General features: G+C 60.3%; 54 protein-coding genes and 2 pseudogenes (2 of these 56 cut by a window edge). 24 read left to right on the top strand and 32 right to left on the bottom strand.

What is annotated here, in order from left to right; genetic code table 11:
- A protein-coding gene (locus AC1DUP_RS12775; protein WP_113295228.1) for a CvpA family protein crosses the window boundary here: on the bottom strand, positions 1–443 show its 5' portion. The gene continues 178 nt to the left of window position 1, outside the view; only the first 443 of its 621 coding nucleotides appear in the window; it begins with the start codon at positions 441–443; its stop codon lies off the left edge, out of view.
- Positions 444–532: 89 nt separating this feature from the next.
- Positions 533–1,933 carry a DNA repair protein RadA gene (gene radA, locus AC1DUP_RS12770; protein ID WP_113295229.1) on the bottom strand — a complete coding sequence of 467 codons (1,401 nt, stop codon included), beginning with the start codon at positions 1,931–1,933 and terminating at the stop codon, positions 533–535.
- A gap of 146 nt (positions 1,934–2,079) precedes the next feature.
- Between radA and AC1DUP_RS12765 the strand changes: the two genes are divergently transcribed.
- Positions 2,080–2,715 carry a LysE family translocator gene (locus AC1DUP_RS12765; RefSeq protein WP_477832823.1) on the top strand — a complete coding sequence of 212 codons (636 nt, stop codon included), beginning with the start codon at positions 2,080–2,082 and terminating at the stop codon, positions 2,713–2,715.
- A 3-nt stretch (positions 2,716–2,718) separates the two neighbouring features.
- Here the strand turns inward: AC1DUP_RS12765 and alr are convergent, their stop codons facing one another.
- Entirely contained in the window at positions 2,719–3,888 is a 1,170-nt protein-coding gene (alr, locus tag AC1DUP_RS12760; RefSeq protein ID WP_477832822.1) for an alanine racemase, read from the bottom strand.
- A gap of 188 nt (positions 3,889–4,076) precedes the next feature.
- Between alr and AC1DUP_RS12755 the strand changes: the two genes are divergently transcribed.
- The 3 genes from AC1DUP_RS12755 (at position 4,077) to AC1DUP_RS12745 (ending at position 5,970) form a co-directional block, all read left to right on the top strand.
- A complete protein-coding gene (locus AC1DUP_RS12755) occupies positions 4,077–4,898 on the top strand; it encodes an AraC family ligand binding domain-containing protein (protein ID WP_477832888.1) in 822 nt (273 codons plus the stop codon).
- 68 nt (positions 4,899–4,966) lie between these two features.
- Positions 4,967–5,671: an AzlC family ABC transporter permease gene (locus tag AC1DUP_RS12750; RefSeq protein ID WP_477832821.1), complete on the top strand. Its 705-nt coding sequence runs from the start codon at positions 4,967–4,969 to the stop codon at positions 5,669–5,671.
- Positions 5,668–5,970: an AzlD family protein gene (locus tag AC1DUP_RS12745; RefSeq protein ID WP_477832820.1), complete on the top strand. Its 303-nt coding sequence runs from the start codon at positions 5,668–5,670 to the stop codon at positions 5,968–5,970. Before AC1DUP_RS12750 ends, AC1DUP_RS12745 begins: the two co-directional genes overlap by 4 nt.
- A 26-nt stretch (positions 5,971–5,996) precedes the next feature.
- Here the strand turns inward: AC1DUP_RS12745 and AC1DUP_RS12740 are convergent, their stop codons facing one another.
- The 6 genes from AC1DUP_RS12740 to AC1DUP_RS12715 all read right to left on the bottom strand — a co-directional run bounded on the left by AC1DUP_RS12740 (position 5,997) and on the right by AC1DUP_RS12715 (position 11,658).
- Positions 5,997–7,493, bottom strand: a complete 1,497-nt coding sequence (locus AC1DUP_RS12740; RefSeq protein WP_113295337.1) for a replicative DNA helicase — start codon at positions 7,491–7,493, stop codon at positions 5,997–5,999.
- A gap of 338 nt (positions 7,494–7,831) precedes the next feature.
- Positions 7,832–8,410, bottom strand: a complete 579-nt coding sequence (rplI, locus tag AC1DUP_RS12735) for a 50S ribosomal protein L9 (RefSeq protein WP_477832819.1) — start codon at positions 8,408–8,410, stop codon at positions 7,832–7,834.
- 21 nt (positions 8,411–8,431) lie between these two features.
- On the bottom strand, positions 8,432–9,418 hold the full coding sequence (locus tag AC1DUP_RS12730; protein WP_477832818.1) for a DUF2232 domain-containing protein: 987 nt from the start codon (positions 9,416–9,418) through the stop codon (positions 8,432–8,434).
- A 145-nt stretch (positions 9,419–9,563) separates the two neighbouring features.
- Positions 9,564–9,812, bottom strand: coding sequence for a 30S ribosomal protein S18 (rpsR, locus tag AC1DUP_RS12725; RefSeq protein ID WP_007531286.1), 249 nt, complete (start codon positions 9,810–9,812; stop codon positions 9,564–9,566).
- A 12-nt stretch (positions 9,813–9,824) separates the two neighbouring features.
- Positions 9,825–10,283, bottom strand: coding sequence for a 30S ribosomal protein S6 (gene rpsF / locus AC1DUP_RS12720; protein WP_477832817.1), 459 nt, complete (start codon positions 10,281–10,283; stop codon positions 9,825–9,827).
- Between the two features lie 331 nt (positions 10,284–10,614).
- On the bottom strand, positions 10,615–11,658 hold the full coding sequence (locus tag AC1DUP_RS12715) for an aldo/keto reductase (RefSeq protein ID WP_477832816.1): 1,044 nt from the start codon (positions 11,656–11,658) through the stop codon (positions 10,615–10,617).
- Positions 11,659–11,864: 206 nt separating this feature from the next.
- On the opposite strand from AC1DUP_RS12715, the gene fabD reads away from it, so the two are divergent.
- The 7 genes from fabD (at position 11,865) to gmk (ending at position 18,364) form a co-directional block, all read left to right on the top strand.
- Entirely contained in the window at positions 11,865–12,809 is a 945-nt protein-coding gene (gene fabD / locus AC1DUP_RS12710) for an ACP S-malonyltransferase (RefSeq protein ID WP_477832815.1), read from the top strand.
- A gap of 29 nt (positions 12,810–12,838) precedes the next feature.
- Entirely contained in the window at positions 12,839–13,576 is a 738-nt protein-coding gene (gene fabG / locus AC1DUP_RS12705) for a 3-oxoacyl-[acyl-carrier-protein] reductase (protein WP_113311640.1), read from the top strand.
- 285 nt (positions 13,577–13,861) lie between these two features.
- Positions 13,862–14,098: an acyl carrier protein gene (locus AC1DUP_RS12700; protein ID WP_003547058.1), complete on the top strand. Its 237-nt coding sequence runs from the start codon at positions 13,862–13,864 to the stop codon at positions 14,096–14,098.
- A 93-nt stretch (positions 14,099–14,191) separates the two neighbouring features.
- Complete coding sequence (gene fabF / locus AC1DUP_RS12695) at positions 14,192–15,454, top strand: beta-ketoacyl-ACP synthase II (protein ID WP_113509083.1); 1,263 nt, start codon at positions 14,192–14,194, stop codon at positions 15,452–15,454.
- Between the two features lie 118 nt (positions 15,455–15,572).
- Positions 15,573–16,793 carry an endolytic transglycosylase MltG gene (gene mltG, locus AC1DUP_RS12690; RefSeq protein ID WP_113311652.1) on the top strand — a complete coding sequence of 407 codons (1,221 nt, stop codon included), beginning with the start codon at positions 15,573–15,575 and terminating at the stop codon, positions 16,791–16,793.
- 17 nt (positions 16,794–16,810) lie between these two features.
- Positions 16,811–17,698 (top strand): YicC/YloC family endoribonuclease, encoded by an 888-nt coding sequence (locus tag AC1DUP_RS12685; protein ID WP_115035390.1) that lies wholly within the window; start codon positions 16,811–16,813, stop codon positions 17,696–17,698.
- A gap of 3 nt (positions 17,699–17,701) precedes the next feature.
- Positions 17,702–18,364: a guanylate kinase gene (gmk, locus tag AC1DUP_RS12680; protein ID WP_113295241.1), complete on the top strand. Its 663-nt coding sequence runs from the start codon at positions 17,702–17,704 to the stop codon at positions 18,362–18,364.
- A gap of 55 nt (positions 18,365–18,419) precedes the next feature.
- Here gmk and rsmA read toward each other — a convergent pair whose 3' ends face one another.
- From rsmA to AC1DUP_RS12645, 7 genes and pseudogenes are all read right to left on the bottom strand, one after another.
- Positions 18,420–19,247 (bottom strand): 16S rRNA (adenine(1518)-N(6)/adenine(1519)-N(6))-dimethyltransferase RsmA, encoded by an 828-nt coding sequence (gene rsmA / locus AC1DUP_RS12675; RefSeq protein WP_115035389.1) that lies wholly within the window; start codon positions 19,245–19,247, stop codon positions 18,420–18,422.
- Positions 19,247–20,275 (bottom strand): 4-hydroxythreonine-4-phosphate dehydrogenase PdxA, encoded by a 1,029-nt coding sequence (gene pdxA / locus AC1DUP_RS12670; protein WP_115035388.1) that lies wholly within the window; start codon positions 20,273–20,275, stop codon positions 19,247–19,249. Before pdxA ends, rsmA begins: the two co-directional genes overlap by 1 nt.
- 7 nt (positions 20,276–20,282) lie before the next feature.
- Positions 20,283–21,224, bottom strand: a complete 942-nt coding sequence (locus tag AC1DUP_RS12665) for a peptidylprolyl isomerase (RefSeq protein ID WP_113295244.1) — start codon at positions 21,222–21,224, stop codon at positions 20,283–20,285.
- Positions 21,225–21,413: 189 nt separating this feature from the next.
- Entirely contained in the window at positions 21,414–23,732 is a 2,319-nt protein-coding gene (locus tag AC1DUP_RS12660; RefSeq protein ID WP_477832814.1) for an LPS-assembly protein LptD, read from the bottom strand.
- Positions 23,733–23,767: 35 nt separating this feature from the next.
- A complete protein-coding gene (gene lptG, locus AC1DUP_RS12655; protein WP_477832813.1) occupies positions 23,768–24,856 on the bottom strand; it encodes an LPS export ABC transporter permease LptG in 1,089 nt (362 codons plus the stop codon).
- Positions 24,853–26,034 carry an LptF/LptG family permease gene (locus AC1DUP_RS12650; RefSeq protein WP_477832812.1) on the bottom strand — a complete coding sequence of 394 codons (1,182 nt, stop codon included), beginning with the start codon at positions 26,032–26,034 and terminating at the stop codon, positions 24,853–24,855. The genes lptG and AC1DUP_RS12650 overlap by 4 nt, the downstream gene beginning before the upstream one ends.
- A 99-nt stretch (positions 26,035–26,133) precedes the next feature.
- Positions 26,134–26,908, bottom strand: a pseudogene (locus tag AC1DUP_RS12645) (phosphatase PAP2 family protein).
- A gap of 141 nt (positions 26,909–27,049) precedes the next feature.
- On the opposite strand from AC1DUP_RS12645, the gene AC1DUP_RS12640 reads away from it, so the two are divergent.
- Together AC1DUP_RS12640 and AC1DUP_RS12635 are read left to right on the top strand one after the other, a co-directional pair.
- Positions 27,050–28,543 carry a leucyl aminopeptidase gene (locus tag AC1DUP_RS12640; protein WP_477832811.1) on the top strand — a complete coding sequence of 498 codons (1,494 nt, stop codon included), beginning with the start codon at positions 27,050–27,052 and terminating at the stop codon, positions 28,541–28,543.
- Complete coding sequence (locus AC1DUP_RS12635; protein WP_477832810.1) at positions 28,540–28,989, top strand: DNA polymerase III subunit chi; 450 nt, start codon at positions 28,540–28,542, stop codon at positions 28,987–28,989. Before AC1DUP_RS12640 ends, AC1DUP_RS12635 begins: the two co-directional genes overlap by 4 nt.
- A gap of 110 nt (positions 28,990–29,099) precedes the next feature.
- Here AC1DUP_RS12635 and AC1DUP_RS12630 read toward each other — a convergent pair whose 3' ends face one another.
- The 5 genes and pseudogenes from AC1DUP_RS12630 to AC1DUP_RS12610 all read right to left on the bottom strand — a co-directional run bounded on the left by AC1DUP_RS12630 (position 29,100) and on the right by AC1DUP_RS12610 (position 34,154).
- Entirely contained in the window at positions 29,100–29,651 is a 552-nt protein-coding gene (locus tag AC1DUP_RS12630) for a GrpB family protein (RefSeq protein ID WP_477832809.1), read from the bottom strand.
- Between the two features lie 75 nt (positions 29,652–29,726).
- Positions 29,727–30,653 carry a Gfo/Idh/MocA family protein gene (locus AC1DUP_RS12625; RefSeq protein WP_477832808.1) on the bottom strand — a complete coding sequence of 309 codons (927 nt, stop codon included), beginning with the start codon at positions 30,651–30,653 and terminating at the stop codon, positions 29,727–29,729.
- Between the two features lie 88 nt (positions 30,654–30,741).
- A pseudogene (locus tag AC1DUP_RS12620) lies at positions 30,742–31,059 on the bottom strand (polysaccharide deacetylase family protein); the annotation flags it as partial.
- 47 nt (positions 31,060–31,106) lie between these two features.
- Positions 31,107–32,993 carry an ABC-F family ATP-binding cassette domain-containing protein gene (locus AC1DUP_RS12615; protein ID WP_113295341.1) on the bottom strand — a complete coding sequence of 629 codons (1,887 nt, stop codon included), beginning with the start codon at positions 32,991–32,993 and terminating at the stop codon, positions 31,107–31,109.
- Between the two features lie 108 nt (positions 32,994–33,101).
- Positions 33,102–34,154: a GGDEF domain-containing protein gene (locus tag AC1DUP_RS12610; protein ID WP_477832807.1), complete on the bottom strand. Its 1,053-nt coding sequence runs from the start codon at positions 34,152–34,154 to the stop codon at positions 33,102–33,104.
- Between the two features lie 248 nt (positions 34,155–34,402).
- Here AC1DUP_RS12610 and AC1DUP_RS12605 point away from each other — a divergent pair, with 248 nt between their 5' ends.
- Entirely contained in the window at positions 34,403–35,092 is a 690-nt protein-coding gene (locus AC1DUP_RS12605) for a glutathione S-transferase family protein (RefSeq protein WP_477832806.1), read from the top strand.
- 83 nt (positions 35,093–35,175) lie between these two features.
- A complete protein-coding gene (gene ndk / locus AC1DUP_RS12600) occupies positions 35,176–35,598 on the top strand; it encodes a nucleoside-diphosphate kinase (protein WP_016553456.1) in 423 nt (140 codons plus the stop codon).
- 74 nt (positions 35,599–35,672) lie between these two features.
- Here the strand turns inward: ndk and AC1DUP_RS12595 are convergent, their stop codons facing one another.
- Together AC1DUP_RS12595 and AC1DUP_RS12590 are read right to left on the bottom strand one after the other, a co-directional pair.
- Positions 35,673–36,179 (bottom strand): hypothetical protein, encoded by a 507-nt coding sequence (locus AC1DUP_RS12595; RefSeq protein ID WP_113295256.1) that lies wholly within the window; start codon positions 36,177–36,179, stop codon positions 35,673–35,675.
- Positions 36,176–36,724, bottom strand: coding sequence for a CGNR zinc finger domain-containing protein (locus AC1DUP_RS12590; protein WP_113295257.1), 549 nt, complete (start codon positions 36,722–36,724; stop codon positions 36,176–36,178). The genes AC1DUP_RS12595 and AC1DUP_RS12590 overlap by 4 nt, the downstream gene beginning before the upstream one ends.
- A gap of 66 nt (positions 36,725–36,790) precedes the next feature.
- Between AC1DUP_RS12590 and AC1DUP_RS12585 the strand changes: the two genes are divergently transcribed.
- Positions 36,791–37,687, top strand: coding sequence for a branched-chain amino acid ABC transporter permease (locus AC1DUP_RS12585; protein WP_477832805.1), 897 nt, complete (start codon positions 36,791–36,793; stop codon positions 37,685–37,687).
- Here AC1DUP_RS12585 and AC1DUP_RS12580 read toward each other — a convergent pair whose 3' ends face one another.
- From AC1DUP_RS12580 to AC1DUP_RS12560, 5 genes are all read right to left on the bottom strand, one after another.
- Complete coding sequence (locus AC1DUP_RS12580) at positions 37,688–38,149, bottom strand: molybdenum cofactor biosynthesis protein MoaE (RefSeq protein ID WP_477832804.1); 462 nt, start codon at positions 38,147–38,149, stop codon at positions 37,688–37,690.
- A 33-nt stretch (positions 38,150–38,182) separates the two neighbouring features.
- A complete protein-coding gene (moaD, locus tag AC1DUP_RS12575; protein WP_113295260.1) occupies positions 38,183–38,437 on the bottom strand; it encodes a molybdopterin converting factor subunit 1 in 255 nt (84 codons plus the stop codon).
- Complete coding sequence (gene pgsA / locus AC1DUP_RS12570; protein ID WP_113295261.1) at positions 38,434–39,024, bottom strand: CDP-diacylglycerol--glycerol-3-phosphate 3-phosphatidyltransferase; 591 nt, start codon at positions 39,022–39,024, stop codon at positions 38,434–38,436. The genes moaD and pgsA overlap by 4 nt, the downstream gene beginning before the upstream one ends.
- Positions 39,025–39,134: 110 nt before the next feature.
- Positions 39,135–41,177: an excinuclease ABC subunit UvrC gene (gene uvrC, locus AC1DUP_RS12565; protein WP_477832803.1), complete on the bottom strand. Its 2,043-nt coding sequence runs from the start codon at positions 41,175–41,177 to the stop codon at positions 39,135–39,137.
- Complete coding sequence (locus AC1DUP_RS12560) at positions 41,174–41,941, bottom strand: SDR family oxidoreductase (RefSeq protein ID WP_477832802.1); 768 nt, start codon at positions 41,939–41,941, stop codon at positions 41,174–41,176. Before AC1DUP_RS12560 ends, uvrC begins: the two co-directional genes overlap by 4 nt.
- 363 nt (positions 41,942–42,304) lie before the next feature.
- Between AC1DUP_RS12560 and AC1DUP_RS12555 the strand changes: the two genes are divergently transcribed.
- Complete coding sequence (locus AC1DUP_RS12555; RefSeq protein ID WP_113308414.1) at positions 42,305–42,937, top strand: outer membrane protein; 633 nt, start codon at positions 42,305–42,307, stop codon at positions 42,935–42,937.
- A gap of 89 nt (positions 42,938–43,026) precedes the next feature.
- Here the strand turns inward: AC1DUP_RS12555 and AC1DUP_RS12550 are convergent, their stop codons facing one another.
- Entirely contained in the window at positions 43,027–43,623 is a 597-nt protein-coding gene (locus tag AC1DUP_RS12550) for a glutathione S-transferase (RefSeq protein WP_113509101.1), read from the bottom strand.
- A gap of 56 nt (positions 43,624–43,679) precedes the next feature.
- The gene (locus tag AC1DUP_RS12545; protein ID WP_477832801.1) at positions 43,680–44,549 is read right to left on the bottom strand and encodes a 23S rRNA (adenine(2030)-N(6))-methyltransferase RlmJ; all 870 of its coding nucleotides are present in this window, start codon (positions 44,547–44,549) and stop codon (positions 43,680–43,682) included.
- Positions 44,550–44,566: 17 nt separating this feature from the next.
- On the opposite strand from AC1DUP_RS12545, the gene AC1DUP_RS12540 reads away from it, so the two are divergent.
- The 3 genes from AC1DUP_RS12540 (at position 44,567) to AC1DUP_RS12530 (ending at position 48,651) form a co-directional block, all read left to right on the top strand.
- Entirely contained in the window at positions 44,567–46,756 is a 2,190-nt protein-coding gene (locus AC1DUP_RS12540; RefSeq protein ID WP_477832800.1) for a molybdopterin-containing oxidoreductase family protein, read from the top strand.
- A complete protein-coding gene (locus AC1DUP_RS12535) occupies positions 46,753–47,346 on the top strand; it encodes an NUDIX domain-containing protein (RefSeq protein ID WP_477832799.1) in 594 nt (197 codons plus the stop codon). Before AC1DUP_RS12540 ends, AC1DUP_RS12535 begins: the two co-directional genes overlap by 4 nt.
- Before the next feature lie 135 nt (positions 47,347–47,481).
- On the top strand, positions 47,482–48,651 hold the full coding sequence (locus AC1DUP_RS12530; protein WP_113295268.1) for an alpha-D-ribose 1-methylphosphonate 5-triphosphate diphosphatase: 1,170 nt from the start codon (positions 47,482–47,484) through the stop codon (positions 48,649–48,651).
- Between the two features lie 10 nt (positions 48,652–48,661).
- On the opposite strand, the gene purN is transcribed toward AC1DUP_RS12530, so the two are convergent.
- A complete protein-coding gene (gene purN / locus AC1DUP_RS12525; RefSeq protein ID WP_113295269.1) occupies positions 48,662–49,327 on the bottom strand; it encodes a phosphoribosylglycinamide formyltransferase in 666 nt (221 codons plus the stop codon).
- Positions 49,324–50,397, bottom strand: a complete 1,074-nt coding sequence (gene purM, locus AC1DUP_RS12520) for a phosphoribosylformylglycinamidine cyclo-ligase (RefSeq protein WP_115035374.1) — start codon at positions 50,395–50,397, stop codon at positions 49,324–49,326. Before purM ends, purN begins: the two co-directional genes overlap by 4 nt.
- Before the next feature lie 245 nt (positions 50,398–50,642).
- On the opposite strand from purM, the gene AC1DUP_RS12515 reads away from it, so the two are divergent.
- The 4 genes from AC1DUP_RS12515 to ppx all read left to right on the top strand — a co-directional run.
- Positions 50,643–51,767 (top strand): AI-2E family transporter, encoded by a 1,125-nt coding sequence (locus tag AC1DUP_RS12515; protein WP_113295271.1) that lies wholly within the window; start codon positions 50,643–50,645, stop codon positions 51,765–51,767.
- Entirely contained in the window at positions 51,760–52,473 is a 714-nt protein-coding gene (gene hdaA, locus AC1DUP_RS12510; RefSeq protein ID WP_477832798.1) for a DnaA regulatory inactivator HdaA, read from the top strand. Before AC1DUP_RS12515 ends, hdaA begins: the two co-directional genes overlap by 8 nt.
- Before the next feature lie 66 nt (positions 52,474–52,539).
- Entirely contained in the window at positions 52,540–54,744 is a 2,205-nt protein-coding gene (locus AC1DUP_RS12505) for an RNA degradosome polyphosphate kinase (RefSeq protein ID WP_113295273.1), read from the top strand.
- Between the two features lie 10 nt (positions 54,745–54,754).
- Positions 54,755–55,111: the 5' end (the start) of an exopolyphosphatase gene (gene ppx / locus AC1DUP_RS12500; protein ID WP_113295274.1), read on the top strand. Its footprint extends 1,164 nt past the window's final position; 357 of the gene's 1,521 nt are visible here — the first part of the coding sequence; its start codon is at positions 54,755–54,757; its stop codon lies beyond the right edge, outside the window.

Raw genomic sequence — 55,111 nt, 5'->3', positions numbered from 1 at the left:
AGAGAATCCAGGAACGGCTTCGATTTCGCGTTATTGACCCAGCCCGGGCGGTGATCGGTATCGACCAGCCAGTTCCAGAAGGCAACGGCGACGACAAGCAGAAGTATGCCGCGCGCAGCACCGAAGAGGAAGCCTAAAGTACGGTCGAGCGCACCGATGCGGCTGTCGATGATGAAATCGGCGACCTTCATCGTGATGAAGGAAATGACGATCAGCGCGATGAGGAAGACGACGGCGGCCGAGCCGACGATCGCGATGCGGTCGTCATCCGTGTATCGCTTCGCATAAGGCACGAGATAGGGGTAGAGGTAATAAGCGGCAGCTGCCGAGCCGCCCCAGCTCGCGATCGAGAGGATTTCACGCGAAAAGCCGCGGACCATTGCCAAAACGGCGGAGAAGAGCACGACGCCGATGACAATACCGTCGAAAATCGTAATGGGCATGTAAATTCCACTCCAGACTGCCGCCTTGCGGGCCGCGTCGCGCCTTGTTTGGCTGATCCTATAGCATTCCCGTTATCGGTGATGAAGGATCAAACGTCTTCTTCCACACGCTGCAATGCCCCTTTCGACCCTGCAATGCGCGCGACCAGATCCGGCAGGCTCTCGATCTCGCTCCAGCGGCCGCTGCCCTTCGGCAGATCGACGGAACCGGACGGTAGCAGAGCCGCCGAAAACCCCAGCTTTTCGGCTTCTTTAAGGCGCTGAGCGGTTTGCGCAACAGGCCGGACGGCGCCCGACAGGCTGACTTCGCCGAAATAGACGCAATCGGCCGGAAGGGCAATACCGGCAAGCGAGGAAACAAGGGCCGATGCGACGGCAAGATCCGCCGCCGGTTCCGAGATGCGAAAGCCTCCGGCAATGTTGAGATAGACGTCATGCTGGCCGAGCCGGACGCCGCAATGCGCCTCCAGAACCGCAAGGATCATCGATAGCCGGGCGGAGTCCCAGCCGACGACCGCGCGCCGCGGCGTGCCGAGCGAAGTTGGGGCGACGAGCGCCTGCACCTCTACGAGCACGGGCCGCGTGCCCTCCATGCCAGCAAACACCGCCGCTCCCGGCGATTTCGAATTGCGCTCGCCGAGGAAGAGCTCGGATGGGTTGGCGACTTCGCGCAGGCCCTTGTCCGACATTTCGAAGACGCCGATCTCGTCGGTCGGCCCGAAGCGGTTCTTCACCGTGCGCAGGATGCGATAGTGGTGGCCGCGGTCGCCTTCGAAATAGAGGACGGCATCCACCATATGCTCGACGACACGTGGACCGGCGATCTGCCCGTCCTTGGTCACATGGCCGACGAGCACCATGGCGGCACCCGTCTGCTTGGCAAAGCGGATCATCGCCTGCACGCCCGTGCGTACCTGCGTCACCGTCCCCGGCGCGGATTCGGCCAGTTCGCTCCAGAGCGTCTGAATGGAGTCGATGATGACGAGATCGGCGCGCTTGCCCTCTGCCAGCGTCGCCAGAATATCCTCAACATTGGTTTCGGCCGCCAACATAACATCCGTATCGGCGGCGCTTAGTCGCTGGGCGCGCAGCCGCACCTGCGCCACCGCCTCTTCGCCCGAGACGTAGATGATCTTGTGGCCGCGCCGTGCAAGCGCCGCCGCCCCCTGCATCAGCAGCGTTGACTTGCCGATACCGGGATCGCCGCCGACGAGTACGGCCGAACCACGCACGAAGCCGCCGCCGGTCACCCGGTCGAGTTCGGAAATACCTGTCTGGATGCGCGGCGCTTCCTCGATCTCGCCGGAGAGGGCCGTCAATGCCACAGGCCGGCCTTTCTTCGGCGTCTTGGCAGGGCCGCCACCGATGCCGCCCATCGGGTCTTCCTCGACGATGGTGTTCCATTCGCCGCAATTTTCGCATTTGCCGGCCCAACGGTTATGTACCGCGCCGCAGCTCTGGCAGATGAATTGTGTTCTGGCCTTGGCCATCAATGACTGCTTTCGGATAAAGGGACGCAGCAAGCGCCCGAATCGGACTTTTGCCCTAGATAATGGCTTCCAGCACCGATCAAAACTAATGATTTTCCTATCAGCGGCCGGGCTGGCAGCATCGGCACCTGTTAAAAGGATGCCTCATGCTCGATTATTCGCTCGCTCACTGGGTCGGTTTCTTCACCGCGGCGGTTCTTTTGAACATCTCGCCCGGTCCTGACATGGCCTTCATCCTCGGCCATACGATGAAGAGCGGCACTCGGGCCGGCTTCTCGGCCGTCTTCGGCATCTGGACCGGTGCTTGCATCCATGTGCTTCTCGCCGCCTTCGGCCTGTCGGCGATCCTTGCTGCCTCGGCAATCGCCTTCTCTACCGTCAAATGGGTGGGCGCGATCTATCTCGTCTGGCTCGGCATCCAGGCGCTGCGCTCGAAGGATGAGGGCGGCTTCATGCGTGCGGCCAGCGAGACGCACGGCTGGCGGCGCATCTATCGGCAGGGCGTGCTGGTCTCGTTGCTCAATCCGAAGGTGGCGATTTTCTTCCTCGCCTTCCTGCCGCAATTCGTCGTCGAGGGTGCCGGCCCGGCATGGCTGCAGCTCTCCGTCCATGGAGGACTCATCATCGTCGTCGCCGTCTTCATCGAACCGCCGCTGATCCTGGCCGGCGGCCGACTTGCCGATCTTTTCAAGAACAATGGGAAGATCGGCCTGTGGCTCGATCGCGGCCTCGGTGCGCTGCTCGTGGCGCTTGGCGTCCGCCTCGCGCTCACGACACGCTGAGTCCTATCCTTCTTCTTCCATCTCGTATTTGCGCTCGTGGCGCAGGCCGATGCTGGTCAACATCTCGTAGCCGATCGTGCCTGCGGCCCGTGCCGCGTCGTCTACGAGGATGTTCTTGCCGAACAGCTCGATATAGTCGCCGGCGCGCACTGCGCCCTCCGGCAGTTCGGTCACGTCAAAGATTGTCTGATCCATGGTGATGCGGCCGGCAACCGGCACCTTGTGACCGGCAACGAAGCCCTGTCCGCCCTGGGGCACCGCCTGGCGCAGCGGCACGCCGCCGCTCGACTGGCTACGCATATAGCCATCGGCATAACCGGCCGAAACGATCGCCAGCCGGCTGTCGCGTTTCAGCTGCAGCGCCTGCCCATAGCTGACGGACTCGCCGGCCTTGACCGCGCGGATCTGGATAATACGCGCCTCGGCGGTCGCAACCGGGCGCATCGGGTTTGCCATGCCGTTGACGGCCTGCCCCCCATAGAGCGCGATGCCCGGCCGGGTGAGATCGAAGTGATAATCGTCGCCGAGGAAAATGCCGCCGGAGGCCACGAGGCTTGAATCGATACCTTCATAGGCGGCGCTAACCGTGCGGAATGATTCAAGCTGTTGCTTGTTCATGGCCGAAGAATGGTCGTCGCCGCAGGCCAGATGGCTCATGACGAGCACCGGCGCAAAGCTTGCCGGTCGCGAAACGTCGTTGGCAAGCGCAATCGCCTCGTCCATCGTCAGGCCAAGCCGGTTGAAGCCGGTGTCGACGTGGAGCGCACAAGGGTAGTCGCCATAGTCGGCAAGCACCGCCATCCAGAAGGCAAGCTGCTCTTCCGAAGAGATGATCGGCACCAGATCGTTTTCGAAGAAGCGCCGCTCGGTGCCGGGCCAGATGCCGGCAAGCACGAAGATGCGCGCCTCCGGCGCAAACATGCGCAGCGTGACACCTTCATCGACGGTAGCAACGAAGAAATCCCGCGCGCCGGCAAGGTAGAGCGCCTCTCCGGCATCTTCGATCCCCATCCCATAGGCATCCGCCTTGACGACGGCGGCTGTTCGCGCCTTTCCGGAGCGGCGCGCCATATCCCGCCAATTGTCGGTCAGCGCCGTCAGATCGACGGTCAGCCGCAGGCCGGCAGAGGCAAAAAGGTCGTCGTCTTCGAAGGGAATGGAAAAATCTGTCATGAACGCCGCGCTGAAAGGGAAAGGAAAATCGCTGCAAATACTCTAAAGAGCATTGTGGCAAAGAGAAAGCACAGCGGGCGACATACCAGCCTTTCCCACATGCGATCACTTTTGTTCAAGACGGACGGTTGGCGGCGCGCTAATCTGACCGGATGCAGAACGTTTCGCAGAAAGAGGCGGCAGACGCCATGCCGCTCGCCAAGGTGGAATCGGCCCGCTTCTGGCGGGATAGCCGCTTTCGCGACATGGAATGCCTGAGCGCCAGCTTCCTGACGCATGAATATGCCCCGCATGCGCATGACACATTCAGCATTGGCGCGATCGAAAGCGGCAGCCAGATCGCCACGCTGCGCGGAAGACGGGAGGAGACCGGTCCGGGCGACCTCTATCTGATCGATCCCGGAGTGGTGCACGATGGCACTCCTGGCGGCGAGGGGTATCGCTACCGGATGATCTATCCGGATACGAAGCTCTTCATCGATATTCTGGAGGATGTCACCGGCAAGGCCTTCAACGCAACGCCATCTTTTGCTGGGGCTCTGCCGCGCGATCCGCAGCTTGCGAAAGCCTTCCACACCGCGCACAGCACGCTTGAAAGTGGCGCCGGCGCGCTGGAATCCGATGAAAGCATGTTCTCGGTGCTGGCTGCGATCTTCGCGCGTTATGGCAGCACGATCGTCCTGCCGGTCGATACAAAGGAGCGCGGCGCTGTGGCCCGTGCCCGCGATTACCTCATCGAGAATTTCGACAGCGATCTAGGATTGGAGGAACTGGCCAAGGTAGCGGGACTAAGCCGCGCCCATCTGATCCGCGCCTTCCGCAGGGAATATCACATCACACCGCATGCCTTCCTCACCGACCGGCGTGTGCTTGTGGCCCGGCGCTTGCTCAGGGAAGGCCGCATGCCGGCCGATGTCGCCGTTGAATGCGGCTTTGCCGACCAGGCGCATTTCACCCGCCACTTCAAATCGCGCACCGGCGTCACGCCCGGTCAGTTCCGCGTCGGCTGATCACTTTCGTTCAATACAGGCTGCCATGGCTCGGTTACCTCTCCGCCATCTTGATGTGGAGATTGCCAATGTTGCAGCGAAGCCGGCCAGCCGGCGAATTTCTTGCCGGAACCCGCGCCATTTTTCCGCTGATCGTCGCGGTCCTGCCGATCGGCCTCGTCTTCGGCGCAGTTTCGGCCACCAAGGGCCTCTCGGCCCTGGAAACGACGCTGATGAGCGCGCTCGTCTTTGCCGGCGGATCGCAATTCGTGGCGATGGATATCTGGACACATCCGGCAAGCTGGATCGGCGTCGGTTTTGCGGCCTTGCTCGTCAACATCCGTCACGTGCTGATGAGCGCCTCGATCGGCACGAAGATGCAGTCCTTCTCCAGCATCAAACGTTATATCGCCATGCTATTCCTCGCCGATGAACTCTGGGCCATGGCGGAATTCCGCGCCGGCACGGCACGGCTCACGCCCGCATGGTACGCCGGCATCGTCACGCCTTTCTATCTCACCTGGGTCGGCTCGTCGCTGATAGGTGCGCTGCTCGGCGCCTTTCTCGGCGATCCCGCGGTCATCGGTCTCGACTTCGCGTTTCCGGCCGTTTTCATCGTGCTGGTCACGGGCTTCTGGAAGGGATCGGAAACCGGCGCTGTGCTCGCCGCAAGCGGAGTTGCAGCTGTTGCCGTCCACCAGTTCGTGCCGGGTGTCTGGTATATCGCAGCCGGCGCGTTGGCCGGGCTGGCAATGGCTCTCTGGAGAGGCAGGGCGAGGGAGCAGGCGGCATGACGCTCGATCTCACGACACTGCTCGCCATCTTCGCGATGGCCGCCGCAACGATCTTCACCCGTATCAGCGGCCTCGTGCTGATCCGCTACGTGGAGATTGACGAGAACAGGAGAACGGCGATCGAAGCCATTCCACCGGCCGTGCTGATGGCTGTCATCGCCCCGACCGCCTTTGCGACCGGCTGGGCGGAGACGCTGGCATGTGTGGCCACCGCAATCGCTGCCACCCGCTTGCCGATGCTGGCAAGCGTCGTTGTCGGCGTTGCAACAGTGGCTTTGCTGCGAGCTGCAGGACACTAGAAAGAAATTGACGCGGGAAACCCGCGTCAATGTTCCTCATACTGCGTGAAGGAGGGGTCGGCGAGATCGGCAAAGCGCGTGAACTCAGCCTGGAAGGCGAGCTTCACCGTACCCGTCGGTCCGTGACGCTGCTTGGCGATGATGACGTCTGCCGTGCCCTTCACCTTGTCGAACAATGCTTCCCATTCCGGATATTTCGGATCGTGGATATCGCGCGGTTCCATGTTCTTCACGTAATATTCCTCGCGGAATACGAAGAGCACCACGTCGGCGTCCTGCTCGATCGAGCCGGATTCGCGAAGGTCGGAAAGCTGCGGGCGCTTGTCTTCGCGGCTTTCAACGGCACGGGAGAGCTGGGACAGCGCGATGATCGGTACGTTCAGTTCCTTGCCGAGCGCCTTGAGGCCGGTGGTGATCTGGGTGATTTCCTGTACACGGTTCTCGTTGGATTTGCCGGAGCCGGTCATCAGCTGCACGTAGTCGACGACAAGCACGTCGAGACCGCGCTGGCGCTTGAGGCGGCGGGCGCGCGCGGCAAGCTGGGCGATCGAGATACCACCTGTCTGGTCGATGAAGAGCGGCACTTTCTGCATCATCATCGAGCAGGCGACGAGCTTTTCGAAATCGGCATCGTTGATGTCGCCGCGGCGGATCTTCGAGGAGGAGACTTCCGTCTGCTCGGAGATGATACGCGTGGCGAGCTGTTCGGACGACATTTCGAGCGAGTAGAAGCCGACAACGCCGCCGTTCTTCGCCTTCATGCCGCCATCGGACTGCACTTCGCCCTCATAGGCGGCAGCGATGTTGTAGGCGATATTGGTGGCAAGCGAGGTCTTGCCCATGCCGGGACGACCGGCGAGCACGATCAAGTCCGAACGCTGCAGGCCACCCATCTTGGAATCGAGTGAATGAATGCCTGTGGAAATGCCGGAGAGGCCGCCGTCGCGTTCCTTGGCGACCGCCGCCATGTCGATGGCGAGTGCCACTGCATCGTTGAAGGCCTGGAAGCCGCCATCGTAGCGGCCGTTTTCGGCAAGCTCGAACAGGCGGCGTTCGGTGTCTTCGATCTGTGCCTGCGGCGGCATGTCGAGCGGCGCGTCATAGGCGATGTTGACGACATCCTCGCCGATGGTGATCAGCGCGCGGCGGATCGCCAGATCGTAGATCGCCCGGCCATAATCTTCCGCGTTGATGATCGTCACCGCGCCGGTAACAAGGCTTGCGAGATACTGTGAGACGGTAATGTCGCCGACCTTCTCGTCGGCCGGCAGGAAGGTCTTGACCGTGACCGGGTTGGCGATCTTGCCCATGCGGATGATGTCGCCGGCGACCTCGTAGATCTTCCGGTGCAGCGGTTCGTAAAGATGGATGGGCTTGAGGAAATCCGATACCCGGTAATAGGCGTCGTTGTTCATCAGGATGGCGCCGAGCAGCGCCTGTTCGGCCTCGATGTTGTTCGGTGCTTCGCGATAGTGCTGCTCTGCGGGAGCAACGGCGGCAATCTTTCGTGCAGCTTCGTTCATCGTCATCCGTACTGTCTTTTCCAAAACTCGGATTTGCAGGGCGGGCCGCATAAAATCAAGTGTCGCGCGGCAATAGCTTTCAAGCGGTCGTCAAATCGGCTGCGCTTTGCACGTTGTTCGACTTCTCCACAGTCGGCGGATCCGCTGAGGAGAAAATATTCTGACTGTCACTTGCGGGACACGCCGCCCGCGACGACTCACTTCGTCATTCCAGCATCCGGTTATTTTAGCGTCCTTGATTAAAAGGCGCAGCAGAAAAGCCGACTTTCTTCTCAAATCTCGCAAGAACAAAAAAGCCCGGCGAGGGCCGGGCTTTTCGTTCTGCATGAATACAGAAATTATGCTTCGTCTTCGTCAACGCCGTCGGCTTCCGGATCGAAGAAGTCTTCCGGACGCAGGGCATCTTCGTCAACGCCGTAGATGGCGTCGACAGAAGTGAGCTCTTCGCCCTTGGACTGACGTTCGGCTTCTTCGGCCGAACGGGCAACGTTCAACTCGACGTTGATTTCAACTTCAGCATGGAGCTGCAGCTCGACCTTGTGCAGGCCGATCGCCTTGATCGGCGTGTTGAGGTGAACCTGGTTGCGACCAACGTTGAAGCCTTCGGCAGCGAGAACGTCGATGACGTCACGGGCAGCAACAGAGCCGTAGAGCTGGCCGGTTTCGCCGGCAGAACGTACGACGATGAAGGACTTGCCGTCGAGAACGTCGGCGATCTTCTGGGCTTCGGACTTGCGCTCCAGGTTACGGGCTTCGAGCGTTGCACGCTCGGATTCGAAACGGGCCTTGTTGGCAGCGTTGGCGCGCAGTGCCTTGCCGAGCGGCAGGAGGTAGTTGCGTGCGAAGCCGTCGCGAACCTTTACGGTTTCGCCCATCTGGCCGAGCTTGGAGATGCGTTCGAGGAGGATGACGTTCATGCTGTTTTTCCTTTCTTATTCTCAGATTTCGCTATCGGGTTGTTTGGGGGCATCAGCATCCTTGGTCGGGGTCAGGGCGATCGCCTTGCGGGTATCGGCCAGACCGAGCACGAGGATGAAAAGAGCTGGCAGCATCATGGTGCATGCCAGGTAGCAGAGGATCAGGGCCGGCAAGCGCCAGTCCTTGCCGCGGGTGCGGAAATGCAGCGCGGCGAAGCCGGACATCAGGAAGCCGGCGCCGAAGGCTCCAACGACAGTGGCGCCGATCATCGCCGGAATGCCGCCCAAGAAAGTGGCGGCAAGACCGGCGAGAAAGATGAAGATCGAATTCCGGTTCATGCGCAGCGAGGAGGGGATGTCCTCGCGCGGCCGCAGGCGCAGGCCCTTGCCGGATGCTGCAACGATGCGTGTCGCGATGTAATAGGCGGCAAACAGCATCACCACCCAGATGCCGCCCTGCAGCGCCGGCAGCATCAGCACGACGAGTGACTTCGTCTGTGCGGTCGCGACCGGGTCCGGAACGAATGCCGGCTGCTGCTCCTGCAGGGAGTTCATCAGCACATCGACCATCTGGTCGGTGATTTCAGGCCCGTAGCCGATCATGATGCCGGTCACGATGACCGCGAAGGTAACGAGGCCGCACAGATGCAGCAGGATATCGGAAAGCGGATACCAGGCGAGCAGATTGTCGGGACCGCCAAGTTCGGAAGCCGGGCGCGCGAGGTTGGCGAGATGGCTCAGCCAACCGGCAGGCAACAGCGTCACGAGCGTCATGACCAACGCAAAGGATGGGGAGATGACGATCGCGCCGAGTGCTGCGGCGGTGACGACGGCCGAGATCGCGGCCGCATTGCCCCAGCCGAGGCCGACGAGCAGGATGGGAAGCGCGGAAGCGGCATAGAGCACGGCACTGAACGACGGCTGCATGCTCGCGCCAAGCACCAGCAAGGCGGCGGTCAATCCGGCGAGTGCGCCGATCGCAAGCGTTTTCGGGTCAGGTCGTGTCACTTCGCTGTCCTGCTTCATCTAAGCAGTTAGAGGATTTCCCTGAGAGAGTTCGGGAGATGCCTCAACATGGGTTTTAAGGTTCCGATCCGCGCCCATCGCAGAAGGGAGGAAGCCCCGGATCGGAAATCCGAGGCTCCGATTTCGATTAGGCTACGACGTACGGCAGCAGGCCGAGGAAGCGTGCACGCTTGATCGCCTGGGCGAGTTCGCGCTGCTTCTTCTGGGAAACGGCCGTGATGCGGGACGGAACGATCTTGCCGCGCTCGGAAATGTAGCGCTGCAGGAGACGGACATCCTTGTAGTCGATGCGCGGAGCGTTTGCACCGGAGAACGGGCAGGTCTTGCGACGACGATGGAACGGACGACGGACCGGAGCGGAGGAAGATTCAGACATTCTTAGATCTCCTTATACACGGTCTTCGCGGGGAGCGCGATCAGGACGCGGGCCACGCTGGAAGTCGCCGTCACGGCGCGGCGGACGATCGCCGAATTCGCGGCGCGGGCCACGGTCGCCGCCTTCACGCGGGCCACGGTCGTCGCGGTCGCGCTTCTGCATCATGGCAGACGGGCCTTCTTCGTGCTTTTCAACAGCGATGGTCATGTAGCGAAGAACGTCTTCGCTGATGCGCATCTGGCGTTCCATTTCCTGGATCGCAGCTGCTGGTGCATCAATGTCCATCAGGGCGTAGTGAGCCTTGCGGTTCTTCTTGATGCGATAGGTGAGGGACTTGAGGCCCCAGTTTTCGATACGCCCGACTTTACCGCCGTTTGCTTCGATCACGCCCTTGTACTGTTCTACGAGGGCATCTACCTGCTGCGACGTGATATCCTGTCGGGCAAGGAATACATGTTCATAAAGAGCCATGACAGCTTTGCCTTTCTTGCGTTTGATCAGAACCCGGCATTCGGCGGCTAAGCCTCAACGACTGCTCCTGAGAGGCGACAGGCGCCTGGCAAGAAAAGCGTTTCCGAGACGGTCGAGAGCGGAGACACGGGAGGCTGGAACGCTTCCGTTCCGAACGATTTGCAAAATGCAAACCGGCCCTCCGTTCAGCCACCAGCCAGAAGACCGGGTTAACGAACAGGCGCGCTTATACGGACTTTTGAGCGAAAGGCAAGCGCATATGGCAGAAAAGCCGGTCATGCGCTTGCGAGCCAGAAGCGTCAGGACGCGGAGCGCCCACGTGATGACGCCTTTAAAGCGGCATCGGATACTGCCGGTGCACCTTCTCGATTTCGTCAAGCACATCACTGCTGAGCGCCACGTTCGTCGATCCGATATCCGTTCTCAGCTGCGCCATCGAGGTTGCGCCAATAATAACAGAAGTCATGAAGCGGCGAGTCAGACAGAAGGCGAGCGCCATCTGGGCCGGGTCGAGGCCGTGGCGGGCGGCAATCTCCAGATAGGCCTTAGTCGGTGCTTCCTGAAGCGGCTGCAGGCGGCCGCCGAGGTCGCCGTTGATCGAGGCGCGTGTGCCCTCGGGCTTCGCACCGTTGATGTACTTGCCGCTGAGAATACCCGCAGCGAGTGGCGAATAGGCGAGCAACCCGACGTCTTCGTGATGGGATAGTTCCGCCATGTCGAGATCGAAGTGACGATAGAGGAGATTGTATTCGTTCTGGACGCTGGCGACGCGCGGCAGGTTCAGTTGCTCGGACAGCGTCACATATTTCTGCGTGCCCCAGGTCGTCTCGTTGGAGAGGCCGAAGGCGCGGATCTTGCCTTCCTTCACCAATCCGCCCACCGTTTCCAGGATATCGGTCATGTTGGCGACGGCTTTGGCGCGGTCCTGCTTAAAAGGATCGTAGTGCCAGCTCTGGCGGAAATGGAAATGGCCGCGGTTCGGCCAGTGGACCTGGTAGAGATCGACATAGTCGGTCTTCAGCCGCTTCAGACTGGCCTCGAGCGCCATACGAATGTTCTTGGCATCGGCGCCTTCGCCGCCGCGCAAATAGGAGCGGCCGGTTCCGGCAACCTTGGTGGCAAGGACGATATCCTTCCGCTTGCCGGTCTTCTCGAACCAGCTGCCGATATAGTCTTCCGTCCGGCCCTGCGTTTCGGCCGAAACCGGCGTGGTCGGATAAAGCTCGGCAGTATCGAAGAAATTGACGCCCTCCTGGACGGCGTAGTCCATCTGCTCATGGGCTTCCGCTTCGCTGTTCTGTGTGCCCCAGGTCATGGTGCCAAGGCAAATCTCGGAAACGGAAATATCTGTGCGGCCTAATTTATTGTATTTCATTGGGAACCTTGGGGGTGGGCTAGAAAAGGAAAGGCTTGGAAAGAGCTGCGCAAACTTAGGCTGGATTTGATGAAGCGCAAGAGGAAAAACCGGGCTTTAGCGCTGGTGCGAAAGGCTTTGGAGAGAATGGGCCGCCACTTGACTCTGAAAGAAAGAATGTCAATTGGAGGCGAAATGGCCCGATGGGCACTATCGAGGGACAGAATATGACCATTGCTTTCACTTTTCCCGGCCAGGGCAGCCAGGCCGTCGGCATGGGCAAAGATCTCGCCGAGAATTTCGCGGAAGCCCGCGCCGTGTTTGACGAAGTCGATGAAGCGCTCGGTGAAAAGCTTTCGGACGTGATGTTCAACGGTCCCGAGGACAAGCTGACGCTGACGGCGAATGCCCAGCCGGCGCTGATGGCCGTCTCCATGGCCGTCATCCGTGTTCTGGAAGCCAAGGGCCTCGATCTGAAGGCGAAGGTCACCTACGTCGCCGGCCATTCGCTCGGCGAATATTCCGCCCTCTGTGCCGCCGGCACTTTCTCGATCGCCGACACAGCCCGCCTTCTGCGCATCCGCGGCAATGCTATGCAGGCAGCCGTACCTGTCGGCGTCGGCGCCATGGCCGCCATCATCGGCCTCGAACATGCCGACGTTCGGGCCCTCTGCGAGGAAGCTTCAGCCATCGGCTCCTGTCAGATCGCCAATGACAATGGCGGCGGTCAGCTCGTCATATCAGGCGAGAAGTCGGCTGTCGAAAAGGCCGCCGGCCTTGCGACCGACAAGGGCGCCAAGCGCGCCATCCTGCTGCCGGTCTCCGCTCCCTTCCATTCGAAGCTGATGGCGCCTGCCGCAGACGCCATGCGCGAGGCACTCGCCGGTGTGAAGAAGACCAATCCGGTCGTGCCCGTCATCGCCAATGTCCGCGCCGCTCCCGTCACTGACGCTGAGGAGATCGCCGCACTTCTCGTCGAGCAGGTCACCGGACAGGTGCGCTGGCGCGAAACGGTGGAATGGTTCGCCGCAAATGGCGTCACCACGCTCTATGAACTCGGTGCCGGCAAGGTGCTGACCGGCCTTGCGCGCCGCATCGACAAGAATATCAATGGTGTTTCTGTAAACGGCCCTGCCGATATCGACGCTGCCATTGCCGCTCTCACGGCCTGATTGCCCCACTTCATATAAGGAACGTTCCCATGTTCGATCTTTCCGGCCGCAAGGCTCTCGTCACCGGCGCATCGGGCGGCATTGGCGAAGAAATCGCCCGCCTTCTCCATAAGCAGGGCGCCATTGTCGGCCTGCACGGTACCCGCGTCGAAAAGCTCGAGGCTTTGGCAAACGAACTCGGTGACCGCGTGAAGATCTTCCCGGCGAACCTGTCGGATCGCGACGAGGTCAAGGCTCTCGGCCAGAAGGCGGAAGCCGATCTCGAAGGCGTCGATATCCTGGTCAACAACGCCGGCATCACCAAGGACGGTCTCTTCGTGCGCATGAGCGACGAGGACTGGGATGCCGTTCTCGAAGTGAACCTGACGGCGACCTTCCGCCTGACGCGAGAGCTCACCCATCCGATGATGCGCCGCCGTTACGGCCGCATCATCAACATCACCTCAATCGTTGGCGTGACCGGCAATCCGGGACAGGCGAACTATTGCGCTTCCAAGGCCGGCATGATCGGTTTCTCGAAGTCGCTGGCCCAGGAAATCGCCACCCGCAACGTGACAGTCAACTGCGTCGCTCCGGGCTTTATCGAAAGCGCCATGACCGGCAAGCTGAACGATAAGCAGAAGGAAACGATCATGGGTGCGATCCCCATGAAGCGCATGGGAACCGGCGCCGAAGTGGCCTCTGCCGTCGTCTATCTGGCCTCCTCGGAAGCGGCCTATATGACGGGCCAGACGCTGCACGTAAACGGCGGCATGGCCATGATCTGAAACGATTAGCTGCCGCGGCCGCCAATTTCACCCAATAGCGTGTTGAGCAATCACGAACGGTTGATTTTCTGGCTTTGCGGCAGACTTAAAGCATGTTAAGCGGGCCATGACTGTCAACAGTCGTCCCGAAAAAAGCAGACGGACCGGCGGGCTTTTCGCAAGCCTGGGACTTCTCTAAAGCCGGGTAAACGAGTTTGCCGAGGATGTCTGAAAGCATCGCAGGCTGAAACAGGGTGGGGTGTCAGAAAGACATTCCGATCAGGACATAAGGTCGAGGAAACCGACATGAGCGATATCGCAGAACGCGTAAAGAAAATTGTTATTGATCATCTTGGCGTCGATGCCGACAAGGTTGTCGAGAGCGCCAGCTTTATCGACGATCTGGGCGCTGACTCGCTCGACACGGTCGAACTGGTCATGGCTTTCGAAGAAGAATTCGGCGTCGAAATTCCCGACGATGCCGCTGACTCGATCCTGACGGTCGGCGATGCCGTGAAGTTTATTGAGAAGGCTCAGGCCTGATTCTGTGCATTCGAGAAAGGGCGGGCCAAGAGTCCGCCCTTTTCTTTTGAGCATGTTTCTCCATAAAACATAATAGACGGGGGAAAGCAGTCGATGAGAAGGGTCGTCATTACAGGTACCGGCATGGTATCGCCCTTGGGGTGCGGAACGGAAATTACCTGGTCCCGCCTGCTTGCGAGCGTAAACGGTGCCCGCCTCGTGACCGAGTTCGAGGTCGAAGATCTCCCCGCAAAGATTGCTTGCCGCATTCCCGTCGGTGACGGTTCCGAAGGCACGTTCAATGCCGACGACTGGATGGAGCCGAAGGAACAGCGCAAGGTCGATCCCTTCATCATTTACGGCATGGCAGCAGCCGAAATGGCGCTGAACGACGCAAATTGGCACCCTGAGGCAGATGAAGATCAGATCGCCACCGGCGTGCTGATCGGCTCGGGCATCGGCGGCATCGAAGGCATTGTCGAAGCCGGCTATACGCTGCGCGACAAGGGCCCGCGCCGCATCTCTCCATTTTTCATTCCTGGCCGTCTGATCAATCTCGTGTCCGGGCAGGTTTCCATTCGCCACAAGCTGCGCGGTCCCAATCATTCGGTCGTCACCGCCTGTTCAACCGGCGCGCATGCGATCGGCGATGCAGCTCGGCTGATCGCACTCGGCGATGCCGATGTCATGGTTGCAGGAGGCACGGAATCGCCCGTCAGCCGCATCTCGCTTGCCGGTTTTGCGGCCTGTAAGGCGTTGTCGACGCAGCACAATGACGACCCGCAGAAGGCGTCGCGCCCCTACGACAAGGACCGTGACGGTTTCGTCATGGGCGAGGGCGCCGGCATCGTGGTTCTCGAAGAGCTGGACCATGCGCTGGCACGCGGCGCCAAGATCTACGCCGAAGTGGTCGGCTACGGCCTTTCCGGCGATGCCTTCCACATCACCGCTCCGTCGGAAGACGGCGACGGCGCGTTCCGCTGCATGACCATGGCACTTAAGCGCGCCGGCCTGACGCCTGCCGATGTCGACTACATCAACGCCCACGGCACTTCGACCATGGCTGACACGATCGAACTTGGTGCTGTCGAGCGTCTCGTCGGCAATGCGGCGTCAAAGATCTCCATGTCGTCGACCAAATCTGCGACCGGCCATCTCTTGGGTGCTGCCGGGGCCATCGAGGCGATCTTCACGACCCTCGCAATCCGGGATAACATCGCCCCTCCGACGCTCAATCTCGACAATCCTGAGCGGGAGACCGCAATCGATCTTGTTCCGCACAAGGCTCGTGAGCGAGAAATTAACGTGGCGCTATCCAACTCGTTCGGATTCGGCGGCACGAATGCATCGCTCGTGCTGCGCCGCTACGTCGGGTAACAGGCGGTTCACGAGCACGGGCGAACGTCAAACGGCGCCATGACGCGCGGCAGAACCTGTTTTTGCCGCATTACTTCGCGAAATAGCGAAGCGGGGGCCAAGTTTTAGAGGATTGCCGGTGAGCGATACGACCAACCAGAGCAGCGACAACGGCCAGCCGGCGCAGAAGGGACCGATCATCCCGAAGTCGCCGAGCGAAGCCCTGCGGCCGGAACGTGTTCCCGAGCCGCCGAAGCGCTCCAGGAATGCCCGCAGCCAGGTCATCCTCTTCCTGAATTTCGTGATGACCATGGCCGTGGTCGTCTGCATCGCCGGCCTCATCGGCTTCTACTACGCCATCACGGCTTATCAGAGCCCCGGTCCGCTGCAGACGAACACCAACTTCATCATCCGCAACGGCGCAGGCCTTGCGGAAATCGCCACGAACCTCGAGCGCAATCTCATCATTTCGGATGCCCGCGTCTTTCGTTATCTGACGGCGACCCATCTCAACGCCGGCGAGAGCCTCAAGGCCGGTGAATACGAGATCAAGGCGCATGCATCCATGAACGAGATCATGGAGCTCCTGAAATCTGGAAAATCCATCCTCTATTCCGTCTCCTTCCCCGAGGGGCTGACGGTGCGGCAGATGTTCGATCGCATGCTGGATGATCCGGTCCTCGAAGGCGACCTGCCGGCGGCTCTTCCTTCGGAAGGCAGCCTGCGGCCCGATACCTACAAGTTCTCGCGCGGCACCAAGCGGTCCGAGATCATCGACCAGATGGCCGCCGCCCAGCAGAAGCTGGTCGACCAGATTTGGGAGCGGCGCGATCCTTCCCCGCTCCTGAAGAGCAAGGAAGAATTCGTCACCCTCGCCTCGATCGTCGAGAAGGAGACGGGTGTGCCGGATGAGCGCGCCCATGTCGCTTCCGTCTTCCTGAACCGTCTCGGCAAGGGCATGCGCCTGCAGTCCGATCCGACGATCATCTATGGTCTCTTCGGCGGCGAGGGCAAACCTTCCGACCGGCCGATTTACCAGTCCGATCTGAAGAAAGAGACGCCGTACAACACTTACGTCATCAAGGGCCTGCCGCCGACGCCGATCGCTAATCCAGGCAAGGACGCGCTGGAAGCCGTCGCCAATCCCTGGAAGACGCAGGACCTCTATTTCGTCGCCGATGGCACCGGCGGTCACGTTTTCGCGGCGACGCTCGATGATCACAACGCCAACGTCAAGCGCTGGCGCAAGCTGGAGGCGGACAAGGGCGCGGATCCCGAAATTGCCGTTGACGGTCAGCCGGAAGACCAGCCTGCGGACAATACATCGGTGGTTCCGCCGAAGAAAAAGAAGATCAACTGATATCGGGAGGCCCTTCGATGGCATTGCAGTCCATGACCGGTTTTGCGCGGCGCGAGGGAACGACCGGCCGCTGGCGCTGGGCATGGGAACTGCGTTCGGTCAACGGGAAGGGGCTCGATCTCCGCCTTCGTCTGCCGCCCGGCCTGGAGCGCCTCGAACCGGATGTTCGCCGCATTGCAGGCGAGAATTTCAGCCGCGGCAATCTGCAGGCCACACTGTCCCTGAATTCAGGTGAAGGCCAGCTTGAAGCCGTGCTCAATCAGGACGCCTTTACTGCCGTTCTCGCCATGCGCGACAAGCTGGAGGGTCTGATCGATCCGGCGCCGCTGAGGCTCGATACACTGCTTTCCATCCGCGGTCTTGTCGATTTCCGCGAGACGCAGGACAGCGAAGAGACGGTTGCCGCCCGCGACGCCGATATCCTGGCAGGAGTGACGGCTGCTCTTGCCGATCTCAAGACCATGCGTGAGCAGGAGGGAGCAGCGCTCACACGCGTGCTTCTCGGCCATATCGCGACGATCGAAGGGCTGACGAGCACGATCGAGGCCGATCCCTCGCGCTCGCCGCAGGAGATCGCGGCAAAGCTCTCCGCACAGGTCGCGCTGCTCATGGAAGGCGCCGGCGCGCTTGACCGCGACCGGCTGCACGCCGAAGCAGCGCTGCTCGCCACCAAGGCGGATCTGCGCGAAGAGATCGACCGGCTGAAGGCTCATGTCGCCGCCGCCCGCGATCTTTTGGCGAAGGGCGGCCCCGTCGGACGAAAGCTCGATTTCCTTGCACAGGAATTTAACCGAGAATCGAATACTATCTGCTCGAAGTCGAACGCTTCGGCCGTCACCGCAGCAGGAATTGAGCTGAAAGTGGTGATCGATCAGTTCCGCGAGCAGGTCCAGAATTTGGAGTAGGACATGAGCCCGGCGAAAACCTCGCCCATCCAGATCGCCCGTCGCGGTCTGATGCTGGTCATCTCGTCGCCTTCGGGTGCCGGTAAATCCACCATCGCGCGTACGCTCTTGGAAACGGACAGGCAGATCGGTCTTTCTGTCAGTGTCACGACCCGCCAACGTCGTCCGAGCGAAGTGGAAGGCGTGCACTATCATTTCAAGAGCGTGCGTGAATTCGAGCGGCTGCGCGATTCCGATTCTCTGCTGGAATGGGCCGAGGTTCACGGCAATTTCTACGGCACGCCTCGCGAGCCCGTCGAGCAGGCCATGTCCGAAGGCCGCGACATGCTGTTCGATATCGACTGGCAGGGTGCCCAACAATTGCAGCAGAAGATGCAGGCTGACGTCGTGTCGATATTCGTGCTGCCGCCGACTATGACCGAGTTGCAGTCTCGCCTTCATCGCCGCGCTGAGGATTCCGAGGAGGTCATCCAGACGCGCCTCGCAAACTCCCGCGCTGAGATCGCCCACTGGCGCGAATATGACTACGTGATCATCAATGACGACCTGAACGCCGCATTCGACGCAGTGCAGTCGATCGTCAAGGCCGAGCGGCTACGCCGCGACCGCCGCCACGGCATGTTCGATTTCGTCCGCGAATTGCTGGAAGAGACGCCGGTTCTTTAGAGCAATCCCAGCAAAAGTGTGAAGCGGTTTTGCGTCTGGAATTGCGTGAAATGCTCTAAAGACTGTTCGCCAAGCGGCAGAATTCTTCCACGGATAGGGTCTCCGCGCGTCGAGCCGGATCGATACCAGCTTTGTTAAGCAGGGTTTCGCCGCCGATCGGCTTCAGGCTCTGGCGCAGCATCTTGCGGCGCTGGCCGAAGGCGGCTTGCGTCACCTTCTCCAGATTGGCGACAGAGCAGGGGATGGGTTTCTCGATCGGCGTCAGGTGGACCACCGTCGACGTGACCTTCGGCGGCGGCGTGAAAGCCTGCGGCGGAATATCGAATGCCATACGGGCATCGGTGCGCCATCCCGTGAGCACGCCGAGACGGCCATAATGATCGTCGTCCTCCGAAGCGACGATCCGCTCGCCGACTTCTTTCTGGAACATCAGTGTCAGAGATTGCCAGAAGGGTGGCCATGCCTTCGGCAGCAGCCAGTTCACAAGCAATTGCGTACCGACATTGTAGGGCAGGTTAGAGATGATCTTGACGGGGCCTTCCGGCGCCATTGCTTCGAAATCCGTCTTCAGCGCATCGCCTTCGATGACCTCCAGTCGACCGGGATAATGGTCGGCGATCTCAGCGAGAGCCGGCAGGCAGCGTGCATCGCGCTCGACCGCGATGACCTTCTTCGCACCGAGCGCCAGGATGGCGCGCGTCAAGCCACCGGGTCCGGGTCCGACTTCGAAGACGGTCGTATTTTCAAGCGCACCTGCAGTGCGAGCGACCTTCTGCGTCAGGTTGAGATCAAGCAGGAAGTTCTGCCCGAGCGCCTTGCGCGCATCGAGCCCATGACGCTGGATAACCTCGCGAAGCGGCGGCAGACCGTCGAGTGCAGCCATCAAAGATGGCTTTCCGCAGTACGGCCAAGCTGAGCGCCGAGCTTGAGCGCAGCAACGAGGCTCGTCTCGCGTGCAAGCCCCTTGCCGGCAATGCCGAAGGCGGTACCGTGGTCGGGAGAGGTGCGCACGAAAGGAAGGCCGAGCGTCACATTTACGGAATCGTCGAAGCCGAGCGCCTTGGCCGGGATCAGCGCCTGATCGTGATACATGCAGACGGCAACGTCATAACGCGTGCGCGCCTCGTCATGGAACATCGTGTCGGCGGGGAGGGGCCCAATCGCATCGATGCCTTCGTCACGAAGGACCTGAACCGCCGGATGGATGATGGTCTCATCCTCGTTGCCGATCGCGCCGCCTTCGCCCGCATGCGGATTGAGCCCAGCAATGGCCAGGCGTGGAGAGTCGATTCCGAACCGCTGCTTCAGATCCCTGTCTGCGATCCGGCAGGTTTCAACGATCAGGCCGAGCGTTAACGCCTGTGGCACATCCTTGAGCGGAATGTGGATCGTGACAGGAATAGCGCGCAGTTTCGGTCCGGCGAGCATCATAACAGGCATGATCGACTGACCGGTCGCATGCATGGCGAGATCGGCAAGAAATTCCGTATGACCTGGAAACTTGAACCCTGCCTCGTAGAGCACCGACTTGGCGATTGGATTGGTGACGACCGCAAGCGCCTCGCCCTGCATGACGAGCGCTACAGCGGCTTCGATCGAGGCGATCGTGCCCTTTGCCGTTGCGACATGCGGCTCTCCGGCGGCAACATCGATGCCAGCCAGTATCGGTATGACCGGTAGCGCGTCCGCAAATGCACCGAGGCTTTCGGCTGTGTTGTCGATGCTGCGCAGGGGAACGTCAAGGCCGAGCTTTCGTGCCCGAATCGCAAGCACATCGGGATCGCCGATCAGGAAGAATGGCGGCAATCCAAGCTCGCGTCTGCGAAGCCAGGCCATGAGGGTGATATCAGGCCCAACGCCGGCGGGGTCGCCCTGCGTCAGTGCAAGCGGTCGCGAAAACGGTGTCGCCATGAAAAGATCAACGGTAGATGATCTGCGCGTTTTTACGCAGTTCATCCAGATATTTGGAGGCGTTTTCATTTTCCGGCGCCGCGGATTTGTCCGACTTGGCCTTGTCCAGGTCTTCCTGACGGAACACCATTTCGGCCGCCTGGTCGTCCGAAACCTGGCGCTGGCTGCAGATCGCGAGATATTCCACGCCCTTGTCGGTCACACGCGTAGCCGTGGTATTGCCTTTGGCCCCTATGACCAGATCCTTCCAGTCCGCCGGAATTTCCGGGGCCAGCATGCGGCCGAGATCGCGGATCGAAACGTCCCGCATTGTGGCGGCGAAAGTCTTTGCCTGATCGCAGCCCGGATATTTGGAGCGTGACGCTTCGGCCTCGCTCTTGCGCTTGCCGGTGATCGCATTGCGCTTGGATGCAGGAACAACGAAGATGACCTGCTGCAGCATATATTCTGTCGTCACCGGCTTCTGCTTGTTGTTCTGCATCATGCGGTTGACCAGGTCGAAATTCGATAGGCGCGCACTGGAGCCGTAACGCGCGTTGACGACGCGCGGCCAGCTCATCTGCACGGCAATGAAGCTCTTGAAATGATCGACACCGACGCCGGCGCGGTCGAGGATCTGCCCCATCTGCTCGACGGAAAGCTTGTTGCTGGAGGCAAACCGGGCGAAGGAGGCGTTGACGTCGTCCTGCGAGACGGACATGCGCACGCGGGAGACTTCCTGCCGCTTCAACGCCTCGTCGACAAGCTGTTCTTCCGCGGCCTTCGCATCGGGTTTCTGGCGCTGCAGGCGCATGAAGGCCTGTCGCTTGGCAACGTCGCCGCTGGTAATGGCGGTACCGTTTACCACCGCCTTGACTTCGCTGGCGGCGAAGACAGGGGTGCTGAAGGCAGCAAGCATGAAGGCTGCGCCTGCAATAAGCGTGGTTACGGTTTTCTTCGCGTCAATCATCTGTTGACCTCCCGATAGCGCCGCACGGTCCAGCGCGCGGCGTTCTTACCATGTACACTGAGACCAGCGGAAATCGCATCTCTTGCTCCGCGACTCCCTATGCCTCACATAACGACTGGTCGCAATGTCCTGCACAGGCTTACGGCGAAAGAATGGCCCGGCCGGAGATTCCCGGCCGTCCGTCTGTCATCAGAGGCTATTTGCAGAGTCACCTGTGCCAAGCCTGATATCGCCGAGCGTGCGGAAGGTCAGGCGAGCAGCGATTGTCCAGTCGCTTGCCGTTTGATCCGTCGTATCACGCCTATCCACATAGGCGATCGTGAAGATCGTGCACTCGTCCTCATAGGAAATGCCGAGCGTACGTCTGGTGACGACATCATTGTTCAGATCCCAGGCAATGCCGCCGAAGATCGACCAGTAATCCTTGAACTTGACCCTGGCGCTTGTCTGAATCTCGTCATTGTCTTCGGCAAAGCCATATTCCGGCTGGGCGGTAACGTGCGTATAGGTGACCTGGCCCGAGAAGGTATCGTTCTGATAGGCCGTGGTCAGATCGCCGCGATTGAACGAGAAATCCTTCTCGTCCAACCGGTAAGATGCCGCAACGGAAAGACCGAAAGGCATTTCGATGCCGCCGAGGCCGACATAGTCGGAACGGTCGGTCTCAAGGCCCGACTCGGCTCCGACATTCACGAGGTCGTCGGTCGCAAACGAGTTCTGACCCGCGAGCTGATAGGACTGTCCGAAGATGCCGTGCAGCTTATAGCCGCTGTCGAAGGTGCCGGTGTACTGGAAGCCGAGATTCGCTCGCGTCCCGCCTTCGATACGGTCGTAGCCGGAGAATCGGTCGCGGTCGAAAAGATTGGTCGCATCGAAAACGAAGCTTTGGGCGTCTTCGTTCGGCAGGCGGCCGGCGAGCGGTTCATCCGGTCGTGCATAGATCTGGGCGATCGGCTCCAGAACATGCGTGCTGTTGCTGGTTGTGAACAGGATCGGATAGCGCATTTCCAGCCCAGCCGTGACCATTCCGCGCGTTGCCGCATTATCGTCGAGATAATTGCCGGCATACGGAATGCCGTTGGCGTCGACAGGACTGTCCATGTTGAGCGCGAAGGCATCGCCGCGTGCTGCGAGCAACGGTGTGATCAACAGGCCGGTCGGCGTAACGTAGGTGCGCTTCCACTGCACTTCCGTGGTCAAGCGGGTCGTCTGACCCTCCAGGCCGCGGAAGCGGTCGAAACCTGCGACATTATAAAAGTCGTCGTGGGTGCGCGAAATGTTGGTGAGATTGACATCCGCGGAAAGCTCGCCGCCTGCAAGTGGCTGCGGCGCGACATAGTGATAGTCGAGCGTCGGGTAGACGATCGCCTGCTGCTTTTCCGCCGTGTCGTGGCGATCGGCATCCTGTACGTCGAAATAGAAGGCTCTCAGGTCGAAGTAGTTCCGTTTACCGAGACCCGTTAAGTACACGTTATTCGCGTAGGGCGTCCCGGAATAACCCTGGATCCTGTAAGTGCGCGAGAAGTTGTTGTCGCTCTGCGCCATCACATCCCAGCCGAATGTCCAGCGGGGATTGATGCTGAAGTTTGCTCTCGAGGCGACCATGCCGCGCTGTTCGGCTTCGGCATCACTTGTGCCGGTGCTGAAGTTGCCGGGGTTCATCTGGTCGATGCCGGCAATGTGCATGGTCAGCGTGCCGTTTTCAAAGCGCCGGCGATATTCACCCTCGAGCATGAAGCCCTGGGACGTATAGCCGGTGCCCGTAACGGTGAAATCCGAGCTCGGAGAAATGACGTAATAGTATGGAACGGAAAGACCGTAGCCGAGATTTTGCGAAACGCTCATGGACGGGAACAGAAAGCCCGACTTGCGCTTCACGGTATTGTCAGGGACCGTGATCCACGGAACGTAGGCGATCGGCTGACCGAGCAGTTCGAAACGGGCATGTTCCAGCCGGATCGTGTGCTTCTCGCCGTCCTGAATGACGCGCTTTGCCTTGACCTGCCAGAAGGGCGCGCGATCGGGGTTCTCGGCGCAGGGCAAACAGGCGGTATAGACGCCTTTGTTCAAAATCATCTGCGTGCCGCCGACCCTCTGGCCGGTTTCGGCAACAAGCCGCGTATTGTCGCTCGTCTCGATTCGCAGCGCGTTCATGAAGCCGTCTGCGAAATTGTCGGTCACATCGAGGCTGTCGGCATAGATACGGTTACCGTCAGGGGTCGCCAGTTCGATGTTACCGGTCGCCATCATGCGGCCGGTCTTCTGGTTATAGTCGACCTTCTGGGCGACCATCCGGTAACCGCCGTAATTGATCTGCACGCCGCCGATGACAGAGACGATCTCCTGGTCCTTGTCATAGACGAGTTCGTTTGCCGACAGCATCAGTTTTGCGTCCGGCGAGATATTCTGGCCGATCGCAGGCATGCCTGTAGTGTTCTCCTGGGCATACGCCAGAGGAGCGCTCTCGAAATAGGAACACAGAGCCGCACCTAGAAGCAGGGCAACCAACTGTTTACTAAACTGCTTGCGGTCGCCTACCGCMACTAGCCATCCTCCTGATGAAGCAGGATCGTCGCTCCTAAAGCGAGCGCCACGATCACTGGTATCCAAGTCGCCACAAACGGCGGCACGACACCGCTGCTTCCGAATGCTTTCACAAGCACGGTGACGACATAAAGCATGAAGCCTGAAAGGATTCCACCCAGAATCACTGAGCGTGATTGGTTGAACCGGCTAAATTTTAAAGACACTGTTGCAGCAATGAGAGTCATGGCCACCAAGAGCAGCGGCTGCGATAGCAGAGAGTTGAATTGAGTCTCAAGCGCCTTCGTGGATATCCCGAAGGATTTGGCAGCAGCGATACGGTTGGAAAGGTCAAAAAAACCAATTGTTTCCGGCGCTGTCAGCCGCTCCTTGATGAAGTCCTGCTTCAGATTGGTACGAAGCTGCTCCGTAGCCTTACGCACCGGGATTTCCCCAGGCTTGCGTTCCACGACGTTGTTAAGCTGCCAGTAACCATCTTCCAATTTGGCGGACGTGGCGTCCTGCCTCAGAATGACCTGACCGGTGGAATCGAAGTGGACAAGCACCGCGTCCACGAGCAGCGTGCCGTTCTCCAGAACGGTCTTGGCGCCGATGATGACATCGTCCCGGCCGCTGATCTGGCGCAGCCACGGAACCTGCAGCGCCTTGATCATGGCATTATCCTGACCGCGCCAGGCCGTTTCGAATTGCGTTGCCTGCCTCTGACCCCAGGCGGCGAGCGGATTGAGTGCCACCACCGTCAGCACGCCGAGAATCAGCGACCCGACGATAAAGGGCAGCATGAACTGCCAGACCGAGATGCCGGCCGCGCGGGTGACGACGAGTTCATATTTCCGGTTGAGCCCGATCAGCACGGTAATGCCGACGAACAGCGCCACGAAGGGGATCGTCTGCTGCAGGATCAACGGCAGTCGAACGGCAGTGAGGAGCACAGCACCACCCAGCGTGTAGCCGGGAAAGTTGGAGATGCGGCTTGCCGTCTCGCTGAAGTCGAGCAGAAAAGTGATGGCGCTCATGCCGAGCAGGAACCACATGGTGGTCACGACATACCGGCGGAAAAAATAGCGCGACAATGTCCCGAAAATCATCGCGCCGTACCTCCGCCGGTCCGGCCGGTCGCGGCAACTACCCGCTTCTGCGCGCGCTTCCAGATCGTTAAGGTGCGATTTCTGACGACAAGCGGCATGGCGAGCCGCTTATGCATGTTCAGGAAAATAATCGAAACCAGGCTGGTCACGATCGGAATCGCATAGAGGATCGGGATATAGATCGTGCTCTTGTCGATCTGGTTGGCAACGTAAAATGCGGCCCAGCGCAATACGAATGCGAGGCCTAGAGCGCCGATCATTGGATGCATGCGTGCCTCGCGATGCGATCGCGCATCCCCGGCGATGGCAAGCGAGAACAGCGCGAAAACGAAAGGAAGCATCCAGTCGGTCAGGCGGCGATGCAGCTCGGCGGTATAGCTGTCGGGCTTGGCGATGTAGTCAGGGTCTTTCGGATCGGGGTTGAGCAGGAAAGCGAGATCGCGATCGCTGGCGCGAAGCGTCGCCTGTCCATTATTTCCCGTCATGTCCGAAAGGTCGAAGGAATAGGAATCGAACTTGATGACCGAGACGTTGCCATCGGGCGTTTTGCGATGGACTTCGCCGTCATGCATGATCAGCGACGTGCCAATATCATCCACGGCGCCCTCTCGCGCATAGTAGATGAGCTCGTAATTCGGGTCGCGCTCGTCGGCGACGAAGAGGCCTTTGAGCATGCGGCCGGCGAGCCGCTGCGAGATCTGCACATAGAGGCCTTCGTCGATCTTGCGGAAGGTCTTTTCCTCGATCACGGATGAAAGAAGATCGGCATAGGTCGCGGCGATCATCTGCCGCACAACCGTTTTCGCACGCGGCTCGACGACATTGTCGACGAAGAACGAGAAGACGCTGACGAGGATTGCGAGCAGCAGGATCGGCCGCGCCAGGATGCTCCGGCGGGCGCCTGCCGCATCGATCACGGTCAGCTCGGAATCGTTGTTCATCGTCGTCAGCGTCTGGGTAATACCGATAACAAGGGCGAAAGGCAGCACGATGGGAATGATCGATGGCAGGATCAGCGTCGCAAGCGTGGCGAAGGAGCCGATCGACTGGCCGCTATCTGTCACCAGGTTGATTCGCTGCAGAACCTGGGTGGTCCAGATGATCGCGAGCACCGGGAGCAGGGCCACAAGAAACATCTGGCCAACACGCCGCAATATATATGTCTCAAGTAGTTTCATGCCCGCCCTTGAACGCACCTGCAGGCCGATTTGGCCGACAGGAGATTCCCTCTACGCTGTTTGTCTCGGTTTTGCGACAAGTCAGTGTCAAAAATTCATTCAAATTTCAGAATTTTTTTTGGCGCTGTGGCGACTCAGCGAGTGCCATCAACGCTGCGAATATAACGACTGAGGACAGCCACCCCAGCACGACGTCGGAAAGATAATGTGCGCCGAATGAAAGCCGCATCGCCGGGGTCAGGATCGAAACGGCGGCAACGGGCGCCACAAGCGCATAACGTACCGATTTCGGAACGAAGATCAGCAGGCAGAACAACCAGCCCGCGCTAGCAGCCTCGCCGGAAATGAAGGAACAGTTCGAGACGCACTTGCCGGCCAATGAACCGGCCTCGGCAAAGTGCAGCGTACCGCCGAAAAAATCCGTCTGGACTGGCCGTGGCCTTCCCCAATGTTCCTTGAGGATCACATTGACGAGGAGAACGGGACCAATCAGCAGCGTGCCAAGCGCAACCTTCAGATCGCGGGCGCGGGGCGCGTTGAACGTCGCGCCATGCTGCTGGTAGCACTCCGCCAGTTTCCACAGCATCACCGCGGTCACGACGTAGGGAACGTAAAAGAAGAGTGTGCGCAGGAGACCGAGGATAGCTTCGCTCCGGTAGGGGAAGGAGCCGCAGATCTCGGTTGCGGGGGCCGATGCATCACAGGCCGCCTGCACGAAAAAAAGCTGGGAAAAATAAATGTCTATCTCGGGAAAGGCGCGGAAGAGAGCAAGCAGCAGCCACCACACCCAGAAGAGCAGCACGAACACGCCGAATGCCGTTTGCGGTAGGCGAACTGCCAGGCCCCGCCATCGATTTTTCGAAAAAACTGTCAACGCAAACATCTACGAAACTGACGAAAGCCATTTGGCCGGGTGGCCGCGCGGAACATAACAACTGTCGCCGGCCATTGACAGACCCGGCAAACGCGAAATTATCCCTCTGGAACGGATTTCATGAATCCCATCGGAGAAGACATGTCTGCAAAATTCGAAATTTCATTCTCGAAATCGGCAAAGCTGAGTGGCGGCCTCGCGATTCTTCTGAAGACTTCCGAAGCGGAGGCAGCGGCCGGAGCTGAGATCGCCGATCCGGCGGGTGTGATCGCCAAGGCGTCGAAGATTGCGCGTTTCTCGGCAAAATCGATGGCCGCTCTCGACCTGGTGGCGCCGGAAGGCGCGCCCGTCGAACGCATCATCGTCATCGGTCTCGGCAAGGGAGCCGAGCTTACTGCTCATGACTGGCTGAAGGCCGGCGGCAGTGCGGCCTCGCGAATCAAGAACACCGAGAAGGCGACGGTTTTCATCGATGCACCGGGCGTGGAGGTCAGTGCCAAGGCTGCGGCGGATTTCGCTCTCGGCATGCTGCTGCGCGCCTACAGCTTCGATACCTATAAGACGAAGAAGAATGACGACGAGGAGAAGCAGGCGAAGTCGGTCAAGGTGACGATCGTCACCGCCGACGCGGCTGCCGCCAAGAAGGCCTTCGCCGATGCCGCGGCGGTTGCCGACGGCGTCAATCTCGCCCGCGATCTGGTCAACGAGCCGCCGAACGTTCTCGGCCCGGTGGAATTTGCCGCCAAGGCCAAGGATCTGGAAAAGCTGGGTGTCGAGGTGGAAATCCTCACCGAGCGCGAAATGCGCCGTCTGGGCATGGGGGCGCTGCTCGGCGTCGCCCAGGGTTCCGTTCGTCCGCCACGGCTGGCGATCATGCAATGGAAGGGCGGCAAGGGCAAAGACCGGCCGATCGCCTTCATCGGCAAGGGCGTCGTCTTCGATACCGGCGGCATCTCGATCAAGCCGGCCGCCAATATGGAAGACATGAAGGGCGACATGGGCGGTGCAGCAGCCGTCACCGGCCTCATGCACACGCTTGCTGCCCGCAAGGCGGCGGTCAATGCCGTCGGCATCATCGGCCTTGTGGAAAACATGCCCGATGGCAACGCCCAGCGTCCGGGCGACATCGTCACTTCGATGTCCGGCCAGACAATCGAGGTGATCAACACCGATGCCGAAGGCCGTCTCGTGCTTTGCGATGCGCTCTGGTACTGCAACGACCGCTTCAAGCCGCAATTCATGATCAATCTCGCGACGCTGACAGGCGCGATCCTGGTCGCCCTCGGCAATAGCCATGCGGGCCTCTTCTCAAATGACGATCCTTTGTCGGCGCAACTGACCTCGGCCGGTCTCGTGACGAACGAGAAGCTGTGGCGCATGCCGCTCGGCAAGGAATATGACAAGATGATCGACAGCAAGTTCGCCGACATGAAGAATACCGGCGGCCGCCTTGCCGGCTCCATCACCGCAGCGCATTTCCTCAAGCGATTCGTGCAGGATACGCCCTGGGCGCATCTCGATATCGCCGGCACGGCGATGGGCTCGGTGCAGGACGAGATCAACCAGTCCTGGGGCTCCGGCTATGGCGTACGCCTGCTCGACGAGCTGGTCCGCACCAGCTACGAAGCACGATGACGGAAATCCTCTTCTACCATCTGACCGAATCGAAACTGGAAGACGCGCTTCCGCCGTTGCTCGACAAGAGTGTCGAGCGCGGCTGGCGCGTTGCCGTCCAGATGAAGGAGGCTGCGCGGCGTGACACGCTGGATGCGCATCTGTGGACCTATCGGGAGGACAGTTTCCTGCCGCATGGTACGGACGAGGCCGATTTCGCCGAGGATCAGCCCGTTCTCCTGACCGTTTCGCCAGACAATCCGAATGCCGCCACCGTCCGCTTCATCGTCGACGGTGCCGAGCCGCCGGCCGTCGCGGATTACGAGCGGATCGTCTTCATGTTCGACGGCTACGATCCGGAGCAACTTGAAGGCGCACGCGCCCAATGGAAGAAGCTGAAAGGCGAGGGGCATAACCTTACCTATTGGCAGCAGACCCAGGAGGGGCGGTGGGAGAAGAAGGCCTGACTAGAGCATGTCGCGCAAAAGTGTGCCGCGGTTTTGCGATAACGACATGCAAAAACCAAGGCCTGAAGCGTGGCAAGCGGATCTGAAAGATCGCGACACGATTTAGGTCGTCAGGCGAGGCCCGCTTCCGCCAGAACCCTGTCGATGAAATCCTTCTTCGCGCCGGTATAGGCGGCGCGGCTCTCGGCATATTTCTGCGCAAGGCCGACCTTCAGCTCCTCATAGGCAAGCGCGAGAGGCGGATCCTTTTGCAGCCTGTCGCGGAAGAAGACGTTCCGCCTCCAGTTGAAGCCCTGATATTCGACGACATGGGCGAGATGCGTGCGCGTCTCGCTTGTGATGCCGCGGCCGAAGAGATGGTCGTCGGGCACGATGTCGGCACCGGCATAGTCGTAACCGATCGCTTCCATAGGCTTGATGCAGGCAAGTCCGTCATCAAGGCGCCGAACGCCGATCAGGATATCGATGATCGGTTTCGCCTTGATGCCTGGAATGGCGGTGCTGCCGAAGTGCTGGATGTCGATTGCCAGAGGGCCAAGCGCGTCGCGAATCCTGGCCTCCTCCAGCAGATAGGCCTCCCGCCACTTGGCATTGGGGTCGGCAAGCCTCACCGCCAGATGCGGGACGCCCAACCCAAACGATTCATCCTGCTCCTGCTGCATGGAAAACGTCCCTCACGTTTCGTTTTCCTATCTTAGCATTCTGCAGGCGCAATGGCATCTGCCTGCGAAATCCGATCAGTCGTAGAACGCCTCGACGAATTTGCGCTTGCCGAGCATGAAGGCATCGGCGACATGGCGCAGCGGCGCCAGATCGACATCCGACTTGCCGGCCTTGATGAGTTCGGCAAAACGGCGGTAGAGCGAAGGATATTCGGCTTCAGGTGCAGAGAATGTCAGCACGCCATTGACCGAGAGCTTCGAGCCGCCTTCGGAAAGAACCATCTGTCCCGCCGCCGTTTCGGCGATGATGTCCCAGCTCTGCTTGCCCGTCTGGCGCCAGTCGAATTCGGCGTGAACGGGAACGTAGTCGACATTGCGGAAATGCAGATCGGCAGCAATCGGCGAGTCGCGGTTTTCAGGGAATTCCAGCGTGCCGGCGCTGAGGAACATTGCCTTGGGCAGAATATGCGTGACGATCGAGAGCGCATTGATACCTGGATCGAAAACGCCGAGGCCTCCGGCCTGCCAGATCCATTCCTGGTTCGGATGCCAGTGACGCACGTCTTCCTTCCAGATGACGTGCATGCTCTTTATCTCGGTCGAGGCAAGGAACGACTTTGCGGCTTCGACGGCGGCTGCATAACGCGAATGCCAGCTTGCAAACAGCGTCGCACCCTGCTTGGTCGCGAGATCTTCCAGATCTGCGACTTCGCTCAGTGTTGCGCCCGGCGGCTTTTCGAGGAAAACGTGCTTGCCGGCGGCCAGCGCCTTGTAGGCAGCTTCGTAGCGATACTGCGGCGGCATGCAGAGCGAAACGGCATCGATCGAAGGTTCTGCTGCCAGCATGTCGTCGATCGACGTGTAGGCGGTAACGCCGTCTACCGTGCCGTTGCGGCTTGCCGTCGCCACCAGCTTGAAGTCGGCATTGGCGGCGATGGAGGGAAGGTGCTGGTCGCGGACGATCTTGCCGACGCCGACGATGGCGAGGTTGATGGCTGACATGGTGAAGCTCGCGTTCGGTGTTTCGCTAAAAGTATGACTTATTGCGCGCCGTTTTATCAGAAAGCGGTCCGTGGGCAAGTCATCGCTATCAGAGCGAAGCCATTTCCACCCGCGCGGAACTCTTCCTGAATTTCAGCGTCACTACCTTGTAACCCTCCGCCTCGAGTTTCGAAAGCAGTGTCGGCAACATCGTGGAGGTGCGTTTGTGAATGTCGTGCATCAGGATGATGCCGCGGCCGCGCTTATGCAGAAGGTCCATCGTCAGTTTGATGACAGCAACCGGCGTCGTATTGAAATAATTCTTGCAGTCGATTTCCACATCCATGACCACCATGTCGCGCGTGGCAACGGCAGCCCGGAGCTTGTGGTTCTCGGCGAGATAAGGGAAGCGGAAGAAGTTCAGGTTGCCTTCGGCCGACCCGGCTTCCAAAATGGTGGTCGGGAGATGACGCCTCAGCTCGCCATCGCTTCCTCATATTCGGCGGAAAGTTCGAGCCATTGCTCTTCGGCGGCGGCGAGCTTCGCGGCAGCTTCGCCGCGCTGCTTGGCTTTTTCGGCGGCTTTGGCGGGCGCTTTTTCGTACAGCACCGGGTCTGCAAGCTCCACATCAAGTCCCTGAATCAGTTTCTCCAACTTGCCGGTCAAGGATTCGATTTCGTTGATCTTTTTCTTGAGAGGGGCAAGCGAGGCGCGCTTGTCGGCATTCAGCTTGCGCTGATCGGCCCTCGATGCCTGGTCTTCAGACTGTTTCTGCTTTTCGTCGTCTTTTTTTTTGCCGGAGGCGACAATCAGGTCGCGATATTCTTCCATATCGCCTTCGAAGCTCGTCACCGTCCCGTTGTTGACCAGCCAGAGTCGATCGACGGTCGCTTCGATCAGGTGCCGGTCGTGCGAGATCAGGATGACCGCGCCGTCATAATCGTTCAGCGCTTCGATCAGCGCGCGGCGACTGTCGATGTCGAGATGGTTGGTCGGCTCGTCGAGGATCAGGAGGTTCGGCGCATGGAAGGCAGCAAGCCCCATCAGCAGGCGTGCCTTTTCGCCGCCCGAGAGATCCTTGGCCGCCGTCGCCATCTTTTCGGTCGCAAGGCCCATCTGTGCCACGCGGGAGCGCACCTTGGCTTCCGGCTCGGTTGGCATCAGCCGGCGCACATGCTCGACAGGTGTTTCGTTGGGCACGAGGTCGTCGAGTTGGTGTTGGGCAAAGAAGCCGATCTTCAGGCTCGGCGCCAGGCGCAAGTCGCCGCTCTCCGGCGCCAGCCGTCCCGAAATGAATTTCGCGAAAGTCGACTTGCCGTTGCCGTTCGAACCAAGAAGAGCGATGCGGTCGTCATTGTCGATACGCAGGTTAAGCCCCTTGAGGATCGGCTTGCCCGGCTCGTAGCCGACGGCGCCGCCGCTGATCGCGACGATCGGCGAGGCCGGTTGCTTTTCCGGCTCCGGGAAGGTGATCGGCTGGACGTGATCCTCGATGACGGCCGCAACCGTGCCCATGCGCTCCAGCGCCTTGACGCGCGACTGGGCCTGCTTTGCCTTGGAGGCCTTGGCCTTGAAGCGGTCGATGAAGCTCTGCAGATGCTTGCGCGCGGCGTCGTTCTTCGCCTTGGCCTTCATCTGCAGCTCGTCGGCTTCCGCCTTCTGCCGTTCGAACTGGTCGTAATTGCCGCGGTAGAAGGTCAGTTTCTTCTGGTCGAGGTGAACGATGGAATTGACCGCGTTATTGAGCATATCCCGGTCATGGCTGATGATGATGACAGTATGCGGATAGCGGCGGATATACTCCTCCAGCCACATCGTGCCTTCGAGGTCGAGATAGTTGGTCGGCTCGTCGAGCAGCAGCAGGTCCGGCTCGGTGAAGAGCACGGAGGCGAGCGCCACGCGCATGCGCCAGCCACCGGAGAAGGACGAGGCGGGCCGTGCCTGCGCTTCCTGATCGAAGCCGAGGCCCGAAAGAATGCTGGCGGCGCGTGCCTCCGCCGAATGGGCGTCGATATCGACGAGGCGCATCTGGATCTCGGCGATACGATGCGGATCGGTTGCGGTCTCCGCCTCGGCAAGCAGTGCCGCGCGCTCCTTGTCGGCAGAAAGCACGATCGTGATCAGCGAATCCTCTGTTCCCGGCGCTTCCTGCTTCACCTGACCCATGCGCGCATTCTTCGGGATCGATATTGTCCCGCTTTCCGCTCCCAGATCGCCGGTTATGACGCGAAAGAGAGTGGACTTGCCGGCGCCATTGCGCCCCACGAGCCCGGCTTTCGTGCCTGACGGCAGCGAGACGCTGGCATGGTCGAGAAGCAGGCGGCCGGCGATGCGGGCAGAAATATCTGAAATCGTGATCATGGGCGCGGTTTTGGCCGAAAGCCGCCGCCAAGGCAAGATGGGAGCGACGAGCTTTGATGATCGACCCATCCGCTGCGCCAGATGCCGCGTGGTTGTTGCTTCAGAGCGTCAGCGCCCGAAAGCCTGCACCGGCTGGCGCGGATTGGTCCGGGCGGCGAGCAGCGCCACGCGGGCATTGGCCTGGAGCTGGCCTGATGTTGCGGCATCGCCGCTCAGCGCCACGCCGACCGAAATCGTCAGGCCGCCCGCTTCCGACGTGTCGGAGGCCGCGAAGATGAGATTGTCTTCGACCGAACTGCGCAGACGCTCGGCGATCGCCAGGGCATCCTGCATGCCGACATTGGCGAAGAGGCAGGCGAATTCGTCGGCTTCCGTGCGGGCAATGAAATCGTTCTTCTTCACCGTCTTGCGGAAGAGGCTGGCGAGCTTCTTCAGAAGCTTGTTGCCCGTCTGCGTGCCGTAGCGGGCGTTCAGCCCCTTGAAATCGTCGATGTCGATCATGACCAGCGCGCTGCCTGCAGCCCCTTCTTCCTGGCCATAGAGATTATCAAGCGCCCGATTGAGGCCGATGCGGTTCGGCAGGCCGGTGATCTTGTCGGTGACAGCAGCAGCCTGTACCGCCGAAATGCCGCGCTCTAGTGTCGTCAGCCGTTCGATATCCTCTTCCAGCCTGGTGCCGATCGTCTGTTCTGCTGCAAGGACGGCGGAAAGCGAGGAGGCGAGATATTCGACCTCTGCCATGAAATCGGCAAGGCTCTGGTGATCCTGCTGACCCGAGACGGATCTGAGGACGGTTTCGCAGGCACGCGTGAAGGCCCGGTGATGCAGGCGACCCTCGGCCAGCCGTTCCGCCGTTTCCTTGAGTATTCGGCTCGCCTCGTTGCGCGAGCGGTCGCCCGCCAGCCCGTAGTGGCCGACGAGCCTGTAACGCAAGCCGAGTTCGTCCAAGGCCTCCTGCTGCGGATGCGGGCCAAGGGCGGCGATATCCTGCGCCAGCCCGGCATTCAGGCCGATCAGCGCTTCGTAGAACAATTCGTAATTGCGTGGCAGGCCCGCCACATTGAGCCGCATCATGTGCTGAGCGACTTTCTGGATATCGGTCACCGACGCCGGTCGGGCGGTCTCGCGTGCATTCAACGCATTTGCAACGGCAGTCGGCATGACGATCCCCTCATTGCCATCGGCTCCTATACTTCCGCTATGCAGGTAAGCTTTTAAGAGACATTGAATTTTCAAACTTTCTCGGGCGGGAAGCAGCAAAACCGGTTAACGCGGTCTTGCTGTGTTCCGGTCGGGAGTGGCCGAATCCATTTCGGCAGCGGACGCGATGGGCGCCATGAAAATTCCTGATTTGATCGCATCGGCTTTTGGGCGTGGAATGAAACAATTGCGATTGCGAAAGGACGGCCATGACCAGAGCTCTCTATTCCCTGTGCGGCGCCGACGAGCGTCACTTTTTCTCGCCGCATTGCTGGAAGGCGGTGATGGCGTTGGCCCACAAGGGCCTCGATTTCGAGGAAGTTCCAACGACATACGGCCGCATTGCCGATATCGGCGGCGGCTTCTCCAAGACCGTACCTGTCCTTGATGACAATGGCCGTCTGATTTCCGACAGCTTCGATATCGCCCTTTATCTGGAGGAGGCCTATCCGGACCGTCCGTCGCTTTTCGGCGGCGAGGGCGGCAAGGCCCTGTCGCGCATGGTCGAGGGCTATTCGCAGATGGTCGTCCACCCGGCGATCATGCGGATTGCGCTTCTTGATATTCATTCGATCCTCGATGAGGGCGACAAGGTCTATTTCCGCCTCCGTCGCGAAGACCGCCTGGGCAAGCCGCTGGAGGAATTCGCTGCTGGCCGCGAGACGGAGAGGGAGGCTTTTGCCGCCAAGCTGGAGCCGATGCGTCACATGCTGCGGTTCCAGCCCTTTATCGGCGGCGCCAGCCCGCTCTTTGCCGATTACATCGTCTTCGGTGCGCTGCAATGGCTGCGCATCGCCGCCGGCCTTGCCATGCTGGCTTCCGGCGACCCCGTCATGGGCTGGTTCGAACGCTGCCTCGATCTTCATGAGAGCCGGGGCCGGACTGTGACAGCGGCGTGAAATTGCCGGAGACCCCTTGTTTTCGGGCGGTGAGGCGGTTAAAGACCGCCCACTTTTCCCCGATGAGTATGAGGATCCGACATATGGCGATTGAACGCACCTTCTCGATGATCAAGCCGGACGCAACGAAGCGCAACCTTACGGGCGCTATCACCAAGATGCTCGAAGATGCCGGCCTGCGCGTCGTCGCCTCCAAGCGCGTCTGGATGAGCAAGCGCGAAGCCGAAGGCTTCTACGCCGTTCACAAGGAACGCCCTTTCTTCGGCGAACTCGTCGAAGGCATGACCTCCGGCCCGACCATCGTTCAGGTTCTGGAAGGCGAAGGCGCCATCCTGAAGAACCGCGAAATCATGGGCGCAACCAACCCGGCAAACGCTGACGAAGGCACGATCCGCAAGGTCCATGCTCTCTCGATCGGCGAAAACTCGGTTCATGGTTCCGACGCTCCGGAAACGGCTGCCCAGGAAATCAAGTACTGGTTCTCCGACACCGAAATCGTCGGCTGATTCAGCCGCAGAGCATTCCCTCGGAATGCATTGAATTGACTTATGAAAGCCGGGCTCATCCCGGCTTTTTATTTTCAGGCCGGACATTTGTCGGTGTTCGAAAAATCCGTGGTCCCGTCCGGTTTGAAAACCTCCGGGTTCTTCTCGTATCCCGCGCCGAGCACGAGCGGCCTGCTCGGCAGCACCGTCTGGTCGAGATCGGATTTGAACTGCGTCTTCAGCTCCTGCAGCAGCTTGCCATCCTTGTCGACCAACCTGACGGTGACGGCATAGGGCCGGTCCTTAACCACGCAGTGCAGGTTCTCGCTCTGGACCGAGATCTTGTCCTCCATCGGGAAGATCTTCTGGTTCAGCACCAGCGGCGCGCCGCCCTGGGGGTTTTCGAATTCAGCGACGATGGTCGACCCGTCGGGAATGGGCGCCGTCTTCTTCAGCGTCAGCAGATAGGTGGCGCTGGCGACGCGGTAGTTGAAGACGAACAGATGCCCTGTCACTTCCAGCATGCTTTCGGCCTCGCGCTGGCAGGCGGAGAGCAGAAGCCCTGTTGCGGCTAGAGCCGTGATGATCGAGCGCCGCTTCATGGCGTCTCCTCCTTCTTTTTCCTCCGGTAGTGCCTGTTAGCCTTGGCGCGGTTGCCACAGACGGCCATGTCGCACCAGGCCCGACTCTTGTTCTTGCTGCGGTCGATGAACAGCCAGCCGCAATTGCCGCAAATCTTCATCCGCTCCGGATCGGACATGGCGATCAGCCGCAGAACCGAATGGGCCGTTGCCGCATCGAGACCCTTTTCCGCAGCACCCCGCAGCGTGCGCGCCAGCGCTTCCAGCAGTTCGGCAAGAAGCCGGTCGTCATTGCCCCCGAGCACGCGCTGGCGGAAATAACGGTCAGTCGCTTCGCGCAGTTCGATGAAGTTCGCTCTATTCTGCGCTCCAACCGGCACTATGTCGCCGAAAAGTGCCCGTTCGGCGCAGAATTCCTGCGCCGCCTCGGGGAAACGCTCCATTTGCTCTTCGGCCGCGAAGCGGTCGATGCGGCGCGCAGTATCGTGACGCAGGATGACGCTGTTGGCGACATCAAGCGCCAGTGCGCCGCCGGAAAAACGGTGAGAGGTCCAGGAAAAACTCATGGGAAAAATATAACTGGTAAAACACATTTTGCCAGTTATTATTTTAAGCCGATCTGGAGTGACGGAATGGCCTATCTTCTGCAGCAACTGGCGAATGCGGTGCCGCTCGCAGCGCTCTACGCTGCGCTTGCCTTCGGCTATTCGATCGCCTTCGGTGTCACGAAGCGGGCCGACATCACCTATGGGGCGATCATCGCCTTCGCCGGCCAGATGCTGCTCTTGTTCACGGACATGGCCTACAATCGCCTGTGGCTGGTGCTGCCGGCGGCAATATCGATCGGCATCTGCGCCTCGCTGATCTATTCGGTGGGGGCCGGGGTCTGGATCGGCCGCTTCGTCATGCAGCCGCTCGCCAGCAAATCGCCGAACACGGTCATCGTCGCCGCACTCGGCATGATGATCGTGCTGATGGAGACGGCGCGCCTTGCCGCCAATACCCGCGCCATCTGGCTACCGCCGCTCTTGAACGACAACGTCACCTTCTGGAGCAACGGCACCTTCAGAGTGACGCTCACCTATATCCAGCTGCTGAATACGATCTTGATGTGCGCGATCATCGTGATCGGCGCGCTGATCCTCAAGCGCACGGCCTGGGGTCGCCTGTGGCGCGCCGTTATCGACGATCCGCTCGCCGCCGAGCTCTGCGGCACCAGCGCCAGTCGCGTCTTCCTGGTGTCTTATGGGGCAGCGGCAGTCGTCGCTACCTGCTGCGGCATCCTCGCGACCTTCTATTATGGCTCGATGGATTTCGGTGCCGGGTTGATGTTCGGCCTCAAGGTGCTGATGATATCAGCCGTCGGCGGCTATTCCGATCCGCTGCGTTCGGCGGGCGGCGCTGCCGGCCTGGCACTCGTCGAGACGCTCTGGGGCGCCTACGGCTCCTTCATCTGGCGCGATCTTGCCATCTTCTCGCTGCTGGTTTTCCTGCTGGTGTTGAGCCGGCGGGAGCGCGTCGTGCTCTGATTATTTCCAGCGGTCGCGCGCCGTGTCGTCGGCATCCTTCGCCGCGATCCAGTCGCCGGTGCGACCGTCCTTGCTGTGTTCCTTCTTCCAGAAGGGAGCCGATGTTTTCAGGAAATCCATGACGAAGCTCGCACCGTCGAAAGCTGCCTGCCGGTGCGGTGCAGCGGCAACGACCAGCACGATATTCTCGCCGGCGGCGATCTTGCCGAAGCGGTGGATGGCCGTGAGGCCGCTGAGCCCGAAGCGCTTTATAGCGAGTTCGCCGATGCGGGTGATCTCGGCCTCGGCCATGCCGGGATAATGTTCGAGTTCCAACGCCGAGAGGATGCCGCCTTCATCGCGGCAGAGGCCGGAGAAGGTCACGACCGCGCCGATGCCGGGTTTGCCCTTGGAGAGCCGGTTGACTTCCGCCTGAAGGTCGAAATCGTCGCGCTGGACGCGGATTGTGGGGGTAATGGTCACAGCAGGCTCCTCGGCCCGATGGTACGGCTGTTCTCAGCCGCCCGTCATCGGCGGGAAGATACCGATCTCTTTGGCGCCGCCGATCGGCTCGTCATGTTCCACATGTTCCTGGTCGATCGCCACGCGGATCACATCGGGGTATTGAAGGGCCATCTCATATTCTTCGCCCAGGCCCTTCAAATGATTCAGAAGATCGGAAACGCTGACGACGGAGGAGGGGAGTTCGATCTCCTCCTCGCCCTTGCCGATGCGCTCGCGTACCCAGGCGAAATAGACAAGCCGTGTCATTCTTCGTCGTCCACCACGTGTTTCAGTCCGGCGCGGAAATAATCGTAGCCGGTATAGATCGTCAGAAGTGCGGCGATCCAAAGCAGCGCAATCCCCGTCCAGGTCGTGTAGGGGAAAATGGTGTCGCCCGCCGGGCCGGCAAGCAGGAACGCGATGGCTACGAGTTGCAACGTCGTCTTCCACTTGGCGATGCGCGTTACCGGCACGCTGACCTTCAGTCCCGCCAGATATTCGCGCAGCCCCGAAACCAGGATTTCGCGGCAAAGAATGATGATCGCCGCCCAGAGCGACCAGCCGGCGATCGTTCCGTCGGCAGCGACCAAAAGCAGGATGGCGGAAACCAGCAGCTTGTCGGCGATCGGGTCCAGCATGCGGCCGATATTCGACGTCTGGTTCCAGATGCGCGCGAGATAACCGTCGAGGAAATCGGTAAGCGACGCAATGACGAAGATCCACAGCGCCACCCAGCGCGCCGTATCGCTGCTGTTCAGCCGTCCTTCGATGAAAAAGCAGACGACGATCAGCGGTACCGCCAGGATGCGGCCGTAGGTGAGGAGATTGGGGATACTATACGCACGCGATGCCATGATGCGGTTCTCTTTGATAATGCGGCGGTAGATGACGGCTTTGCTCCTCGACCGTCAACATTCTTTCTGTTTTTTCGCTGCCTTTGCGTGGAATTTGCGACCGGCACCGCTTATTTCGCGGCGTCGTCGTGAAAATGATTATAGACTTGCTTTGCGACGGTCTCGGAAATCCCTTCCACCGCCATGAGATCGGAAAGCGCGGCGCGCGACACCGCCTTTGCCGTTCCGAAGTGCTGCAGCAATGCTCTTTTGCGCGAAGGCCCGATGCCGCCGATCTCGTCGAGCGGGTTCTTGACCATCTCTTTCTTGCGACGTGCCCGGTGCGAGCCGATCGCGAACCGGTGCGCCTCGTCGCGCATGCGCTGTATGAAGTAGAGAACCGGATCGCGCGGCGGCAGCGTGAAGCTTCCCTTGCCGGGCGCAAAGAAACGCTCGCGGCCGGCCTCGCGGTCCACACCCTTGGCGACGCCGATGGCGATTACGCTGTCGGTAATGCCGAGTTCTTCCAGGATTGCGCGCACCGCCGTCATCTGCCCCTGACCGCCATCGATGAGGATCACGTCCGGCCAGGCAGGGAAGGGCAGGTCGGCCGCGTCTGCGAGCGAGACCTGTGCGCTGCGATCCGGAATGCCTTCTTCCTTGAGCAGCCGGGAGAAGCGCCGCGTCATCACCTCGCGCATCATGCCGAAGTCGTCGCCGGGGGTGATCTCGGTCGATTTGATGTTGAACTTGCGATACTGGTTCTTCACGAAGCCTTCCGGCCCTGCAACGACCATGCCGCCGACCGCATTCGTGCCCATGATATGCGAGTTGTCGTAGATCTCGACACGCTGCGGCACATAGGGCAGGGCGAATGTGTCCTTGAAGCCTTCGAGCAGGCGCGATTGCGAGGCGGTTTCTGCGAGCTTGCGCCCATGCGCCTCGCGAGCGTTGGCGATGACGTGCTCGACGAGATCGCGCTTTTCACCCCGCTGCGGAACGAGGATCGAAACCTTGTGCCCGGCCTTTTCGCCGAGTGCGGCGGCCAGCAGTTCGAGTTCCTCCACCGTTTCCGACAGCATGATCTGCCGCGGCACCGGCTTGTCGTCGTAGAACTGCGCGAGGAACGCGTTCAGCACCTCGGCGCCGGAAAGCTGCGGGTCGGCCTTCGGGAAATAGGCGCGGTTGCCCCAGTTCTGCCCGGTGCGGAAGAAGAAGACCTGGATGCAGGAAATCCCGCCTTCGTGATGAATGGCGAAAACGTCCGCCTCTTCGACGCCGGCCGGATTGATGCCCTGATGGCTTTGCACGTGCGAAAGCGCGGCGAGCCGGTCGCGGTAGATGGCGGCCCGTTCGAAATCGAGATCTTCGGCGGCAGCGTTCATCGCTTCCGCTATATGCGCCTTCACGTTCTGGCTCTTGCCGGAGAGGAAGTCCTTGGCCTCCTGCACCAGCTCTGCATAGCCTTCATCGCTGACCTCGTGGGTGCAAGGCCCGGAACAGCGTTTGATCTGGTAGAGCAGGCATGGCCGCGTGCGGGTTTCGAAAACGCTGTCGGTACAGGTGCGGATCAGGAAGGCGCGCTGCAGCGAATTGATGGTGCGGCCGACGGCGCCGGCCGAGGCGAAGGGACCGAAATAATCGCCCTTGCGGGCGCGGGCGCCGCGATGTTTGAAGATGGCGGGCGCGCGGTGGTCGCCTGTTATGAGAATATAAGGAAACGACTTGTCGTCGCGCAGCAGCACGTTAAAGCGCGGTCGCAAACGCTTGATCAGGTTGGCTTCCAGCAGCAGCGCCTCGGTCTCCGTCCGCGTCGTGACGAATTCCATATTGGCTGTCTGGCGAACCATCTGGGCGATGCGGTTGGAGTGCACGCGGCCGACAGCATAGTTGCCGACGCGCTTCTTCAGGCTGCGGGCCTTGCCGACATAGAGCACGTCGCCCGCCTCGTTGAACATGCGGTAGACGCCGGGGCTGTTCGGCAGGCGCTTGACGAATTCGGCGATCAGCTCTGCGCCGATGAGGCCGGTTTCGTTGATGCTGCCGGCATTCCAGTCGACCGACGCAGAAATCGGCGCGGCAGAGGCATCGCCTTCCACCTCGACGATGTCATCGTCATTTTCATCGGTCTCGTCGTAAAGAACACCACCGTCAGGCAGCTTCTTGGCATTCATTCCTTGATCTCCAGCACGTCAGGCGTCTGCCACGCAAGATGCTGGCCGCCGTCGAGTGCAATCATCTGACCCGTAATCGAAGGGGTCTCGAACAGAAAACGAATCGTTCGGCCGAATTCATCGAGCTCAGGTCCCCGCTTCAAGATAAGGGCTGCGACCTGCGCTTGGAAGTCTTCCTGCAATTGCCGTTCGCTCGGCATCGAAGGGCCGGGGCCGATCGCATTGACGCGGATGCGCGGCGCTAAGGCCTGGGCCATGGTCTGCGTCGCCGTCCACAGTGCCGATTTCGAAAGGGTATAGGAATAGAAGCTCGGCCGCAGCGCCCAGACGCGCTGGTCGATGATGTTGACAACCAGTCCTTCGGCCGTCTCCGGCAACTGTTCCGCAAATTTGGCAGTCAGTATCGAAGGCGCCCGCACATGGACGGCGAAATGCTGATCCCACACCTGCGCATCGAACTTGCGCACAGAGTCCTCAAGAAAAATCGACGCGTTGTTGACGAGCAGGTCGATCGGCCCCAGCGCTTCGCAGGCCTTCCCGACAAGCCCGCCGACCTCATCGAATTTGGCAAGATCGGCCTTGATCGCAACTGCTCGGTGGCCCTTTTGCCGCAATTCCGCCACAAAATCTTCAGCCTCGGCCAGCGCGCCGTTGGCGTGGATTGCAACCGAAAATCCATCAGCAACAAGGTCTTCGGCGATTGTCCGGCCTATTCTTTTGGCGGCACCAGTCACGAGCGCCGCGCGAAGTCTTTTCTGGGTCAAGATCCTGCCTTTTGGTCCTTCGAGTCTGGTGCTGACTATATAAGGGCAGGTCCCGATTATATAAATAGGCCGAAAGCATTGCCTGTGAGGCTCGGATATTCTATGTATTATTTGCGATCGCAATTTATTAAAATAGGTATTGTAAGTTTAACTGAATATTATCCTTAATAAATGGTATGTTGCAGTCAAGCAACATCGAATTTTCGCCGCCGCAGAGCCACAATGATATCACAATTTGGCTCTTTCAAATCCGCATTTGCATTCCAATTTCACTCTCGAACCGGAAGGGACATTTAGTAATCCCCCGTGAATGCTTCGCCGAAGTTTAAGTTGACGAGCGCGCGGGACTGAAAGGAGACAAGTATGCGTATACTCTTTGCTGGCCTCATGGCTTCCGCTCTCGCCGTTGGCGGTTTCTCGGTAGCCCAGGCAGCCGATGCCGTGGATCAGATCCCGCAGGCACCGGTCGCTGAGGACACCCCAGCTCCGGTCAACAACTGGCAGGGCTTCTACCTCGGTGGCGCCGCGACCTATAACGCGGGCAGCTTCGGTTCCGACCGCAACACCTATGATTGGGGCGGTCAGCTCTTCACCGGTTACAATTTCCAGCAGGGTCAGATCGTTTACGGCGCTGAAGCCGATCTCGGTTATGGCGATGCAGACGTCACCCAGGGCGGCATCAAGAACAAGACCGGCTGGAACGGCTCCGTCCGTGGCCGCGTCGGTTATGACCTGAACCCGTTCCTGCTCTATGGTACCGCAGGTCTGGCGCTCGCCGATACCAAGGTTTCCGACGGCACGTCTTCCGACAGCAAGACAGCCTATGGCTATACGGTCGGCGCCGGTGTGGAAGCCTTCGTGACCAACAACATCACGACGCGCCTCGAATACCGCTACACCGACTATCAGGACAAGGACTACAACCTCAACTCCGGTAGCGTTTCGCGCGGTTTCGACGAAAACAGCGTCAAGGTCGGTATCGGCGTCAAGTTCTGATATGGACATACCGAACACGAAAAAAGCCGGGCACAAAGCCCGGCTTTTTTTCTGGGTCGATCGCAGGCCTCTCAGGTCCTGCAGATTTCTCAGCTGTGCGGCTTCAGCTGTTCGTAGCCGTCGAACTTCTTTTCGAATTCTCTCAGCCAGCCGATCAGCTCGGCATGGTCTTCTTCCCACTGGCCCTTGAAGCGCAGGTCGAGGTAGCCGATCGTGGCGGCGAGTGCGAAATGCCCGCCATGCAGCCTCTTGCCCAGCTTCGGCGTATTGGCCGCCAGGTAGTTCAGCGCAGTAGCGACCTTCTTCCATTGACGGTCGATCCAGGGCTGATGCACCTTTTCTTCATCGCGGAAGCGACGTTCGTAGACGATCGCCAGCAGGCAGTCGCAGACGCCGTCGCATAGCGCTTCCAGCACTTCGGCATCGGTGCGCTTGCCCTTCTTGGAAGGATAGAGCGCGCCCTTCGTCAGCCGGTCGAAATAATGCATGATGGCGATGCTGTCGAAGATGGAAACACCGTCATCCGTCAGCAGTGTCGGGATCTTGCCGAGCGGATTGTTGTCCACGAGAATCGCCGGTCCCGCATTCGTATCAACCCGGATCTCCGTAATCCCAAGGTCGAGATGGCGCGCTGCCATGCACACCTTGCTGGAGAAAGGGGAGGTCGGGGAGCAGAGAAGCTTCATGAGGCACCTTTTGGAAATACAGATGGCGCCGGACTATCCCGAGCGCCGGGGAACGGTCAGTCGGCCTTGGTGGGCTTCGTTTCGCCGCGCAGCCAGAAGGCACGCTGCGAGGCGAAACGGTCCTGCGCCAGATGGTCTTTCAGGGCCGGCAGCAACTGGTGCAGCTCGTCCTTCAGCGTGAAGGGCGGATTGACGATGATGAGGCCCGAGCCGGTCAAGCCCGTCGTCTCGCGATCACTGCGCACGGCAAGTTCGGCGCAGAGGATCTTCGGAATGTCCGTCGCCTGTAGAGCGTCGTGGAATTCCTTGATCGGCGCGCCTTTCTTCAGCGGATACCAGAGGCAATAGGTGCCGCCAGGAAAACGCCGGTAGGCCCTGGCGAAGCCATCCACCAGTCGTTCATATTCGCCATCCTCCTCGAAAGGGGGATCGACGAGCACGATGCCGCGCTTTTCCTTGGGCGGCAGATGCGCGCCGAGCGCCAGCCAGCCGTCGAGTTCGGTGATGCGCGCATGATGATCGCCTTCGAAGACGCGATGCAGCCGGACAAAATCCTCCGGGTGCAGCTCCATCGCCGAAAGCCGGTCCTGGGGGCGAAAGAGCATACGGGCAAGCTTCGGCGAGCCGGGGTAGAAGCGCAGGCCACCCTGCGGGTTCAGTTCGCGGACTGCAGAGAGATACGGCTCCAGAAGCTCCGAGACCTGCGGACCGAGATCGATTTCCAGGAGCTTGCCGATGCCATCATGCCATTCGCCGGTCTTCTGCGCTTCCTCGGAGGAGAGATCGTAGAGGCCGATGCCGGCATGCGTGTCGAGCACCCGGAAGCCCGCATCCTTTTTTTGCATGTAACGGATCAGCCGTGCCAACACTGCATGCTTCAGGACATCGGCAAAATTGCCTGCATGGTAGATGTGGCGATAGTTCATTTTCGCTGATGCCTGTTATGAATTCGGATCATTGGGAGTTTTTGTGCCTTTTGGGCGGTCGAGCCTTGGCATATAGAAATCGCATGAACATTGCGACCCCCATCCACGCCAAATCCCGGATCGGTCACACGGCCTGTCCGCACGACTGTCCCTCCACCTGCGCACTGGAGATAGATCTTACGGAAGACGGCCGCATCGGCCGTATCAGGGGCGCCAACGATCATTCTTATACGTCAGGTGTCATCTGCGCCAAGGTCGCCCGTTACGCCGAGCGGCTCTACCATCCGGATCGTCTCATGCATCCGCTGCGGCGCACCGGCGCCAAGGGGGCAGGGCGATGGCAGCAGATCTCCTGGGACGACGCGCTGGACGAGATTGCCGAAGCCTTCGTGAAGTCCGAGGCGAAGGATGGCAGCGAAGCCATCTGGCCCTACTTCTACGCCGGCACCATGGGCTGGGTGCAGCGCGACTCGATCGAGCGCCTGCGCCACGCCAAGCGCTATTCCGGCTTCTTCTCCTCGATCTGCACCAACCCCGCCTGGACCGGCTTCACCATGGCGACCGGCATGTTGCGTGGGCCCGACCCTCGCGAGATGGCGCGCACCGACTGCGTGGTCATCTGGGGCACCAATGCGGTCGCCACGCAGGTCAATGTGATGACCCACGCAATCAAATCGCGCAAGGAACGCGGCGCGAAGATCGTCGTCATCGACATCTACGACAATCCGACGATGAAACAGGCCGACATGGCCCTGATCGTCAAGCCCGGTACCGATGCAGCACTTGCCTGTGCCGTCATGCACATTGCCTTCCGCGACGGTTATGCCGACCGCGATTACATGGCCAGATATGCCGACGATCCCGCCGGCCTCGAAACGCATCTGACGTCAAAGACGCCGGAATGGGCGGCCGCGATCACAGGCCTGTCTGTCGAGGAGATCGAAGCCTTCGGCAAGCTCGTCGGCACGACGAAGAAGACCTTCTTCCGTCTCGGCTACGGATTCACCCGCCAGCGCAATGGCGCGGTCGCCATGCATGCGGCTGCCTCCGTCGCCACAGTACTCGGCTCCTGGCAATATGAGGGCGGCGGCGCCTTCCATTCCAACAGCGATATCTTCCGCATGAACAATGCGGAGCTGACCGGCAAGTCGATGAAGGATGCCGATATCCGGATGATCGACCAGTCGCAGATCGGCCGGGCGTTGACGGGCGATGCCGTCGCACTTCGCCACCGCGGCCCGGTCACCGCCCTGCTGATCCAGAACACCAATCCCGTGAATATCGCCCCGGAACAGCGGCTGGTGAAGCGCGGCTTTGCGCGCGACGATCTTTTCGTTGCCGTCCACGAGCAGTTCATGACCGAGACGGCCGAAATGGCCGATATCGTCATTCCCGCCACCATGTTCGTCGAGCATGACGACATCTACCGCGCCGGCGGCCAGAACCACATCCTGCTCGGCCCCAAACTCGTCGAACCGCCACGGACCGTGCGCACCAACCTCTTCGTCATCGAAGAACTGGCAAAACGTCTCAGTGTCGCCGATCGCCCCGGTTTCGGCTTCACGGCGCGTGAGATGGTCGACCGCGTTCTGGCCGCGAGCAACCTGCCGGACTACGACCATTTCCTCGAACATAAATGGTTCGACCGCCAGCCGGCCTTCGAGGAAGCACACTATCTTGATGGTTTCGCTCATCCCGACGGCAAGTTTCATTTCCGGCCGGACTGGGTGAACGGTCCCGCCCCGAACAAGCCGCCGGCTTCCGTCGGTACGCTCGGCCCCTATGCAGAGCTGCCGCCGTTCCCGGATCAGGTCGACGTCATCGAGCTTGCCGATCCCGAGCATCCTTTCCGCCTGGCGACTTCGCCGGCGCGCAACTTCCTGAATTCGAGCTTTTCGGAAACCAAGACGTCGCGCCAGAAGGAAGGTCGCCCGGAAGTGATGATCAATCCCGCCGATGCCGAAGCCAATGGCGTCGACAATGGCGATCTCGTCCATATCGGCAATGTGCGCGGCGACCTGCGCATTCATGCCCGCGTGACGACAGAGGTTAAACCTGGCGTGCTGATTGCCGAGGGCCTCTGGCCCAACAAGGCGCATGTCGATGGCGAAGGCATCAACGTTCTCACCGGCGCCGATCCCGTGGCGCCCTATGGCGGCGCGGCCGTCCACGACAACAAGGTCTGGCTTCGCAAGGACGTCATATGACGCAATCTAAGGCAAAAGTGGAAATCGTCGGCAAGGAAATCCTGTCCGACGGCTGGACGAAGCTGGTCGGCTACCAGCTCGACTATACCGACCGGAAGGGTGATACCCATCGCCTTCCGCGTGAGGTCTATCACCGCACGCCGGCCGCCTGCATCCTGCTCTACGATCGCAAGCGCGATGTCGTCGTTCTGGTGAAGCAGTTTCGCCTGCCGGCCCACGTGAATGGCGACCCAGCGTGGATGATCGAAGTCCCGGCCGGCCTGCTCGACGGAGACGAACCCGAAGCCGCCATCCGCCGCGAGGCGATGGAAGAGACCGGCTATACGATTCGTGACGTCCGCTTCCTGTTCAAATCTTACACGGCTCCAGGCTCCATCACCGAGGTCGTGCATTTCTTTGCAGCGGCAATCGATACTGCCGACCGCACATCCGACGGCGGCGGTCTGGCGGAGGAGCACGAGGATATCGAGGTGCTGGAAATACCGCTGCCGGAGGCTGTCGCGATGATCGAAAAGGGCGAGATCATCGATCTCAAGACGATCATGCTGCTGCAGTGGATTCTGGCGAACAAGGGCCTGCTTTCCGGCTGATCGCTCGGCGTGCGACGCGATGTCTGCCCATACATTCGCCTTGGCTGAGTTTCTGGGAATTCTTCATGCAATTGTCATGATGCGAGACTAAGCGCTGCCCTTTAACAATCATCGGATGCGGTCAGGAGAAAGCCCATGTGGCTCGGTAATTTCACCCTCGTTTTGCCCAACGAGGTTGTGAGCGAAGGTTCTGTGCGGATCGAAGACGGTGTGATCGTCGAGATCCGGCCAGAGCCGGTCGCCGATGCCGTGATCGACGGCGGCGGACGCCTGCTGATGCCGGGTTTCGTCGATCTGCACGGCGACATGATCGAGCGCGAGATCGCGCCACGCCCGAACGCTCATATGCCGATCGATTTCGGCATCCACGAACTGGACAAGAAGCTCGCGGCTGCCGGCGTGACCACGGCCTTCGCCGCCGTCTCCTTTGCGACGGAAAGCGTCTACGGCCACGTCCGCTCGCTGGAGACGACGTCGGCCGTCATCGAAGGCATCAACACGCTACGCGACAATCTGCTGATCGATCACCGCGTCCATGCCCGCTACGAGATTACCAATATCGGTGCGGCGCCGACTCTGGAGCGCCTGCTGGAAGCCGGCCATATCGACATGGTCTCGCTGACCGACCACACGCCGGGGCAGGGCCAGTACAATGACATCAAGAGCTATATCCAGAGCATTTCCGAGCGCCGCGCCATATCCGAGGAAATGGCCGCCGAAGTTGTCGCCAAGCGCATCGCCATGCGTGACAATCCCGAGATCGACGCCAAGCTGAAGGACATCGTCGCGCTTGCGAAGAAGCATGGCCTCTCGCTCGCCTCGCATGACGATGACAGCGTCGAGAAGGTCATCGAAATGTTCGATCTCGGCGTCACCATCAGCGAATTCCCGGTGACGCTGCCGGCGGCCGAGGAAGCCCGCCGCCGTGGTCTCTGGACGCTGATGGGTGCCCCGAACGCACTGCGCGGCAAGTCCATGTCCGGCAATCTGAGCGCGCTCGATGCCGCAAAGGCCGGTCTGTTGACCGTGATTGCCGCCGACTATCATCCAGCGGCTTTCGTGCCCGGCATCTTCAAGCTGGCAGAAACCGTCGAGGGCGGTCTTCCGGCCGCGGTCGCGATGGCGACATCAAACGCGGCGCGTTCCGCCGGCCTGATGGATCGCGGCGAGATCGCCATCGGCCAGCGCGCCGATATGGTGGTGATCGAGCCGGGCGACGTGCATCGCATCCGCGCCACGTTCCGCGGCGGCCAGTTCGTCTACAGCGACGGCACCCTGCATCCGCTTCAGGCCCTTGCGGCCTGAAGTTGAAGCGTCAGTCGGCGATCAGCGAAATGAGCTGGGATTTAGGGGCGGCGGCGGAAGCTGTCGCCCCGATTGCTTTGCCGCCTTCCATCTTCACCTTGCCTTCGGCAAAGAGCTTGAGCGCCTGCGGATAAAGCTGGTGCTCGATGGTCAGCACGCGTCCGGCCAGCGCATCGGCGGTATCGCCTGTCAGTACCGGTACGGCCGCCTGGCCGATGACAGGGCCTTCATCCATGCCTTCGGTGACGAAATGCACGGTGCAGCCGGCGATCCGCATGCCGGCGTCGATCGCCCGCTGATGCGTATGCAGTCCCGGAAAAAGCGGCAGCAGGGAAGGGTGGATATTGATGATCCGGCCTTCGTGACGTTGGATGAAGGCGCCTGTAAGCAGCCGCATATAACCGGCAAGGCAGATGATGTCGGGCGAAAGCGCGTCGAGCGCGGCAAGGATCGCCGCCTCGTGTTCGTCCTTGCTCGCATAGTCCTTGCGCACGAAGGCGAAGGTGGGAATACCCTCGGCGGCCGCCTTGGCAAGCCCGCCCGCATCTGCCTTGTCGGAGATCACGCCAACGATCTCGGCCGGATAATCGGCCGATTTTGCCGCCTGCACCAGCGCCATCATGTTGGAGCCGCTGCCGGAAATGAAGACGACAGTGCGTTTGCGCGGCGAACTCATAGGGCGAGCGTGCCCTTGTAGATCGTGCCGGCTGCGCCCTCGGCCCGGGCGACCATGCGGCCGAGCGTGACGACCGTCTCGCCTTCGGCTTCAAGCGCCTTGGAAACGGCGGCAATATTCTCTTCGGCAACGACGACGATCATACCGATGCCACAGTTGAAGGTTCGCAGCATTTCCGTGGCCTCGACGCCACCGGTCTTGGCAAGCCATGAGAAGACGGCGGGCGCCTTGACGGCTGAGAGATCGATTTCGGCTGCAAGATGCTTCGGCAGCACGCGCGGAATATTCTCCGGGAAGCCGCCGCCGGTGATATGCGCCAGCGCCTTCAGCGCGCCCGTCTCACGGATCGCCTTCAGAAGCGGCTTCACATAGATGCGGGTCGGCGTCAGCAGTGCTTCGCCGAGCTTCTTGCCTTCGGCAAACGGTGCCGGTGCATCCCAGCCGAGGCCGGAAAGCGAGACGATCTTGCGCACCAGCGAGAAGCCGTTGGAGTGGACGCCGGATGAGGAAAGGCCAAGAATAACGTCGCCCTCGGCGATATCGCCCGACGGCAACAGCTTACCGCGTTCGGCCGCACCCACTGCAAAGCCGGCGAGATCATAATCGCCTGAGGAATACATGCCCGGCATTTCGGCCGTCTCGCCGCCGATCAGCGCGCAGCCCGCCTCGCGGCAGCCGGCAGCAATGCCACCGACGATCGCGGCACCCTGATCGGGATCGAGCTTGCCGGTCGCAAAATAGTCGAGGAAGAACAGCGGCTCTGCGCCCTGCACGACGAGATCGTTGACGCACATGGCGACGAGATCGATGCCAACAGTGTCATGATAGTCGGCATCGATGGCGATTTTCAGTTTCGTGCCGACGCCGTCATTGGCGGCGACCAGCACGGGATCCGTGAAACCGGCAGCCTTGAGGTCGAAGAGACCGCCGAAGCCGCCGATCTCTCCGTCTGCGCCCGGGCGGCGCGTCGAGCGCACGGCTGGCTTGATCTTTTCCACCATCAGGTTGCCGGCATCGATGTCGACGCCTGCGTCGCTATAGGTCAGGCCGTTTTTTCCAGACTGGCTCATGCTGATCTCCGGAGGTTTTTTAACGCTGCGGACGAGACCGCGTCACATGCCGGTCGCAATTGCATGAGAGGGCGCTTTATGCAAGCGTTGCATGGGAAAAGCCCCCAATTTCCAGTTCTTCCCAGCACGCTTTCCGGATTCGGTGCAACAGGGTTGACCATCTTTGCGCCTCCATCCTATGTGCTGGAGCGGCCAGGGTCGTTCTAAAGCGGCATGGGCAGGGGCGAGCGAGCAGCGGGGAAGCGATGCCACAACAGGTCAGCGGAACGATATTGAAGCGCCAGGTCATCTTCTGGGCGACGGTTCTGCTCTTCTTCGTCGCCTTCCTTTACATCTTCAGCTCGATCCTGCTGCCCTTCATTGCCGGCATGACGATCGCCTATTTTCTCGATCCGGTGGCCGACAGGCTGGAGCGGCTGGGCTTGAGCCGCCTGATGGCGACCATCGTCATCCTGGTAGCCTTCGTCATCGTCTTTGCACTGGCGCTGATGATCCTCATTCCCGTGCTCATCAACCAGTTCAACGATTTCGCCCAGCGCCTGCCGGGCTACATCACCCAGTTGCAGCAATTCATCGCGGACTATCAGGATTCCGTGTTGCCCGGCTGGATCAAAAGCCAGCTTGGCACCATCAAGAATAATTTCTCGACCATCCTGTCGGAAGGCATGGGTTTCCTGACGGGGCTCTTTGGCCAGATATGGAATTCCGGCAAGGCGATCGTCGACGTCATCTCGCTGCTCGTCATCACCCCGGTTGTCGCCTTCTATATATTGCTCGATTGGGACCGCATGGTCTCCAAGGTCGATGAATGGGTTCCGCGCAATTATGTGAAAGACGTCCGCCAGATCGCCAGGGAGATGGATCAGGCGATTGCCGGCTTTATCAGAGGGCAGGGTTCGCTCTGCCTCATCCTCGGCATCTATTACGCTGCTGGCCTCTCGATCGTCGGCCTGAATTTCGGCCTGCTTATCGGCCTTTTCGTCGGCATGATAAGCTTCATCCCTTATGTTGGTTCGATGGTTGGGCTTGTGCTGGCAATCGGTGTGGCGATCGTCCAGTTCTGGCCGGATTATATCTGGATCATCGCTGTTCTTGCCGTCTTCTTCAGCGGCCAGTTCCTCGAAGGTAACATCCTCCAGCCGAAGCTCGTCGGCTCGAGCGTCGGCCTGCATCCCGTCTGGCTGATGTTCGCGCTCTTTGCCTTCGGCGCGCTCTTTGGTTTCGTCGGCCTGCTGATCGCGGTGCCGGCCGCTGCTGCCGTCGGCGTTCTTGTCCGCTTTGCGCTTTCGCGCTACCTTCAAAGCGATCTCTACTATGGCAGGTTGCCGAGCGGCCGGGCCGGGAAGACGAACTCTGTTTCCGATGAATGACGTGAAGAACGCTGATCCGAAGCGCAAGGCCGGAGAACAGCTTCCCTTGGCCTTTTCGCATGACGCTGCAACCGGCCGCGACGACCTCCTGATGTCGGAGCGTCTCGCTGCCGCGATTTCGATCGTCGATGCCTGGCCGAACTGGCCATCGCCGGTCGTCATCCTTGCCGGTCCTGTCGGCTCCGGCAAATCGCATCTCGCCGGCATCTGGAGGGAATTGAGCGGGGCGGAACTCATCCATCCCACGGCTGGTTCCGAAGCAGCAGTTGCGGCCACCAACGGCCCCGTGTTGTTCGAGGATGTCGACCGGACAGGCTTCGATGACGCCTCGCTCTTCCATGTCATCAACAGCGTGCGGGAAAACGGCACCAGCCTTTTGATGACAAGCCGCCTCTGGCCCATGTCCTGGCCGGTCACGCTGCCCGATCTGCGCTCGCGCCTGAAGGCCGCGACGGTCGTGGAGATCGGCGAACCCGACGAAGAATTGCTGTCGCAGGTCATCGTCAAGCTCTTTGCCGACCGGCAGCTTTATATAGATGACAAACTCGTCCTTTATATCGTCAATCGCATGGAGCGGTCGCTCAACGCCGCCCAGACGATTGTCGAAAGGCTCGATCGGCTGGCGCTTTCCAGAGGCACAAGAATTACCCGTACTCTCGCTGCCGAAGTATTGAATGAATTGGGTAATTCCGGCTCCGGCGATTGACTGTCACAGTTCCGTCGTGAAACTGATATATTCGCCAAAAGCGATTGCAAGCGGGGTGAGTGGACCATGGACAGCGCATATCAGGAACATCAGGAACCCACTCCGGACAACAATGCAGACCTGCCGCCGCTGGAGCAGCTTCTCTCCAGCCCCGAGCGCTTCATCAACAGAGAATTCTCTTGGCTGCAGTTCAACCGACGTGTCCTTGAAGAGACGCTGAATACTGAGCATCCGCTCCTTGAGCGCGTGCGCTTCCTGTCGATCTCGGCCGCCAACCTTGACGAATTTTTCATGGTGCGCGTTGCCGGCCTCGAAGGCCAGGTGCGCCAGAGCATCGTCGTCAAGAGCCCGGATGGCCGTACGCCCGCAGAGCAGCTCGACTCGATCCTCAGCGAAATCGACCATCTGCAGATGGAGCAGCAGGCCTCGCTTGCCGTCCTGCAACAATACCTCGCCAAGGAAGACATCCTGATCGTGCGTCCGGGTGCGTTGAGCGATGCCGATCGCCAGTGGCTGGCAAACGAGTTCGAGCAATCGATCTTCCCGGTGCTGACGCCGCTGTCCATCGATCCGGCCCATCCGTTCCCGTTCATTCCGAACCTCGGCTTCTCGATCGGCCTGCAACTCATCAGCCGAAGCGGCCGTGAGCCGATGACGGCGCTGCTGCGCCTGCCGCCGGCGCTCGATCGCTTCGTTCGCCTGCCCGATGACCGCAACACGATCCGCTATATTACGTTGGAAGACGTCGCCAACATCTTCATCCACCGGCTCTATCCAGGTTACGAGGTGCAGGGCTCGGGCACCTTCCGCGTTATCAGAGACAGCGATATCGAAGTCGAAGAAGAGGCCGAAGATCTCGTCCGCTTCTTTGAAACCGCACTGAAGCGCCGCCGCCGCGGCAAGGTCATCCGCATCGAGACGGATTCCGAAATGCCGGCCTCGCTGCGCCAGTTCGTGGTCCAGGCGCTCAGCATCCCGGACAATCGCGTTGCCGTTCTGCCGGGCTTGCTGGCGCTGAACACGCTCTCTGAAATCACCAAGGCGCCGCGCGACGATCTGCGTTTTCCGCCTTATAATGCCCGATTTCCGGAACGCGTCCGTGAACACGCCGGTGATTGCTTCGCCGCCATCCGAGAAAAGGACATGGTGGTCCACCATCCCTACGAATCTTTCGACGTGGTGGTGCAGTTCCTTATCCAGGCTGCGCATGATCCTGACGTCCTGGCGATAAAACAGACGCTTTACCGTACATCGAACGACAGTCCGATCGTGCGTGCTCTTGTCGATGCCGCAGAGGCCGGAAAGTCGGTGACGGCGCTGGTCGAGCTCAAGGCGCGTTTCGACGAAGAGGCCAACATCCGCTGGGCGCGCGACCTTGAACGGGCCGGCGTGCAGGTCGTCTTCGGCTTTATCGAGCTCAAGACCCACGCCAAGATGTCGCTTGTGGTGCGCCGTGAAGAAGGCAAGCTGCGAACCTACTGCCACCTTGGCACCGGCAACTACCATCCGATCACAGCGAAGATCTATACCGACCTGTCCTTCTTCACCTGCAACCCTGTCATCGCCCACGACATGGCGAACATCTTCAACTTCATCACCGGTTACGGTGAGCCGGAAGAGGGGATGCAGCTTGCCGTGTCGCCTTACACGCTGCGTTCGCGCATCATTCGACACATCAATGAAGAGATCGAACATGCCCGCAGCGGTCGCCCGGCGGCGATCTGGATGAAGATGAATTCGCTTGTCGACCCCGATATCATCGACGCGCTCTATACAGCTAGCCGTGCCGGCGTCGAGATCGATCTCGTCGTGCGCGGTATCTGCTGCCTGCGTCCCCTGGTGCCTGGTCTTTCCGACAGGATCCGTGTGAAATCGATCATCGGTCGTTTCCTCGAGCATAGCCGCATCTTCTGCTTCGGCAATGGTTATGGCCTGCCGTCCGATAAGGCTCTGGTCTATATCGGCTCGGCGGACATGATGCCGAGAAACCTCGATCGCCGTGTCGAAACGCTCGTTCCGCTGACGAATCCGACCGTTCACGAGCAGGTTTTGTCACAGATTATGCTCGGCAACGTGATTGACAATCAACAAAGCTACGAGATATTGCCCGACGGTACGTCACGGCGCATGGAAGTGCGTAAGGGCGAAGAACCGTTTAATGCGCAGCAGTATTTCATGACCAATCCCAGCCTGTCCGGCCGTGGTGAAGCTCTGAAATCGAGTGCGCCGAAGCTGATCGCCGGTCTGCTTGAAGGCCGGAACAACAAGTAAACTGGACCTAATGGTTGAATCTGAAGCCCAGGGGCGACTTCCGGGTATCGCCCCGGTCTCCGTTGTCGATATCGGATCGAACTCCATCCGTCTGGTCGTCTACGAAGGCTTGTCTCGTTCGCCGACCATTCTCTTCAATGAAAAGGTTCTCTGCGGTCTCGGCAAGGGCATAGCCCTCACGGGCAAGATGGATGAGGAAAGCGTCGCACGGGCGCTTCAGGCCCTTCATCGTTTCAAGGCTCTCTCCGATCAGGCGCGCGCCGCCACCATGTATGTGTTGGCGACGGCTGCCGCGCGCGAGGCGAGCAACGGGCCTGATTTTATCCATCAGGCCGAAACGATCCTGCAGCGGCACATCCGTATACTA

This window comes from Rhizobium sp. 01L419 (assembly GCF_056400025.1).
This window is presented reverse-complemented; position numbering and strand designations above follow the sequence as displayed.

What these genes read in the sequence shown, in the direction of transcription:
- AC1DUP_RS12625 (WP_477832808.1), bottom strand. Translation starts at nt 30,653, where the DNA reads ATGTCAGCCATCAACCTCGCCATCGTCGGCGTCGGCAAGATCGTCCGC.
- AC1DUP_RS12585 (WP_477832805.1), top strand. Translation starts at nt 36,791, where the DNA reads ATGGCCTATCTTCTGCAGCAACTGGCGAATGCGGTGCCGCTCGCAGCG.
- fabD (WP_477832815.1), top strand. Translation starts at nt 11,865, where the DNA reads ATGACCATTGCTTTCACTTTTCCCGGCCAGGGCAGCCAGGCCGTCGGC.
- AC1DUP_RS12530 (WP_113295268.1), top strand. Translation starts at nt 47,482, where the DNA reads ATGTGGCTCGGTAATTTCACCCTCGTTTTGCCCAACGAGGTTGTGAGC.
- uvrC (WP_477832803.1), bottom strand. Translation starts at nt 41,177, where the DNA reads ATGAATGCCAAGAAGCTGCCTGACGGTGGTGTTCTTTACGACGAGACC.
- rsmA (WP_115035389.1), bottom strand. Translation starts at nt 19,247, where the DNA reads ATGGCTGCACTCGACGGTCTGCCGCCGCTTCGCGAGGTTATCCAGCGT.
- AC1DUP_RS12590 (WP_113295257.1), bottom strand. Translation starts at nt 36,724, where the DNA reads ATGAGTTTTTCCTGGACCTCTCACCGTTTTTCCGGCGGCGCACTGGCG.
- AC1DUP_RS12610 (WP_477832807.1), bottom strand. Translation starts at nt 34,154, where the DNA reads ATGCCGACTGCCGTTGCAAATGCGTTGAATGCACGCGAGACCGCCCGA.
- ndk (WP_016553456.1), top strand. Translation starts at nt 35,176, where the DNA reads ATGGCGATTGAACGCACCTTCTCGATGATCAAGCCGGACGCAACGAAG.
- pgsA (WP_113295261.1), bottom strand. Translation starts at nt 39,024, where the DNA reads ATGGCATCGCGTGCGTATAGTATCCCCAATCTCCTCACCTACGGCCGC.
- AC1DUP_RS12745 (WP_477832820.1), top strand. Translation starts at nt 5,668, where the DNA reads ATGACGCTCGATCTCACGACACTGCTCGCCATCTTCGCGATGGCCGCC.
- AC1DUP_RS12750 (WP_477832821.1), top strand. Translation starts at nt 4,967, where the DNA reads ATGTTGCAGCGAAGCCGGCCAGCCGGCGAATTTCTTGCCGGAACCCGC.
- AC1DUP_RS12505 (WP_113295273.1), top strand. Translation starts at nt 52,540, where the DNA reads ATGGACAGCGCATATCAGGAACATCAGGAACCCACTCCGGACAACAAT.
- AC1DUP_RS12550 (WP_113509101.1), bottom strand. Translation starts at nt 43,623, where the DNA reads ATGAAGCTTCTCTGCTCCCCGACCTCCCCTTTCTCCAGCAAGGTGTGC.
- AC1DUP_RS12635 (WP_477832810.1), top strand. Translation starts at nt 28,540, where the DNA reads ATGACGGAAATCCTCTTCTACCATCTGACCGAATCGAAACTGGAAGAC.
- AC1DUP_RS12595 (WP_113295256.1), bottom strand. Translation starts at nt 36,179, where the DNA reads ATGAAGCGGCGCTCGATCATCACGGCTCTAGCCGCAACAGGGCTTCTG.
- AC1DUP_RS12605 (WP_477832806.1), top strand. Translation starts at nt 34,403, where the DNA reads ATGACCAGAGCTCTCTATTCCCTGTGCGGCGCCGACGAGCGTCACTTT.
- AC1DUP_RS12555 (WP_113308414.1), top strand. Translation starts at nt 42,305, where the DNA reads ATGCGTATACTCTTTGCTGGCCTCATGGCTTCCGCTCTCGCCGTTGGC.
- alr (WP_477832822.1), bottom strand. Translation starts at nt 3,888, where the DNA reads ATGACAGATTTTTCCATTCCCTTCGAAGACGACGACCTTTTTGCCTCT.
- AC1DUP_RS12665 (WP_113295244.1), bottom strand. Translation starts at nt 21,224, where the DNA reads ATGATTGACGCGAAGAAAACCGTAACCACGCTTATTGCAGGCGCAGCC.
- fabG (WP_113311640.1), top strand. Translation starts at nt 12,839, where the DNA reads ATGTTCGATCTTTCCGGCCGCAAGGCTCTCGTCACCGGCGCATCGGGC.
- AC1DUP_RS12540 (WP_477832800.1), top strand. Translation starts at nt 44,567, where the DNA reads ATGAATTCGGATCATTGGGAGTTTTTGTGCCTTTTGGGCGGTCGAGCC.
- AC1DUP_RS12630 (WP_477832809.1), bottom strand. Translation starts at nt 29,651, where the DNA reads ATGCAGCAGGAGCAGGATGAATCGTTTGGGTTGGGCGTCCCGCATCTG.
- AC1DUP_RS12640 (WP_477832811.1), top strand. Translation starts at nt 27,050, where the DNA reads ATGTCTGCAAAATTCGAAATTTCATTCTCGAAATCGGCAAAGCTGAGT.
- rpsF (WP_477832817.1), bottom strand. Translation starts at nt 10,283, where the DNA reads ATGGCTCTTTATGAACATGTATTCCTTGCCCGACAGGATATCACGTCG.
- AC1DUP_RS12740 (WP_113295337.1), bottom strand. Translation starts at nt 7,493, where the DNA reads ATGAACGAAGCTGCACGAAAGATTGCCGCCGTTGCTCCCGCAGAGCAG.
- AC1DUP_RS12765 (WP_477832823.1), top strand. Translation starts at nt 2,080, where the DNA reads ATGCTCGATTATTCGCTCGCTCACTGGGTCGGTTTCTTCACCGCGGCG.
- AC1DUP_RS12545 (WP_477832801.1), bottom strand. Translation starts at nt 44,549, where the DNA reads ATGAACTATCGCCACATCTACCATGCAGGCAATTTTGCCGATGTCCTG.
- purN (WP_113295269.1), bottom strand. Translation starts at nt 49,327, where the DNA reads ATGAGTTCGCCGCGCAAACGCACTGTCGTCTTCATTTCCGGCAGCGGC.
- moaD (WP_113295260.1), bottom strand. Translation starts at nt 38,437, where the DNA reads ATGACACGGCTTGTCTATTTCGCCTGGGTACGCGAGCGCATCGGCAAG.
- purM (WP_115035374.1), bottom strand. Translation starts at nt 50,397, where the DNA reads ATGAGCCAGTCTGGAAAAAACGGCCTGACCTATAGCGACGCAGGCGTC.
- AC1DUP_RS12515 (WP_113295271.1), top strand. Translation starts at nt 50,643, where the DNA reads ATGCCACAACAGGTCAGCGGAACGATATTGAAGCGCCAGGTCATCTTC.
- AC1DUP_RS12535 (WP_477832799.1), top strand. Translation starts at nt 46,753, where the DNA reads ATGACGCAATCTAAGGCAAAAGTGGAAATCGTCGGCAAGGAAATCCTG.
- radA (WP_113295229.1), bottom strand. Translation starts at nt 1,933, where the DNA reads ATGGCCAAGGCCAGAACACAATTCATCTGCCAGAGCTGCGGCGCGGTA.
- AC1DUP_RS12615 (WP_113295341.1), bottom strand. Translation starts at nt 32,993, where the DNA reads ATGATCACGATTTCAGATATTTCTGCCCGCATCGCCGGCCGCCTGCTT.
- AC1DUP_RS12700 (WP_003547058.1), top strand. Translation starts at nt 13,862, where the DNA reads ATGAGCGATATCGCAGAACGCGTAAAGAAAATTGTTATTGATCATCTT.
- rplI (WP_477832819.1), bottom strand. Translation starts at nt 8,410, where the DNA reads ATGAACGTCATCCTCCTCGAACGCATCTCCAAGCTCGGCCAGATGGGC.
- rpsR (WP_007531286.1), bottom strand. Translation starts at nt 9,812, where the DNA reads ATGTCTGAATCTTCCTCCGCTCCGGTCCGTCGTCCGTTCCATCGTCGT.
- hdaA (WP_477832798.1), top strand. Translation starts at nt 51,760, where the DNA reads ATGAATGACGTGAAGAACGCTGATCCGAAGCGCAAGGCCGGAGAACAG.
- AC1DUP_RS12755 (WP_477832888.1), top strand. Translation starts at nt 4,077, where the DNA reads ATGCCGCTCGCCAAGGTGGAATCGGCCCGCTTCTGGCGGGATAGCCGC.
- pdxA (WP_115035388.1), bottom strand. Translation starts at nt 20,275, where the DNA reads ATGGCGACACCGTTTTCGCGACCGCTTGCACTGACGCAGGGCGACCCC.
- AC1DUP_RS12650 (WP_477832812.1), bottom strand. Translation starts at nt 26,034, where the DNA reads ATGAAACTACTTGAGACATATATATTGCGGCGTGTTGGCCAGATGTTT.
- fabF (WP_113509083.1), top strand. Translation starts at nt 14,192, where the DNA reads ATGAGAAGGGTCGTCATTACAGGTACCGGCATGGTATCGCCCTTGGGG.
- AC1DUP_RS12685 (WP_115035390.1), top strand. Translation starts at nt 16,811, where the DNA reads ATGGCATTGCAGTCCATGACCGGTTTTGCGCGGCGCGAGGGAACGACC.
- lptG (WP_477832813.1), bottom strand. Translation starts at nt 24,856, where the DNA reads ATGATTTTCGGGACATTGTCGCGCTATTTTTTCCGCCGGTATGTCGTG.
- AC1DUP_RS12715 (WP_477832816.1), bottom strand. Translation starts at nt 11,658, where the DNA reads ATGAAATACAATAAATTAGGCCGCACAGATATTTCCGTTTCCGAGATT.
- gmk (WP_113295241.1), top strand. Translation starts at nt 17,702, where the DNA reads ATGAGCCCGGCGAAAACCTCGCCCATCCAGATCGCCCGTCGCGGTCTG.